Source organism: Aliivibrio wodanis, from assembly GCF_052920805.1.
Window position 1 is genome coordinate 2823663 of record NZ_JBREXA010000002.1, and the last position, 57671, is coordinate 2881333.

46 protein-coding genes and 3 pseudogenes (2 of these 49 cut by a window edge) are annotated in these 57671 nt (G+C 38.7%); 41 read left to right on the forward strand and 8 right to left on the reverse strand.

Annotation, left to right across the window (positions count from 1 at the left end):
* A protein-coding gene (fldB, locus tag ACU5DF_RS21165; RefSeq protein WP_446714068.1) for a flavodoxin FldB crosses the window boundary here: on the reverse strand, nucleotides 1–308 show its 5' portion. 211 nt of this gene lie to the left of the window's left edge; 308 of the gene's 519 nt are visible here — the first part of the coding sequence; the start codon lies at nucleotides 306–308; the stop codon falls past the left edge of the window.
* 141 nt (nucleotides 309–449) lie between these two features.
* On the opposite strand from fldB, the gene xerD reads away from it, so the two are divergent.
* The 6 genes from xerD to ACU5DF_RS21195 all read left to right on the forward strand — a co-directional run bounded on the left by xerD (nucleotide 450) and on the right by ACU5DF_RS21195 (nucleotide 8611).
* Nucleotides 450–1346 (forward strand): site-specific tyrosine recombinase XerD, encoded by an 897-nt coding sequence (xerD, locus tag ACU5DF_RS21170; RefSeq protein ID WP_060992475.1) that lies wholly within the window; start codon nucleotides 450–452, stop codon nucleotides 1344–1346.
* Nucleotides 1347–1423: 77 nt separating this feature from the next.
* Entirely contained in the window at nucleotides 1424–2200 is a 777-nt protein-coding gene (dsbC, locus tag ACU5DF_RS21175) for a bifunctional protein-disulfide isomerase/oxidoreductase DsbC (protein WP_045102869.1), read from the forward strand.
* 99 nt (nucleotides 2201–2299) lie between these two features.
* The gene (recJ, locus tag ACU5DF_RS21180) at nucleotides 2300–4039 is read left to right on the forward strand and encodes a single-stranded-DNA-specific exonuclease RecJ (protein ID WP_446714069.1); all 1740 of its coding nucleotides are present in this window, start codon (nucleotides 2300–2302) and stop codon (nucleotides 4037–4039) included.
* A 269-nt stretch (nucleotides 4040–4308) separates the two neighbouring features.
* Nucleotides 4309–5407, forward strand: a protein-coding gene (gene prfB, locus ACU5DF_RS21185; protein ID WP_446714070.1) for a peptide chain release factor 2 whose coding sequence is annotated in 2 segments (ribosomal slippage) — nucleotides 4309–4383 and nucleotides 4385–5407 — 1098 coding nt in all. Because the reading frame shifts where the segments join, the coding sequence is not laid out codon by codon here.
* A gap of 13 nt (nucleotides 5408–5420) precedes the next feature.
* The gene (gene lysS / locus ACU5DF_RS21190) at nucleotides 5421–6926 is read left to right on the forward strand and encodes a lysine--tRNA ligase (RefSeq protein ID WP_045102866.1); all 1506 of its coding nucleotides are present in this window, start codon (nucleotides 5421–5423) and stop codon (nucleotides 6924–6926) included.
* Between the two features lie 347 nt (nucleotides 6927–7273).
* Entirely contained in the window at nucleotides 7274–8611 is a 1338-nt protein-coding gene (locus ACU5DF_RS21195; RefSeq protein WP_446714071.1) for a sigma-54-dependent transcriptional regulator, read from the forward strand.
* A gap of 36 nt (nucleotides 8612–8647) precedes the next feature.
* Here the strand turns inward: ACU5DF_RS21195 and mutH are convergent, their stop codons facing one another.
* Nucleotides 8648–9316 (reverse strand): DNA mismatch repair endonuclease MutH, encoded by a 669-nt coding sequence (gene mutH, locus ACU5DF_RS21200; RefSeq protein WP_045102864.1) that lies wholly within the window; start codon nucleotides 9314–9316, stop codon nucleotides 8648–8650.
* 596 nt (nucleotides 9317–9912) lie between these two features.
* Between mutH and rppH the strand changes: the two genes are divergently transcribed.
* From rppH to ACU5DF_RS21225, 5 genes are all read left to right on the forward strand, one after another.
* The gene (rppH, locus tag ACU5DF_RS21205) at nucleotides 9913–10425 is read left to right on the forward strand and encodes an RNA pyrophosphohydrolase (RefSeq protein ID WP_005417607.1); all 513 of its coding nucleotides are present in this window, start codon (nucleotides 9913–9915) and stop codon (nucleotides 10423–10425) included.
* Between the two features lie 36 nt (nucleotides 10426–10461).
* Nucleotides 10462–12723 (forward strand): phosphoenolpyruvate--protein phosphotransferase, encoded by a 2262-nt coding sequence (ptsP, locus tag ACU5DF_RS21210; RefSeq protein ID WP_446714072.1) that lies wholly within the window; start codon nucleotides 10462–10464, stop codon nucleotides 12721–12723.
* Nucleotides 12724–13527, forward strand: coding sequence for a sulfite exporter TauE/SafE family protein (locus tag ACU5DF_RS21215; RefSeq protein ID WP_446714073.1), 804 nt, complete (start codon nucleotides 12724–12726; stop codon nucleotides 13525–13527).
* 10 nt (nucleotides 13528–13537) lie between these two features.
* Nucleotides 13538–14389: a prolipoprotein diacylglyceryl transferase gene (gene lgt / locus ACU5DF_RS21220; RefSeq protein WP_446714074.1), complete on the forward strand. Its 852-nt coding sequence runs from the start codon at nucleotides 13538–13540 to the stop codon at nucleotides 14387–14389.
* Between the two features lie 86 nt (nucleotides 14390–14475).
* Nucleotides 14476–15327, forward strand: coding sequence for a thymidylate synthase (locus ACU5DF_RS21225; protein ID WP_045102860.1), 852 nt, complete (start codon nucleotides 14476–14478; stop codon nucleotides 15325–15327).
* 41 nt (nucleotides 15328–15368) lie between these two features.
* Here ACU5DF_RS21225 and ACU5DF_RS21230 read toward each other — a convergent pair whose 3' ends face one another.
* A complete protein-coding gene (locus ACU5DF_RS21230) occupies nucleotides 15369–16118 on the reverse strand; it encodes a helix-turn-helix domain-containing protein (RefSeq protein ID WP_446714075.1) in 750 nt (249 codons plus the stop codon).
* A 221-nt stretch (nucleotides 16119–16339) separates the two neighbouring features.
* Here ACU5DF_RS21230 and ACU5DF_RS21235 point away from each other — a divergent pair, with 221 nt between their 5' ends.
* The 14 genes and pseudogenes from ACU5DF_RS21235 (at nucleotide 16340) to ACU5DF_RS21300 (ending at nucleotide 28848) form a co-directional block, all read left to right on the forward strand.
* Nucleotides 16340–16528 (forward strand): Flp family type IVb pilin, encoded by a 189-nt coding sequence (locus tag ACU5DF_RS21235; protein ID WP_446714076.1) that lies wholly within the window; start codon nucleotides 16340–16342, stop codon nucleotides 16526–16528.
* An 18-nt stretch (nucleotides 16529–16546) separates the two neighbouring features.
* Entirely contained in the window at nucleotides 16547–17056 is a 510-nt protein-coding gene (locus ACU5DF_RS21240; RefSeq protein WP_446714077.1) for a prepilin peptidase, read from the forward strand.
* 21 nt (nucleotides 17057–17077) lie between these two features.
* Nucleotides 17078–18400 carry a DUF8689 domain-containing protein gene (locus tag ACU5DF_RS21245; protein WP_446714078.1) on the forward strand — a complete coding sequence of 441 codons (1323 nt, stop codon included), beginning with the start codon at nucleotides 17078–17080 and terminating at the stop codon, nucleotides 18398–18400.
* A gap of 14 nt (nucleotides 18401–18414) precedes the next feature.
* Nucleotides 18415–19167 (forward strand): Flp pilus assembly protein CpaB, encoded by a 753-nt coding sequence (gene cpaB, locus ACU5DF_RS21250; protein ID WP_446714079.1) that lies wholly within the window; start codon nucleotides 18415–18417, stop codon nucleotides 19165–19167.
* 8 nt (nucleotides 19168–19175) lie between these two features.
* Nucleotides 19176–20642 carry a type II and III secretion system protein family protein gene (locus ACU5DF_RS21255; RefSeq protein ID WP_446714288.1) on the forward strand — a complete coding sequence of 489 codons (1467 nt, stop codon included), beginning with the start codon at nucleotides 19176–19178 and terminating at the stop codon, nucleotides 20640–20642.
* A gap of 11 nt (nucleotides 20643–20653) precedes the next feature.
* Nucleotides 20654–20845 carry a hypothetical protein gene (locus ACU5DF_RS21260; RefSeq protein WP_446714080.1) on the forward strand — a complete coding sequence of 64 codons (192 nt, stop codon included), beginning with the start codon at nucleotides 20654–20656 and terminating at the stop codon, nucleotides 20843–20845.
* Between the two features lie 34 nt (nucleotides 20846–20879).
* Nucleotides 20880–22091 (forward strand): TadE/TadG family type IV pilus assembly protein, encoded by a 1212-nt coding sequence (locus ACU5DF_RS21265; RefSeq protein WP_446714081.1) that lies wholly within the window; start codon nucleotides 20880–20882, stop codon nucleotides 22089–22091.
* 1 nt (nucleotide 22092) lies between these two features.
* The gene (locus ACU5DF_RS21270) at nucleotides 22093–22524 is read left to right on the forward strand and encodes a TadE/TadG family type IV pilus assembly protein (RefSeq protein WP_446714082.1); all 432 of its coding nucleotides are present in this window, start codon (nucleotides 22093–22095) and stop codon (nucleotides 22522–22524) included.
* Nucleotides 22524–23051: a TadE family protein gene (locus ACU5DF_RS21275; RefSeq protein WP_446714083.1), complete on the forward strand. Its 528-nt coding sequence runs from the start codon at nucleotides 22524–22526 to the stop codon at nucleotides 23049–23051. The genes ACU5DF_RS21270 and ACU5DF_RS21275 overlap by 1 nt, the downstream gene beginning before the upstream one ends.
* A gap of 14 nt (nucleotides 23052–23065) precedes the next feature.
* The gene (locus ACU5DF_RS21280; protein WP_446714084.1) at nucleotides 23066–24274 is read left to right on the forward strand and encodes a nucleotide-binding protein; all 1209 of its coding nucleotides are present in this window, start codon (nucleotides 23066–23068) and stop codon (nucleotides 24272–24274) included.
* Between the two features lie 204 nt (nucleotides 24275–24478).
* Nucleotides 24479–25765, forward strand: a pseudogene (locus tag ACU5DF_RS21285) (TadA family conjugal transfer-associated ATPase); the annotation flags it as partial.
* Nucleotides 25766–25777: 12 nt separating this feature from the next.
* Nucleotides 25778–26746 carry a type II secretion system F family protein gene (locus tag ACU5DF_RS21290; RefSeq protein ID WP_446714085.1) on the forward strand — a complete coding sequence of 323 codons (969 nt, stop codon included), beginning with the start codon at nucleotides 25778–25780 and terminating at the stop codon, nucleotides 26744–26746.
* Nucleotide 26747: 1 nt separating this feature from the next.
* Nucleotides 26748–27698 carry a type II secretion system F family protein gene (locus ACU5DF_RS21295; protein ID WP_446714086.1) on the forward strand — a complete coding sequence of 317 codons (951 nt, stop codon included), beginning with the start codon at nucleotides 26748–26750 and terminating at the stop codon, nucleotides 27696–27698.
* A gap of 10 nt (nucleotides 27699–27708) precedes the next feature.
* A complete protein-coding gene (locus ACU5DF_RS21300) occupies nucleotides 27709–28848 on the forward strand; it encodes a tetratricopeptide repeat protein (RefSeq protein WP_446714087.1) in 1140 nt (379 codons plus the stop codon).
* 54 nt (nucleotides 28849–28902) lie between these two features.
* Here ACU5DF_RS21300 and ACU5DF_RS21305 read toward each other — a convergent pair whose 3' ends face one another.
* The gene (locus tag ACU5DF_RS21305; RefSeq protein ID WP_446714088.1) at nucleotides 28903–30048 is read right to left on the reverse strand and encodes a Na/Pi symporter; all 1146 of its coding nucleotides are present in this window, start codon (nucleotides 30046–30048) and stop codon (nucleotides 28903–28905) included.
* 413 nt (nucleotides 30049–30461) lie between these two features.
* Between ACU5DF_RS21305 and nhaR the strand changes: the two genes are divergently transcribed.
* Complete coding sequence (gene nhaR, locus ACU5DF_RS21310; RefSeq protein WP_446714089.1) at nucleotides 30462–31361, forward strand: transcriptional activator NhaR; 900 nt, start codon at nucleotides 30462–30464, stop codon at nucleotides 31359–31361.
* Between the two features lie 48 nt (nucleotides 31362–31409).
* A complete protein-coding gene (locus ACU5DF_RS21315) occupies nucleotides 31410–31709 on the forward strand; it encodes an ArsR/SmtB family transcription factor (RefSeq protein WP_446714090.1) in 300 nt (99 codons plus the stop codon).
* Between the two features lie 112 nt (nucleotides 31710–31821).
* Here ACU5DF_RS21315 and rpsT read toward each other — a convergent pair whose 3' ends face one another.
* Complete coding sequence (gene rpsT, locus ACU5DF_RS21320; protein ID WP_045102855.1) at nucleotides 31822–32082, reverse strand: 30S ribosomal protein S20; 261 nt, start codon at nucleotides 32080–32082, stop codon at nucleotides 31822–31824.
* A 222-nt stretch (nucleotides 32083–32304) separates the two neighbouring features.
* Between rpsT and murJ the strand changes: the two genes are divergently transcribed.
* The 12 genes and pseudogenes from murJ to carB all read left to right on the forward strand — a co-directional run bounded on the left by murJ (nucleotide 32305) and on the right by carB (nucleotide 48696).
* Nucleotides 32305–33864 carry a murein biosynthesis integral membrane protein MurJ gene (gene murJ / locus ACU5DF_RS21325; RefSeq protein WP_446714091.1) on the forward strand — a complete coding sequence of 520 codons (1560 nt, stop codon included), beginning with the start codon at nucleotides 32305–32307 and terminating at the stop codon, nucleotides 33862–33864.
* Nucleotides 33865–33953: 89 nt separating this feature from the next.
* Nucleotides 33954–34886: a bifunctional riboflavin kinase/FAD synthetase gene (ribF, locus tag ACU5DF_RS21330; RefSeq protein ID WP_446714092.1), complete on the forward strand. Its 933-nt coding sequence runs from the start codon at nucleotides 33954–33956 to the stop codon at nucleotides 34884–34886.
* A gap of 37 nt (nucleotides 34887–34923) precedes the next feature.
* A complete protein-coding gene (ileS, locus tag ACU5DF_RS21335) occupies nucleotides 34924–37788 on the forward strand; it encodes an isoleucine--tRNA ligase (protein ID WP_446714093.1) in 2865 nt (954 codons plus the stop codon).
* Nucleotides 37788–38303 carry a signal peptidase II gene (gene lspA, locus ACU5DF_RS21340; protein ID WP_446714094.1) on the forward strand — a complete coding sequence of 172 codons (516 nt, stop codon included), beginning with the start codon at nucleotides 37788–37790 and terminating at the stop codon, nucleotides 38301–38303. The genes ileS and lspA overlap by 1 nt, the downstream gene beginning before the upstream one ends.
* 93 nt (nucleotides 38304–38396) lie before the next feature.
* Nucleotides 38397–38828, forward strand: coding sequence for an FKBP-type peptidyl-prolyl cis-trans isomerase (gene fkpB, locus ACU5DF_RS21345; protein WP_446714095.1), 432 nt, complete (start codon nucleotides 38397–38399; stop codon nucleotides 38826–38828).
* 24 nt (nucleotides 38829–38852) lie between these two features.
* Nucleotides 38853–39797 (forward strand): 4-hydroxy-3-methylbut-2-enyl diphosphate reductase, encoded by a 945-nt coding sequence (ispH, locus tag ACU5DF_RS21350; protein WP_446714096.1) that lies wholly within the window; start codon nucleotides 38853–38855, stop codon nucleotides 39795–39797.
* Nucleotides 39798–39869: 72 nt separating this feature from the next.
* Complete coding sequence (gene dapB, locus ACU5DF_RS21355; RefSeq protein ID WP_446714097.1) at nucleotides 39870–40679, forward strand: 4-hydroxy-tetrahydrodipicolinate reductase; 810 nt, start codon at nucleotides 39870–39872, stop codon at nucleotides 40677–40679.
* Nucleotides 40680–40905: 226 nt separating this feature from the next.
* On the forward strand, nucleotides 40906–41865 hold the full coding sequence (locus tag ACU5DF_RS21360) for a hypothetical protein (protein ID WP_446714098.1): 960 nt from the start codon (nucleotides 40906–40908) through the stop codon (nucleotides 41863–41865).
* Between the two features lie 26 nt (nucleotides 41866–41891).
* Nucleotides 41892–42518: a YadA C-terminal domain-containing protein gene (locus tag ACU5DF_RS21365; RefSeq protein WP_446714099.1), complete on the forward strand. Its 627-nt coding sequence runs from the start codon at nucleotides 41892–41894 to the stop codon at nucleotides 42516–42518.
* Nucleotides 42519–42656: 138 nt separating this feature from the next.
* Nucleotides 42657–43592 (forward strand): LysR family transcriptional regulator, encoded by a 936-nt coding sequence (locus ACU5DF_RS21370; protein ID WP_446714100.1) that lies wholly within the window; start codon nucleotides 42657–42659, stop codon nucleotides 43590–43592.
* Between the two features lie 715 nt (nucleotides 43593–44307).
* Nucleotides 44308–45447, forward strand: a complete 1140-nt coding sequence (gene carA, locus ACU5DF_RS21375) for a glutamine-hydrolyzing carbamoyl-phosphate synthase small subunit (protein WP_446714101.1) — start codon at nucleotides 44308–44310, stop codon at nucleotides 45445–45447.
* Nucleotides 45448–45464: 17 nt separating this feature from the next.
* A pseudogene (gene carB, locus ACU5DF_RS21380) lies at nucleotides 45465–48696 on the forward strand (carbamoyl-phosphate synthase large subunit).
* An 86-nt stretch (nucleotides 48697–48782) separates the two neighbouring features.
* Here carB and ACU5DF_RS21385 read toward each other — a convergent pair.
* From ACU5DF_RS21385 to gltB, 3 genes and pseudogenes are all read right to left on the reverse strand, one after another.
* Nucleotides 48783–49211, reverse strand: coding sequence for a DUF1499 domain-containing protein (locus ACU5DF_RS21385; RefSeq protein ID WP_446714102.1), 429 nt, complete (start codon nucleotides 49209–49211; stop codon nucleotides 48783–48785).
* A gap of 303 nt (nucleotides 49212–49514) precedes the next feature.
* Nucleotides 49515–50987, reverse strand: coding sequence for a glutamate synthase subunit beta (locus ACU5DF_RS21390; protein WP_446714103.1), 1473 nt, complete (start codon nucleotides 50985–50987; stop codon nucleotides 49515–49517).
* A pseudogene (gene gltB, locus ACU5DF_RS21395) lies at nucleotides 50987–55536 on the reverse strand (glutamate synthase large subunit). Before gltB ends, ACU5DF_RS21390 begins: the two are co-directional and overlap by 1 nt.
* 570 nt (nucleotides 55537–56106) lie before the next feature.
* On the opposite strand from gltB, the gene mnmL reads away from it, so the two are divergent.
* Both mnmL and arcB read left to right on the forward strand, forming a co-directional pair.
* The gene (mnmL, locus tag ACU5DF_RS21400) at nucleotides 56107–57048 is read left to right on the forward strand and encodes a tRNA modification radical SAM protein MnmL/YtqA (protein ID WP_446714104.1); all 942 of its coding nucleotides are present in this window, start codon (nucleotides 56107–56109) and stop codon (nucleotides 57046–57048) included.
* A gap of 54 nt (nucleotides 57049–57102) precedes the next feature.
* Nucleotides 57103–57671, forward strand: partial view of an aerobic respiration two-component sensor histidine kinase ArcB gene (arcB, locus tag ACU5DF_RS21405; protein WP_446714105.1) — the beginning only. It continues 1801 nt past the right edge of the window; only the first 569 of its 2370 coding nucleotides appear in the window; it begins with the start codon at nucleotides 57103–57105; its stop codon lies off the right edge, out of view.

Here is a 57671-nt window from a genome sequence, read left to right on the forward strand (position 1 = left end):
AAACCCATCGCATCTAAGAACCATTCGCCATAGCCTTCTTGATCACCTAACCCAAATAGAGCGATGGTTTTACCTTGTAAAGAAAGGCCATCAAGCTCTTCCCATACGGCTAACCAATCTTCTTGAATTTCACCAAAATCCCATGTAGAAATACCAAGTAATAACAAATCATAATCGTTCATTGTTGTTACTGGGGTCTCTTTAATATTGTAGATATCAACCAACTCTTCGCCCATTGTTGCTCTGATTTTTTCAGATGCCATTTCGGTATAACAAGTGGAAGAGCCGTAAAACAGACCAATTTTCATTTTAACTACCATATTAATGAGGACGAAAGCCTAGTGTACCGCAAATGATTCTTAAAATTAAACTTGCAATGAAAGCCGTGATAATTGTTTAATACTGTAATTCTAACCAGTATTTTTGGTTTTCAGTAAATGGTGATGGCAATGAACAATGATATGGCTTTAATAGAGCGTTTTTTAGATACCATGTGGATGGAGCGTGGATTATCAGAAAATACGTTAGCTTCATATCGAAATGACTTGGTGAAGTTACTGCAATGGCTAGAAGATAATCATTATAAATGTGCTTCTATTTCAGCAATGGGGTTAAATGAATATCAAGCATATTTGGTAGACAAAGAATACAAGCAGACTTCACGAGCACGTATGTTGTCAGCACTTCGTCGATTTTTCCAATATCTACACCGAGAAAAAATTCGTGGTGATGATCCAACCGCGTTACTGATGAGCCCTAAGCTACCGCAACGATTACCAAAAGATTTAAGTGAAGAGCAAGTAAATGATTTATTAGAAGCGCCTAATGTAGATGATCCATTAGAGCTTCGTGATCGCGCAATGTTAGAATTGCTTTATGCAACAGGTTTGCGTGTGACGGAATTAGTCAGTTTAACCATGGAAAACTTAAGCCTGCGTCAAGGTGTGGTTCGTGTTACTGGTAAAGGCGATAAAGAACGTTTAGTGCCGATGGGAGAGAATGCCGTTGATTGGATCCAAACTTTTCTAGATCAAGGGCGCCCAGCCTTACTTGGCGAGAAAAGCTCTGATGTGGTATTCCCAAGTAAACGCGCAAGGCAAATGACAAGGCAAACCTTTTGGCATCGTATTAAGCATTATGCAGTGATTGCCGGTATTGATACTGACAAATTATCACCTCATGTTTTACGTCATGCTTTTGCGACGCATTTACTAAACTATGGTGCAGATCTTAGAGTCGTACAAATGTTACTTGGACATAGTGATCTTTCGACAACACAAATATATACTCATGTAGCAACGGAACGTTTGAAACAGATCCACCAAGAGCATCATCCTCGTTCATAATGGATAAGGAACTTCTTGTAATTTTAAGACTCTAAAAATCAAACCTTCTACTATTATTTCTTTTATAGGTATCTTTTATGTCATTTATTCGCCGTACTAGCGCGATGATTATTGCTCTACTAAGTGTTGTCTCTTTTACTGCTTGTTCTGATGAGCAAGCGAAAGAAAAAGTAGTCTCTCCATCTGCAGTAGAATTATCTCAATCAGATTCAGAAGAAATTATTACTCAGCGTTTAATAACATTAGGCTTACCTGTTGAAGCAATTCATGACTCTGAAGTAGATGGTTTTAAGCAAGTTGAAACGCCATTTGGTATTTTTTATGTATCAGATGATGGTAAGCACTTTGTTCAAGGGCGTATCTTTGAGTTTGATGAAAATGGCAATATGAAAGATTTATTAGCAGCTCGTTTTGCAAAATTGGTTGATAGCCAAAGTGAGAACATGATTGTGTTCCCGGCGAAAAACGAAAAACATGTAATCACAGTTTTTACTGATATCACTTGTGGTTACTGTACAAAGCTTCATAAAGAGATGAAAGATTATAATGATGCGGGTATTACGGTTCGTTATTTAGCGTATCCTCGTCAAGGCTACCAAGGTTCTGTTGCTGATAAAATGGCACAAATTTGGTGTGCTGATGATAAGCAGCAAGCAATGGCTGATGCGAAATCAAATCGTGCAATCAATGGTTCAAAACCAGCAACAGCTCAGTGTAAAAATATCATCAAAGAGCAATATTTATTAGGTCGTAAAATGGGTGTGAATGGTACACCTGCAATTGTACTGCCTAATGGTGATTTAGTTCCTGGCTACAAACCAGCACAAGAGCTTTTGAAAGACTTAGAAAAATAATTCTTTTTTAACCTAATTTAAGTCCCCGCAATACTTGTTTAAATTAAGTATGGTGCGGGGATTTTTTTATCTTAGTAACTCTAACTTTAGGCCATTATCATGATTGAAGTGAAACGTCGTCTTATTCCAGAAATCCCTGCTTTACCAAGTTCAATTCCTTCAATCTTACAACGGATTTATGCAGCTCGAGGGATCACATCAAATAGTCAATTAGACCGTGGCGCGAGATCACTGCTGTCATTTCAATCCATGCATGGAATCACCAAGGCTGTCGATATTTTAGTTGAGGCGATTGCCAAACAAACCCGTATTATTGTTGTGGGTGATTTTGATGCGGATGGCGCGACGAGTTCGGCACTATCTGTCATGGCATTTCGACTGATGGGTAGCAGTAATGTGGATTACTTAGTGCCGAATCGTTTTGAAGATGGTTATGGGTTAAGTCCTGATGTTGTTGATCAAGCTAAAGATATGGGTGCTGAGATCATCATGACGGTAGATAATGGTGTTTCATCAATTGAAGGTGTTGCAGCTGCGAAAGCCTATGGAATGCAAGTGGTCGTAACCGATCACCATTTACCGGGATCTTCTTTGCCAATCGCTGATTCAATTGTTAACCCTAACCTTGAGGAATGTGCGTTCCCATCAAAATCACTAGCAGGCGTAGGTGTGGCTTTTTACTTGATGCTAGCGATTCGAGCTCGTTTACGCGAAAATAATTGGTTTGAAACTCAAAATATTCCTATTCCGAACCTTGCTGATTTATTGGATTTAGTCGCACTAGGTACCGTTGCAGATTTAGTTGCACTTGATGAAAACAACCGTATTTTGGTACATCAAGGCATTCAACGTATTCGTGCGGGTAAATGTCGTCCGGGTATTCAAGCGTTAATCGAAGTAGCAAATAAAGTGCCTTCTCGAATTGTTGCTTCTGATTTTGGTTTTGCATTAGGCCCAAGAATCAATGCCGCAGGACGCTTGGATGACATGTCGTTTGGTGTTGAGCTTCTTATGTCCAACAATATTCATGCTGCACGCCGCATGGCCTCAGAGCTAGATGCCTTAAATCAAACTCGTAAAGAAATAGAGCAAGGCATGAAAGATGAAGCAATGGCGATTTGTGAGCGCTTAGAATTCGGCGCACAAAGTGAATTGCCTTTTGGCTTGGTGTTATTCCAGAGAGATTGGCATCAGGGTGTGATCGGTATTCTTGCTTCTCGTATTAAAGAAAAATATCACCGCCCAGTGATTGCCTTTGCTGATGGCGGTGATGGTTTCATTAAAGGCTCATGTCGTTCTATCTCTGGCTTTCATATGCGTGATGCCTTGGATTTGATTGATACTCGAAATCCTGGGCTGATTTTGAAGTTTGGTGGTCATGCAATGGCGGCAGGCTTAACCATTAAAGAAGTTGATTATAAGAAATTCAGCCAAGCTTTTGATGATGTGGTTCGCGAATCGGTGGAAGAAGAGGCGCTTAATGGGGTGGTTTTATCTGATGGTGAACTAACACCAGAAGAATTTACCTTAGGCACCGCTGAAATTATTCGAGCGGGTGGACCATGGGGACAAGCCTTCCCTGAACCTATTTTTGATGGTGAATTTAAAGTGTTAAATCAAAGATTAGTGGGTGAGAAGCACCTTAAATTAATGTTAGAACCAATTCATAAAGATTTTCCAACCAATCAAATGGTCGATGCGATTGCTTTTAATATTGATGTGCGTCGTTGGCCAGATGCGTCGGTACAAAAGGTGAAGCTAGCTTATCGTTTAGATATCAATGAATTTCGTGGTAATCAAACATTACAACTAATGGTTGAATATATAGAACCAATGTAAAGCTACCGCTCTATAAAGTAAGCAGGTTGAATTATATCAAATATTCCGTTAAGAAAAGCTTAATGAAATATTACCTTCTTGTTTTGTATGAAAATAGAAAGGCTTGTATTCCGAGTTGAGGTTAAATAAAAAGAAATTTGGTGTGATTAAATTTACACCATTTTCTTAATCCTTATTGTTCTTACTTTCAGAGGTTGAAATACCTCGATTTCTATCACACTTTTGGTTAAAATCTCTCGGTTATTTTTTATTCGGCGATGATAAACACCATGTTCGAAATTAATCCTATTAAAAACCGCCTACAGGATGTGTCTGATCGCACAAATATCCTGAGGGGGTACCTTTGACTATGATGCTAAGAAAGAGCGTCTAGAAGAAGTCAATGCAGAGCTAGAACAACCAGAAGTATGGAATGAACCTGAGCGCGCACAAGCATTAGGTAAAGAACGTGCCTCTTTAGAAGCGATTGTTGAAACTATTGACCAATTAGATTTAGGCGGCGAAGACGTTGAAGGTTTACTTGAGTTAGCTGTTGAAGAGCAAGATCAAGAGACGTTTGATGAAATAGAGCCTGAACTTGCTGAATTAGAAGAAAAACTAGCGACGTTAGAATTTCGTCGTATGTTCTCAGGCGATCATGACCCATCTGATTGTTATATTGATTTACAATCTGGCTCTGGCGGTACAGAAGCGCAAGATTGGACATCAATGATGTTGCGTATGTATTTGCGTTGGGCGGAAGCTAAAGGATTTAAGACGGAAGTTATTGAAGTCTCTGATGGCGATGTTGCTGGCCTTAAAGGGGCAACAGTTCGTATATCAGGTGAATATGCTTATGGTTGGCTGCGTACTGAAACTGGTGTGCACCGTTTAGTTCGTAAGTCTCCATTTGATTCAAGTGGTCGTCGACATACCTCATTTGCTTCAGCATTTATCTATCCTGAAATAGATGACAATATTGAAGTGGATATCAATCCTGCTGATTTACGTATTGATGTATACCGAGCTTCTGGCGCGGGTGGCCAACACGTAAACACCACTGAATCTGCGGTACGTATTACTCACGTTCCGACAAATACAGTTGTGCAATGTCAAAATGATCGTTCTCAGCATAAAAATAAAGCACAAGCGATGAAGCAGCTAAAAGCAAAACTGTTTGAACTTGAGCTTCAGAAACAAAACGCAGAGAAACAAGTAAACGAAGATTCTAAATCTGATATCGGGTGGGGCAGTCAGATCCGCTCATACGTATTGGATGATTCGCGTATTAAAGATTTGCGTACCGGCATTGAAAATCGTAATACGCAAGCCGTATTAGACGGTGATTTAGATAAATTTATCGAAGCCAGCTTAAAATCTGGATTATAAGAAAGGGTTCATTATGACTGACCAAGTACAACAAGATGAAAATAAACTGATTGCAGAGCGTCGTGGTAAATTAGACCATATTCGTCAATCATGTAAGGCTAATGGCCACCCAAATGATTTTCGTCGTGAAAATCTAGCGGGTGATCTTCAAGCAGAGTTTGGTGAAAAAACCAAAGAAGAGCTAGAAGAAATGAACCATGTAGTCGCTATTGCTGGCCGTATCATGGCTAAGCGCGGTCCATTCTTATTGATCCAAGAAACGTCTGGTAAGATCCAAGCTTATGCAGCAAAAGATGTGCAAAAAGAGCTTAAAGAAAAATACCAAGGCTTAGATATCGGTGACATCATCGGTGTTAAAGGTGCTCTGCATAAATCAGGTAAAGGTGATCTTTACGTGAACATGGATCACTATGAATTGCTAACTAAAGCACTTCGTCCATTACCAGAAAAATTCCATGGCTTAACTGATCAAGAGATGCGTTATCGTCAACGTTATGTTGATTTGATCGTTAATGAAGACTCTCGTCAAGCATTCATCATTCGTTCAAAGCTAGTTGCTTCTATCCGTAACTTCATGAGTGCGAAAGGCTATCTAGAAGTTGAAACTCCAATGATGCACGTGATCCCTGGTGGGGCAACAGCGCGTCCATTTATCACTCATCACAATGCGTTAGATATCGATATGTACCTACGCGTTGCTCCTGAGCTTTATCTAAAGCGTTTGGTTGTTGGTGGTTTTGATCGTGTATTTGAGATCAACCGTAACTTCCGTAACGAGGGGCTTTCTCCACGTCACAACCCTGAATTTACAATGATGGAATTCTACCAAGCTTATTCTGATTACAAAGACCTAATGGATCTAACAGAAGAGATGCTAAGCACTGCAGCGCTAGATGTTCTTGGTTCTACATCTATGCCTTATGGTGATGAAACGGTTGAATTTGGTGGTACTTATGCACGCATGAGCATGTTTGAAGCGATTAAGCAGTACAATCCTGATCACGCTGAAATTCAAAAAATGACTGAAGCTGACATTCAAGATCGTGATTTCATGGTGTCAATTGCAAAATCAGTTCATGTTGAAGTAGAAAGCTTCTGGACATGTGGTCAACTTCTTGAAGAAATCTTTGGTGAAACGGCTGAACCTCAGTTAATTCAACCAACATTCATTACAGGTTACCCTGCAGATATCTCTCCATTAGCACGCCGTAGCGATGGTAACCCGTTCTTCACAGACCGCTTCGAGTTCTTCATCGGTGGTCGTGAAGTAGCAAATGGCTTCTCTGAGCTTAATGATGCACAAGATCAAGATGAGCGTTTTAAAGCACAAGTTAACGCAAAAGATGCTGGTGATGATGAAGCAATGTACTATGATGCAGATTATATTACAGCCCTAGAGCATGGCCTTCCACCAACAGCAGGTCAAGGTATTGGTATTGACCGTCTAGCGATGCTATTCACTAATACTCATACAATTCGCGATGTTATTTTATTCCCAGCAATGCGCCCACAAGCGTAATGTAAGCTAAGGCGAATAAATAAAAAAAGGGCAGCTTCTATAGCTGCTCTTTTTTACTTTTTAATTCAATTGACTTAACTTTTACAATTCCCTTCTACGAACACCTTCTTATTTAAAAGTCATAAAAAGCCATCTGCTTATTCTATTTCATTCATTTAATATCATTAATGAGTCATTTTTTTAGCTAATATGTTAAATATCACTTGTGAAATGTCGATATTTTGTATTTACATTGTTTAAAAGATGACGAGCGTCTCATCAGTGAGACGCTGATGAGTCTTAAAACCTGTATAGTTGCCTTAAGAAATATTTCAGTTGGCTTAATTAACAAATTTAGAGGTAATGCTATGGGTACTCAGTTTCGTATGGACTCTGTTCCTGGTTCATTAGTTGTGGTAGGGGGAAGTTATGAACCTTGGTTAGCAGTATTAGAACAAGTTGGTTGGCGTTGTCATCGTTGTTATGACCTCCGAGCAGCGCAAGCACTGTTTGATGAAATTGGCCCATGTATTGGCATTGTAGATTTAAGCCAAGATGATTTCAGCCTTAATGGTATCGCGACGTTAGTAAATAATAATAAACAAGTTCGTTGGATGGCCTTTATTCGAGAATCTCAATTAAGTTCAGATACCATCTGCCAGTTTATTGTGAATTTCTGTGTTGATTTTTTCACAGCTCCAATTCCTGATGCTCAATTGCTTAGCACAATCGGCCATCAATTAGGCATGTTGAAGCTAGAGCGTAAAGTATGGCCTAATATGGGAAATAAATCTGACTTAGGAATTTTAGGTGAAGCTCCAGCAGTAAAGCGCTTGCGTGATCAGGTTCGTCGAGTGGCACCAACGGACGTATCTATTTTAATTTCAGGAGAAAGCGGTGTAGGTAAAGGTGATGTTGCCAAAGCGGTTCATGAGTCATCAGGAAGAAATAAAGGTCCTTTTATTTCTTTAAATTGTGGTGCGTTATCTGAAAGTAAAATAGAGCAAGAGCTTTTTGGTTTTGAGGCTTTAAGCTTTGAAGATACTAAATTATTTAAAGCCAATGGTGGGACGTTATTTTTAAATGATATTAATGATTTACCTTTAACTCAACAGCAAAAATTATTACATTTTTTACAAGAAGGCTGCATAGAAACAGCGCAAGGAGTAATAGAACTTGATGTAAGAGTGATTGTGGCAAGTCATATTGATTTAGAGAAGCAGGTAGAAGAGGGTTATTTTAAAGAAGAGCTTTATTATCGTTTAAATGTCCTTCGTATACATGCCCCCTCTTTAAAAGAGAGAGGCGCAGATATTTCAATTCTTGCTGAACATTTTTTGCAAAAATACGCACGAGAATATAATACTCAAGCTCGAACCTTTTCGGAAGAAGCAATGCAAACTATGCTTTATTATCAATGGCCTGGTAATATTCGTGAGTTGGTAAATCAAGTAAAAAGAGCGGTATTACTAGCAGATAGTATGACGGTAGATCTTGAGCATTTAGATTTGCCTCAGCGCACCGAAATAAAACGCAGTTTACGTGTAATTCGTGAAGACTCTGAACGAGACGCACTACTTACGGTATTAGAGTCCCACGACGGACAAGTATCTTCAGCTGCTAAAGAACTCGGTGTTTCTCGGGCGACAATGTATCGGTTGTTGAATAAGCATAATCTAATTTCAGAACCAAGAAGCTATAGTTAGATATATCAAAGGTTTACTGATGAGAGTAAGCCTTTTTTAATCAAAAAATGACGTTAGGATCTTATGGGTAAAATGAGTTTTTAAATAGAACCCTCGTGGTAAAGTTTTTATAGGCTGGCCATTTTCACCATAAGCTTCTGTTAATGCTTTGCTATTGGCAGCTTTTGGTCTTAATTGAAGAACTTCACCATGCCTTGCTGTAATTGATTCAACCTTACCTAAAACGATTAAATCCATCAATTCTTCCCAATCTTGTTGGAGTTGAGACTCTTCAATCAATGAAGGTCGCCAGAGAACTGGATAACCAACGTGTCGATCACCGACAGGGATCTCTCTTTCTCCTTCTACTGGGATCCATAAAACATGAGCTAATTTATGGCGCACATGTGATTCTTCCCAACGTAAATTATGAATGCCTGTTAATGGTGCAACAGAAACAAATGTTGTTTCGAGTGGTTTTCCTACATGGCTAATTGGGATTGTTTTTAATTCAATACCAAGATCAATAAAATCAGGTAGGGGTTTACTACCAGCAGAGGCCCCTAGATGCATCTCCAATAACTGTCCAACCCAGCCCTTATCTCTCTTTAAATTTTCAGGAACCGGTATACCTGATTGTGCTGCGAGCTCTGATAATGTATAGCCTGCAATGTGTTGGGCTCTCGTTAGAAGCTCATTAATAGTCGTAGGGGGAGATTGATTCATAGTGGCTTATTCATAGTGTGCAGTGAGCAAGATTAACATATTATTCTTTGCATTTAGCACTTTACTTAGATCTCATTAAGTTATCCACATTTGAGGGTGTTTTTTATACAGAACTATTTTTTCTGTACCTATATACAGTGCTTTATTTATGAATAAGTTATTGACTTTTGGATGTTTATATCATTAATTCAATATAAGTTGTGGGCAATTCATCATTTGGTCATTATTTAATCAATCTGTGTTAATCTTAATCATCATCATTCTGGTAAAAATGATCTATTTTATGATCTTATGTGTAAGTGGTTGTTTGGTATATTTTTTGTTGTGTTTTTATCCATTTTTTATTATTGCTTAGGATCTGTTTTTTTTTCCGTTTTTATTTTTTTTATATCTTCTGCACAAAGTTATGCACAGAAAAGGTGAATAAATGTGGGAGACCTCTCATTGTTGTGTTGATAAGTTAATCGATGATTAAAAGTTATTCAGGAAAAGTGGTTATTTTAGTAAAACGTGATAAGAAGTCATGATCCTGTTTGCTCAAAGCGACGAACTGTGAAAAAATCAGAGGCAATATAGGTTTATGATGAGGTCACCCAGTGATAGATGGCGATGGTTTCCGCCCGAACGTCGGGATAGTGATATGCAATAGCCATGGTCAAGTATTCTGGGCGAAACGATACGGACAGCATTCGTGGCAATTTCCACAAGGTGGTATTGATGATGGTGAGACTCCAGAGCAAGCCATGTACCGTGAGTTGTATGAAGAAGTTGGCCTAACAAAAAATGATGTACGTATTTTAGCAAGCAGCCGACATTGGCTACGATATAAATTACCGAAGCGTTTAGTTAGATGGGATTCAAAACCCGTTTGTATCGGACAAAAACAGAAGTGGTTTTTGTTGCGCTTGGAATGTGATGAATCCAAGGTGAATATGCAAAGAGATCGCTCGCCTGAATTTGATGGCTGGCGATGGGTAAGTTATTGGTACCCAGTAAGACAAGTAGTTTCATTTAAGCGTGATGTTTATCGCCGAGCACTGAAAGAGTTTGCGGTGATCGCCATGCCGTTTAAGGAACGCAAATTTAAAAGGAAAGGTAAAAAAGGTTAAGCAGTCGATACCTTATAACCTTAAGGATTGACAACCATGCTTACTCAACTCAGGGACATAGTTGATCACGTCGCTAAAGCAGAATCACTTGATGATGCTTTAGCGCTCTTAGTGAAAAATACTCGACACTCAATGCACACTGAGTGTTGTTCAGTCTACCTAATGAGCAATGACAACCTTCGATTAGAACTGATGGCGACGGAAGGCTTAAAAGCTAAACCTAAAACCGTATCATTAGGAATAGACGAAGGTCTTGTTGGATTAGTCGCTCGAACTTGTGAGCCACTTAACCTTGCTAATGCATCGGTACACCCATCTTATAAATATATTCCAAGTATTGCTGAGTATAAATTTAATTCATTTCTTGCAACACCAATCATATACCGCCGTCAAAATTTAGGGGTATTGGTTGTTCAGCAGAAAGAAAAACGTCAGTTTACTGAAATTGAAGAATCCTTTTTAGTTACCCTTTCCGCCCAACTTGCGGTTGTCCTTGCTCACGCAAAAGCTCAAGAAAGCTGGTCGACTCAATTACAAACGTCATCGACTCAGCAAAAGCAATTTAAAGGGATCTCAGCCTCTAACGGTGTAGCAATTGCCCCGTTATGGTTTGATGATGCACAACCTAAAGTAGAAGCGATTCTACCTAGCTCATGCCTTGATATTGAGCAGGAACAAGATCGTTTAGGTGTAGCGGTTGAGTTAGCGTTAAAAGATTTTCGGCGTGCAAGAAAGCGTTTTGAACAAGAGTTAAATACAGAAACCTTAGCTATTTTTGATCTGTTTACTCACTTGTTAAACGATCCTATGCTGAAAGGTGCCTTGAAAAAACAGATTAACCAAGGTGATTCTGCTGAATGGGCGCTACGTCAAGTCATTGAGTCTTATGCTGGACGCTTTGATCGAATGAGTGACTCTTACCTAAGTGAGCGTGCTAATGACGTTCGAGAGCTCGGACAGCGGCTACTTTATTTTTTGAATAATGAAGGTAAGTTGGATATTGATTTGTCGCATCCTGTTATTTTGGTGACAACTCAATTAACCGCTTCAATGTTAGCTAGTATTCCTAAAGATAAATTAAAAGCGGTGATCTCTTTAGAGGGAGCTGCGAATTCTCATGCCGCAATTTTATCAAGAGCGCTTGGGATCCCCGCCATTATGGGCGTAGAGTTTAACCCAACTCATTATCATAAAGAGTTGGCTATTGTTGATGGCTACAGTGGTTCACTTTACATTAAACCAACTGAAGCGTTAATTCTGGAATATGTTGAGTTACAGAATGAAGAAGCCGCTTTATCTGAATTAATTACACAAGATCTGGATAAGCCAACCTTGACGCAAGATGGACATCGAATGAAGATCCATTTGAATGCGGGCTTGAGTGCTGATTCAAGCATTGCAGTTAACCAAGGGGTTGATGGTGTTGGTTTATATCGAACAGAAATCCCCTTTTTATTACATCAACGATTTCCATCTGAAGAAGAGCAATACCTTCAATATAAATCTATATTAGAAACTTATCCTCAGAAACCTGTGGTAATGAGAACGTTAGATATTGGTGGAGATAAACCTTTACCTTATCTGCCAATAGAAGAAGATAATCCATTTTTAGGCTGGCGTGGTATTCGGTTCACATTAGATCACCCTGATATTTTTTTATTGCAATTAAAAGCTATGGTAAAAGCGAATATAGGTAATGAGAATTTATCTATTATGTTGCCAATGATTTCGGGAATCCCTGAATTAAAGCAAGCAAGAATATTAATTAATCAAGCATATGAAGAAGTGCTTAGTGAATCTAATGATCATTTCTCTAAACCTCGTATTGGTATGATGGTTGAGGTTCCTTCTATGCTGTACTTGTTACCAAGAGTTGCAGGCTTGGTTGACTTTATTTCAGTCGGCACTAATGATTTAACTCAATATTTACTAGCAGTAGATAGAAATAACTCTCGTGTGTCTCATGTGTATGAATCTTATCATCCAGCGGTATTATTGGCTTTAAAGCAGATTGTTGATACTGCTAACCAATATAATTTGCCTGTCAGCGTTTGTGGTGAGCTAGCAGGAGATCCGATTGGCTGCTTGCTACTTATGGGGCTAGGTTATCAGAGCTTGAGCATGAACACTTCAAATGTAGCCAAGATAAAATATATTATTAGACAAGTAACTTTGGCTGAAGTGAAGCATCGAGTAAATATTCTTTTACATCATGATGATGCAGAGAAAATTTTAGCTGATATGATTTTATTTTTTGAGAAGAAAGAACTTTCTGGATTCATTAGAGCAGGTAAATAAATGTTATTGGATTTTTGGTCTATTTTTGCTCTTTATCTTGCGCTCGGTAGCGTTGTTGGTGTGATGGCAGGGTTATTGGGTATTGGTGGTGGGTTACTTGTCGTTCCAGCTTTACTTTGGTTGCTTCCACAAGCAGGTGTTGATAGTCATATTGCGATGCAAATGGCACTAGGTACCTCACTTGCGACCATTATTTTTACCTCTAGTTCATCAGCATTGAACCATTTGCGCCTAGGTAATGTCGAAGTAGCACTCATTAAGAGTTTAGCTCCAGGCGTCATCATTGGTGGCTTTATTGGTAGTTATTTAACTGAATTAATTCCAACCCAATATTTGCCAAAGCTATTTGGTATGATTGTCTTGTTATTGGCCCTACAGATGTTGTTAGCGCTTAAGCTTACTGCGACCAGAGCGATGCCATCACCAATAAAACTAGCCGCGTCAGGTGGCGTTATTGGGGTTATTTCCAGTTTAGCTGGAATTGGTGGGGGTTCTCTAACTGTACCTTATTTAAGTTTTCATGGTGTAGATATGAGAAAAGCCATTGGTAGTTCTTCATTATGTGGCACATTAATAGCGATAGCTGGCATGATAGGGTTTGTTATACATGGTGCAAGTGCTGATAATTTACCATCAATGAGCATTGGATATATTTATTTACCTGCTCTTTGTGGTGTTAGCATTACTTCCATGTTAACGACAAAAGTTGGAGCTAGGTTAGCATCACATTTACCAACACAAACATTGAAAAAAATCTTTGCCGTATTTCTAGTATTTATTGGCAGTAAAATGTTCTTAGGATAAGAGAGTAGTCATGAGTCAGGGGTATTTAAACTTCCCACAGATCGATCCCATATTGATTGAAATTGGGCCACTAGCTGTACGTTGGTACGGTTTAATGTATTTATTTGGTTTTATGTTTGCCTTATGGCTTGCAAATAAACGCGCAGACAAGCCGAACAGTGGTTGGACGCGTGATCAAGTAAGCGATCTTCTTTTTGCAGGCTTTTTAGGTGTTGTGATTGGTGGTCGTGTTGGCTATGTTTTATTTTATAACTTTGGTCAATTTTTAGATAATCCACTTTATTTATTTGAAGTCTGGACTGGCGGTATGTCTTTCCATGGTGGCTTATTAGGTGTTATTACCGCAATGCTTTGGTATGGCTATAAAAATAATCGTAGCTTTTTCACCATTGCTGATTTTGTTGCGCCATTGGTTCCGTTTGGATTAGGCGCCGGTCGTTTGGGTAATTTCATGAATGGGGAGCTTTGGGGGCGAGTAACTGATGTGCCTTGGGCAATGGTGTTCCCTACAGGTGGTCCTTTCCCACGCCATCCATCACAATTATATGAGTTTGCCCTTGAAGGTGTTGTTCTATTCTTAATTCTAAACTGGTTTATTCGCAAGCCTCGCCCATTAGGTGCTGTATCTGGTTTATTCCTATTTGGCTACGGAACCTTCCGTTTCTTAGTTGAATACGTTCGCCAACCGGATGCTCAATTAGGTTTGTTTGGTGATTGGATTTCAATGGGACAAATATTGTCACTACCAATGGTGATAGGTGGTCTATTGATGATGCTTTGGGCATTTAAACGTAATCTTTTTGCGACAGACTTACAGAAAAAATCTGCAAAAGAAAATAGCTCAAAACAGAAAGCAAAATAAGCTAGAATAGCGTTAATAACGATTTTTAAGTAATGGCCTCTTCGTTAGAGGCCATTTTTTTATGAAAATATTAAGAGAGCGCTACCGTGAAGCAGTATTTAGATTTATGCCAACGCATCGTTGATGAAGGTCACTGGATTGAAAATGAACGCACAGGAAAGCGCTGTTTGACGGTGATTAATGCCGATTTAACCTATGATGTTGCCAATGGTGAGTTCCCATTAGTAACGACACGTAAGAGTTTCTGGAAATCAGCTGTTGCTGAAATGATTGGTTATATTCGTGGCTATGATAATGCAGAAGACTTTCGTAAGATTGGAACTAAGACATGGGATGCTAATTCAAATCTAAACGACGCTTGGTTAAATAATCCTCACCGAAAAGGTGAAGATGATATGGGGCGAGTATATGGAGTTCAAGGTCGTTCGTGGGCAAAGCCAAATGGCGAATTTGTTGATCAATTAAAAAAAATAATTGATGACTTAAGAAATGGTATTGATGATCGTGGTGAAATCTTAAATTTCTATAATCCAGGTGAATTTGATATGGGTTGTTTACGTCCATGCATGTACTCACATCACTTTTCACTGCTAGGTGATACTCTATATTTAAACAGTACCCAACGTTCGTGTGATGTCCCGTTAGGGCTTAATTTTAACATGGTTCAAGTGTACTTTCTGCTTGCTATTGTGGCTCAAATTACAGGACATAAAGCAGGTAAGGCTTATCATAAGATTGTTAATGGACATATTTATGAAGACCAACTTGAATTGATGAAAGAAGTGCAGTTAAAGCGTGAGCCATTAACAGCCCCAATCTTTAAAATAAACCCTAAGATCAAGTCATTAGAAGATTTAGAAACTTGGGTAACTATGGATGATTTTGAAGTAATTGGCTATGAAAGCCATGAAGCGATTAAGTATCCATTTTCAGTATAAAAAGAGTAGTATTAGATAGAGCCTTTACTAAGTTAAAGGCTCTATGTTATTAGCTTATTTAATGTTTCTTTTCTATAACCTCCAGGGCTACTCCCCGTTTTTTTCTTAAAGACCCGAGTAAAATAAGAAACATCATGGTAGCCACATTGATATGCGATAATAGCTATCTTGATATCTCTATTTTCAATCAATAACTTCTTGGCTTTATTGATTCTTTTAGAACAAAGGTAGTCTCTAAAACTTATGCCTATTTCTTTATGGAATAATTTAGAGAAATAAGTGATGGAGTAATGACAAGATTCTGCTACATCCCCCTCATTTAATTGTTCTGATAAATTATCATCAATATATTTTATTACATTGATAAGACTTCTATTTGAATTAGAATAATTATTAGATTTTTCTATACGATTTACTATTTTCTTATTATGTAAGTTTGATTTGAAAATTATCTTTTTTATTTCTTTTAATTCTAATTCAAAGTCTAAACTTTTAGTATTTATGTTTATGTAATTTCTTTCATCTATGTTTTGATTTATATCTAATCTACCATGATGAAATATTAGTAGTGTTTTATTTAGATTTTCACATATTTTCAAACAAACATTAAGTAAATCAACATCATTGGTGCTTGCATTAAACGCTAGTATATTAATGCTAGACGCACTGATAATTGATATGTCTTTATATAATTCGATTATATTAAAATGTTTTTGTATAACAGTTTGATTTTCATTTGGTAAGTTATTAATTGAGTTTCCCAACCAATATAAGGCTTGATTTGAATTCATATAGTCACCATCTCTATATTTTATACAGCCAATACACATCTCTAGCCTAATGAAATGTAAAGTTATATTTCAATAAATAATTAAAACGCATATTGTAAAGATAGAATGTTTATAGAAAATTTCAAGAAGATGGCAAGAAAGTCCTAACCTAGACTTTAAATTAGGGTCTAGATTTAAATTGAACCACAAATAAATGAAACCAAATAGTCATGGAGTTTATTATGAATAATTTTATTAAGCACTGTAAAGAATTTATGCAAGACGAAGAAGGACTAACTATTGTTGAGTATGTGGTTGGTGCAGCTTTACTAGTTGTTGCATTTACTGCGGCAGATCCTTGGTCAAGTCTATCTGATTCATTATCTGGTGTTGTTGATAGTATTGAGACTGATGTCGCACCTGCTGAGTAGTATTTTGGTGGGTTGCTTATGTTCCCGATTATTATATGGCCTATATTATTTTCAATAGGAGTTAGCGATGCAAAAGAGCATCGGATACCAAATAAACTACTTTTATTAGTACTGTTTTTCTGCCTGTTAGATTTAGGTTTACATTGGTCCTTAGATTTATTTTTTGATCGATTATTAGCAGGTATAACAATGTTTATCCTTGGTTTATTCCTGTTCTTTGCAAAAGCAATGTCTGCAGGTGACGTTAAGTTGCTGGGAGTTATTGGGATCTTGGTTGGCTGGGTACAATTGCCCTCTGTTGGGTATTGGATCATTATTGCTGCCGGTATTGTGGGTGTTTTTTACTCTATTTATAACTCAATAGAGTCACCCTCTTTACTGCATAGAATAAAAAAAAGTGCGAATGAATTAACGATAAAACAAGTGATGCTAATGCTAATTACTCGTAATGTAGCAATCAATAAGACAGTCATGCCTTTTGCTCCTATTGTTGTCATTGGTTTAGCTCTACATTCTTATTTTTCATAAAATCAATGGATTGGAGTCTCTATGGATACTGTACAGAAGGAGGTGAATAATCAAGGTTTGGTTCCACAAGTTGATCCGCCAGGTGTTGCGATATCAATAAAAGAGCTGAATATCCCACCAGCGGTAATTGAAAATTTGATTTTAAAGCACCTAGCGGCTTATCCAAAATCAGATGTTCTTCATTTAACACATTTGTTGGGAATAAATAGCCATATAGTGGAAGATTTATTATCAATATTAAGAAAAAAATCACAAGTTGAAGTGTTTCAATCAGAGCTATCTTCTCATTCATTAGCGAATGCTCATGTGCGTTATGCACTATCAGAGCAGGGGAGAGTTTTTGCTGATTCAGCTTTTAAAAAAGATCCTTATTTAGGGCCTGCTCCTGTTTCATTAGAAGATTATCGAGACTTAGTTGAAGCACAAGATTTACGAACAAACACAATAACAAAAACGGATTTAACTACTGCATTTCATGATGTTTATGGGGCTAATCGATTGATTGGTACTTTAGGGCCAGCTATTAATTCAGGAAGAGCTTTACTGCTATATGGAGATGCAGGGACAGGAAAAAGTTTTATTGCGACGCGTTTATTAAATGCTTTAAATACCTCGGTTTATATACCTTATGCCGTGTATGCAAATGGCAATATTATTAAAGTGTTTACCAAGCATCATCATTATGCCATCAATGAGGAAGAGAGTCTTACTTGCTATTTTAAACAACAGTACGATAAACGTTGGATATTATGTAAACGTCCGAATGTGCAAGTTGGTGGTGAGTTAACAATGGATATGCTTGAAGTTAATCATACGGAGCATAACCGTGTCTGGATGGCTCCTCTACAAATGATGGCCAATAATGGAATTCTAATTATAGATGATCTTGGTCGCCAGCCGATGCCTATTTCCACGTTATTAAATCGTTGGATTGTTCCGATGGAGTATGGATTTGACTATCTTTCATTACCGAACGGACAGCAAACTACCATTCCATTCATATTAACGTTAGCTTTTTCAAGTAACTTATCTCCACAAGATATAGGAGATCCCGCATTTTTGCGTCGTTTAGGCTATAAAGTTCAATTTTCTGCTTTAGATAAATCTGATTATCAGGATTTATGGAAGTGGGTAGCAAACAGTAAAGAGTTGAGCCTATCAGAGGGAATGTACACAAAGCTCTATGAATTACATAACACCTCTCAAGTTGAGTATTTACCCTGTTTGCCAAAAGATATTGCAGGCATATGTCGAGACATCGTGTTATTTGAAGAATTGGAACCCTGTATCAATTCATCAATATTAGAGCAAGCTTGGGCTCTGTATTTTACTGATGATGCCTAGATGGAGGATAGATTATGAGCCGTATGCAGCTATTTTTATTATTCGCATTATCAATAATACTTGGTTTAGGCGCAGTATTTTTTGCAAAACAATGGATGGATACACAAGTACAGCCAGAAGTTGAAGTTGAAGTTATTAATCGCTTGCCTGTTATTGTTGCTGTTCAAGAAATTCATGTCGGAACAATTATTGAAGAGAAACATATTGCGATTAAATTGCTTGAAGAATCATGGAAAAAAGAATATCAATTTGATGTGGTCGATGAGCTAATTGGCAAAGTTGTTACGAATCCAATTTATCCTGATGAGATTATCCATCGCTCTCGGTTAGTTAATCCTGGAGAGGGAGCCTCGCTTGCTGCTCTTATTCCAGATCATAAACGAGCGGTTACGATTAGGGTTAATGATGTTATTGGGGTCGCAGGCTTTTTATTACCAGGAAATAAGGTAGATGTGTTAAATACCGTTAGGTCAGGAAAGGTTAATGTACAAACCTCAACGATTTTAAAGGATATAAAAGTATTAGCTGTGGATCAAACAGCCAAAACTGGAGATAACACGCCAGTAATCGTTAGGGCTGTGACTTTAGAAGTATCACCAAAAGAAGCAGAAAAGTTACTTACAGCAAATGCAAAAGGAGAGATTCAGTTAGCATTACGAAATCCGCATGAGCCCGTAGAGAAAGTGGTACGCAGGAAGTATGTTGCACCATCAAGTGTCACTATTATTAAAGGGACTCAGTCGACTAACATTAGAGTTAAGGATTAAGGTTTATGATGAATTATAAATTAACCATATTAATCAGCTTCTTTGTTATTAGTATTTCTGGATATGCGTCGACATTAACAGGAAAAACGGTAACCGTTGCTCATCATAAATCTACCCATGTTATTTTGCCCGGAAAAGCAAAACAAGTTTCTCTTGGGGATCCAGATGTGTTGGATATTATCATCCTTAAATCAAATGAAGTTTTTTTGATTGGTAAAAAGCTAGGATCTACAAACTTAATGGCCTGGGATAGAAATGGACGATTGATTGAATCTTTTAACATTGAAGTCACCCATGATTTAAATAACCTCAAAGCAAAGCTATATGCTTTTCTTCCCGATGAAACTATTAAGATTCATAGCGCTCAAGGAAAACTGGTACTTAGTGGACAAGTAAGCAGTTTAGAAAGTATGAAAACAGCGATTAAAATAGCAGAAACCTATGCGCCAGCAGAAGTCGTTGACGAAGAGGTCAAAGTATCAAAAAAGCAAGAAGAGCTAAGCAATGTTATTAATTTAATGACCATCGGTGGAGCACAACAAGTCATGCTTGAAGTGACGGTTGCTGAAGTTCAAAGGAGTTTAGTTCGTCGTTTTGATTCAAATTTTCACTTTTTTCAAAGCAGTGGAAGTCTTTCTTGGGGAGCGACTTCTACAGGTGGCATTATTGATGATGTTGGTGGAGTCTTAGGGCCTATATTTAATGCGCCATCAATTGACAGCACTGGGTTACTAGGTACTTTTTCTGATAGTAATACCTTATTTTCATTTGCTTTGGATGTAGCAAAGCAGAACGGGTTAGCAAAAGTTCTAGCAGAACCCAATTTAACTGCGTTAAGTGGCACTAAAGCTGAATTTTTAGCAGGTGGTGAGTTCCCAATACCAGTTCCGGATGATGATGGTATTGTAATTGAATATAAAGAATATGGTGTTGGCTTGAAGTTTGTACCTACGGTATTAAGCGATAAAAAAATCAACTTAAAATTGGAAGTAGATGTGAGTGAAATAGCTAATGCTGGCTCGTTAACGATCACACCTGATTTATCTAATGCTAGCTACTATATCCCTCCAATTACACGTCGAAGTGCATCATCTACATTGGAGTTGGCTGATGGACAAACGATAGGTATTGCGGGTTTATTAAGTGAAAATGTTCGGGATGTGACCAGTAAAATGCCAGGATTTGGAGAGATCCCTGTGCTTGGACAGCTCTTTAATAGTCAAGAGTATATATCTGGTGAGACGGAGTTAGTTATTTTAGTGACTCCACGCTTAGCAAAACCAATAGACAGAGCAAAAATTTCATTACCCACAGATGCTTTTGTTGATCCAAATGATCTTGAGTATTACTTACTAGGTAGTGCGTCTTATATTGATGAAAATAAGAATAGCCGATCAGATAAAAGTAAGCTCCCTGAGGTTATAGTGCCTATGAATCAAGGTGGTTCTGAGGGTAACTTTGGGCATTCACTTTAGGGAGGAAAGTTATGAGAATTATATTAAAAGTGGGGATTGTTATTGCGAGTTTTACAATCTTTACTGGATGTGCAAATGATGCCCCTCTAGGAAAGTCTGTTTATCAGTTGAAAGATGAACAGACATACAACAAAAAGGCCACAGAAGAAAATAGAGATTACATTCCGACAGGAAGTATGATTAAAAATAAAAAAGTAAAATAATTAACTGCTTAGCAAGGGTTACCCAGGAGGTAACATGAATAAATTATCTGAGAAAAACATTAGTAAACAGACTGGCCTTACTTTAGTGCTAGTTACTCTTACTATGATTTTTTTGATTGGTTTTTCTGCCCTTGCGATTGATGTTAATCATGCCTTATTAAATAAAACTCGTTTGCAGAATATAGTGGACACAGCTGCTTTATCTGCAGCGGTTTTATTCGATACAGGTAAAGATGAAGAGACAGTAAAAAAAAGTGTTTATGAAAGTATTGCTAGCATGTCAGCATCCAAAGGTAATACAGAGCTAACAATACCTGATAATGCTATTACAGTGACCTTATCAAATGATCCCCTCGACTTTAGTGGGAGTTATAATTCTAACTTGGAAAGCTACGTTAGAGTATCTGTAAGTAGCGTCCCCCTAAGTAATTTTATACTGCCTTTCTTTGGTTTAAATAAATCAGTTTCAGCCAGTGCTGTTGCGGGCCCTAGCTCCTCTATCACCAATTCATGTAACATTGTTCCTATGGTTGTATGTGCCGATTTATCTAATAGTAGTGGCTTTTATGGTTATCAAGAAAATCAAGTTTATGCATTAAAACTGTCTGCAAAAAGCCAATCTTCTATGGGGGCAGGTAATTTTCAATTATTAGATTTTGGTTCAGGGGCAAGTGCAATACGCAGTGCAATGGCAGGGGCGTTTTCTGAGTGTATGGATATTGACGACATAGCTCAAACAAAGCCGGGAGGGAATGTTGGTCCCGTTGGGCAAGGTCTAAATACGAGATTTGGAGAATATTCATCAAATTTAAAAGAAGAAGATTATCCTTCGGATGTTTATATAAAAGAACCAGATACACTCGCTACTATTGATAAAAATGGAAACGTTACTTATACCGATTCTTGGGGATATGAAGAGTATAAAATATCTGCTTCTGCTTGCGTTGATGGTTTAAGTGCTAACGATCCTTATTGTAGCAAAGGCGAAATTGGACGTAGAGTATTGCCTGTTTCCATTGCTAATTGTTCTGGTGCAAAAGGAGGTACAACCACGCTTCCTATTGTTTCTATTGGTTGTTTTTTTCTACTTCAAAAAGCCCCAACAAATAATTCGGGAACTCAAGCCGTTTTTGGAGAGTTTATTGAAGACTGCACAGTAAGCAATGGTTCTACTGGAGTGATACCAAGTCGTCAAGGTGCATATAAAATTCAATTATACCGAGATCCTATAAGCGGAGAATCTTAATATGCGAATTACTCAAGGAAATACACAAGCTGGTATTGCAGCGATTGAATTTATTTTGGTGTTACCTGTGTTATTGATTCTAATGGTATCTCTCAGTGAGATAGGTTCCATTTTTATTAAATATAACACTCTTAATAAACTGACCCAAAGTGGGTGCCGTTATGCAGTAATTCATATTTATGGAACAGCAACAACTAACCAAATAGCTGATATTAATAAAATTAAAAATGTCATCTTACATGGTAATGACTTAGGAAGCGGGGCGGTAAAACTAGATTCACTTACCGCTGATAATATTATGATTGAGCATATCGATCATTTTGTCACTGTAACCGTGAGCTATGATTATATTCCCTTTATTGAGCGTATCCCCTTTTTTGATATCCCACTTACCTTGACTATTTCTGCTACCTCTATGATGAGGACGGGGTAATGAAAACTCATAGAAATACTCAAAAAGGCATCACCATCATTGAGTTTACAGTGATTGCTCTGGCTGTCATGGTGATGATCCTTGGAGTAATAGAAATAGGGCGTTATGTATATTCTTTACAGATGCTAAATGAAATGACTCGAAAAGCCGCGCGTTTAGCTACTGTGTGTTATGTATTAGATCAGAAAGATATCCCTTATATGGATGAAGTCGTTGAAAACTACCCTATGGGGTTTGCTGGCGATGAATTGGTTATTGAATATTTAGATGGTTCAGGACAAGTATTGGATTTGTCAAAGTTTGATGAATTAAGTACAGCAGCTCAAAGTAGTGAGTTTTCAAAAATTCGTTTTGTTAGGGCTAGAATCGATGGCTACCAATATCATTTTTTAAGCGTATTAAGTTTTATTGGAGATGGTGGCGTTATTGAGGTTCAATCATACCAGACAACATTACCAGCAGAGAGCTTAGGCGTTGTTAGACCAAGAGAAGATGATGAAAATTCAGGGACTATTATTGATTGTTAAGAGGCTAGATTAATATGGTAGATAAACAAACAGAAAATAATACAAGTCAGTTTAGATTAAAAACCAATATTATTATTTGGCATATTCATGCGACTGAATCTTATCGAACACATATGGATAATGAATTTCAAAAATGTAGAAGTGTTCATATTGAATCTATCCCTTTGACATTATTAGGTACAAAAGATTTTTCTGCTCTTTCTGCTCCTGATTTAATTTTTATTGAAACAGGGGAGGATTGGATTTCAAAAATAGTAGAGTTACAAAATTATGAATTTCCATCTGGTGAACATGAATCATCTCTAATTGTTTTTGGTGATGAAAATGACAATCAAGCTTTAAAAGCAGCATTACGTTTAGGCGCCTCTGATTTCCTGTCTGAAAATGTGAATATTGACGAATTAATGCCAATACTCAAGAAAACAGCAGAGGATAAAATTGAAAACAGTCATTTAGGTGAATTATGTTTATTTTTGAACACAAAGGGAGGGTCTGGTGCGACAACATTAGCTTTAAATACAGCGGTTAATGTTGCAATGTTAAATCAAGATGACGTTCTATTACTTGATATTGATATGCAATTTGGGGTTATTCCGGAATACCTTAATATCATACCCAAATACAGTATTACAGATGCTATTTCTAGTCTTCGTGACTTAGATGAAGTCTCACTTAATGGCCTTGTATCTAAACACTCTTCTGGTTTACATATACTTAGCTTTAGGCATGAGGATGGCAATGATGAGTACGAAAAAGCAAGGCAATTAAGTACACTATTGCCATTATTAAGACAGTTTTATGCATATATTATTGTTGATCTTTCTCGTGGTATTGATCATATGTTTTCACCTATCTTCTCACCTGCGACGCATCTATTTTTAGTTCTACAACAAAGCTTAGTTTCGATTAGTAACGCCACAAGAATTATTAGAAATTTAAAATATGACTATGGTGTCAATTCTGAACAAATTGAACTCATTATTAATCGCTACGATCAAAAGCAATCTATCGAGCGAAAAGATATTGAAAAAGCGATCCCTGGATTTCAACAGCACTTGATCCCAAATGACTTTAAAATAGTTATTGAAAGTACAAATTTAGGTGTGCCTTTTGTTGAGACTAAGCCTAAAAGTACCATTACTAAATCTATTCAACTTCTCTCTCAAAGTTTCTCTCCAATTAAAATTGAGCCTCAGGGATGGTTTGAAAAAATATTTTCTTAATAATGTCAGGGGTAAATTATGTTTTTTAAACGGAAAAATATAAATCCAGAGTTTAAAGAAAAAGTAAATAAAGTTAGAGTTCCGGTAGCAACAGAGCTGAAGGGAGAAGTAGATAGAGAGATAAACAATGAAGTTGAAGAAGAAAGAGAAGCAAGTATTTTACGAAAAAAAGGCGAGCAAGAAAATAAGCGTAAAAATCTAGAAGAAGAAAAAAAAGTACTCGAACAAGAGTTGGAAATTAAATATTTTTACCATAAAAAATTACTAGAAACCCTCGATCTTGGTTTACTTTCTAGCTTGGAAAAAGAGCGAGCGAAAGCAGATTTGCATGATGCAATTATTCATTTAATGTCAGAAGATACTGATCACCCTCTTAGTGCAGAAGGTAGAAAGCGAGTTATTCATCAAATTGAAGATGAAGTTTTTGGCTTAGGGCCATTAGAGCCTTTGTTAAGTGATTCCACAGTATCTGATATTTTAGTGAATGGAGCAAAAAGTGTATATGTTGAACGTTTTGGGAAATTAGAGAGAACACCTTATACTTTTTTAGATGACCGACATTTAAGAAATATTATTGATCGTATTGTTAGTCAGGTTGGACGTCGGATTGATGAATCATCTCCGATGGTTGACGCTCGTTTACTTGATGGCTCACGAGTTAATGCGATTATTCCTCCGCTTGCTATTGATGGCCCTTCTATTTCAATTCGCCGTTTCTCCGTTGATAGATTGACGATAGACAATATGATTAGATTTAATTCACTCTCTGAGTCTATGGCAAAGTTTTTAGATGCCGCTGTAAAAGGGGAGTTAAATATCCTCATCTCTGGCGGTACTGGCTCAGGGAAAACCACAACTCTAAATATCTTTTCAAGTTTCATTCCAAGTGATAAACGCATCATTACTATTGAAGATTCAGCTGAATTACAGCTTCAACAGCCTCATGTTATTCGCCTTGAAACTCGCCCTGAGAATCTAGAAGGAAAAGGGGCAATAGGTCAAAGAGAGTTAGTTAAAAACTCTTTACGTATGAGGCCAGATCGAATTGTTGTTGGGGAAGTTCGTGGCAGTGAAGCCGTTGATATGCTAGCGGCAATGAATACTGGTCACGATGGTTCCTTAGCAACCATTCATGCTAATACACCGAGAGACGCATTAAGTCGAATCGAAAACATGTTTGCTATGGCTGGCTGGAGTATTTCAACTAAAAATTTACGTAATCAAATCGCTTCAGCGATCCATTTAGTCGTTCAGATGGATCGCCAAGAAGATGGAAGACGACGAATGATCAGTGTTCAAGAAATTAATGGAATGGAAGGGGAGGTTATTACCATGTCAGAGATATTTAAATTTCAGCGAACAGGCCTTGATAGTGATGGAAATGTAGTTGGTTATTATACAGCAACAGGAGTGGTTCCTAGTTGTTATGATAAATTAACTAAGAGGGGGATAGCACTGCCGTTTGAGTTATTCCATGAAGAGGAACAATAAAAGGGGGCTAGTATGTGGAGTAATACAACCTTATTTTTTATTTTGCTTTTTTTATCCGTATTTTTTATATCGCAGGCGTTAATTCTTCCCGCAGCTGGGCAGAAATCAAAACATAGAGAATTAACAAAGCGGTTGAAAGCAACGCGAAGCAAGTTAGATGAAGAGAGCAGAAATCTGTTAAATGAACATTATTTAGCCGGTCTATCTCCTTATGATAAAGCGTTAGTGGAATTTGATGCATTCGCGCAAATGAAGAAATTGACTGAGCTTGCGGGACTAAAATACAGTTTAAGTCAAATACTGATAATAACGTTCAGTGTGGGAAGTATTGGATCTTTAATTTCTATTTTATCAGGGCAGCTATGGTTTGTATCGGTGAGTGTATTCTTCTCTGTATGGTTTTTACTTTATTTTATTATTAATAAAAAAATATCTCATCGTTTAAGCCTATTTGAAGAGCAGTTACCGGACGCTCTCGATATTATTCGGCGGATGTTGCAAGCAGGACAGCCACTTGTTCAAGCTTTTAGTGAAGTCGGAAATGAAATGCCAGCTCCCATAGGCGTTGAATTTAAAAATACTTTTAATTTGCTGAATTATGGTTATGACTTACGTTTAGCTATTTTACAAATGGCAGAGCGATCTCCAACAGTGTCTATGCTTGCTTTTTCTAGTGCGGTATTACTGCAAAAGGATACGGGAGGGAATTTATCGGAGAATTTGGAAAAAGTTTCTAATGTACTTAGAGCAAGATTCAAATTATCAAGAAAAATCAAAACATTGTCTGCTGAAAGCTTGCTGTCTGCTTGGATCCTTGTTTTAGCACCATTTCTTCTTTTTGCCGCACTTTCAATCATTAAACCAGGATATCTAGAGCCATTTTACACAGACCCTAGTGGCTTAACTATGCTCAGTTATGGTGTTGTAAGCTTATTTTTTGGTGCAATGTGGATCAGAAAAGTAATTAGTTTTGAGGTGTAATATGAATGATATTGTGGAATTTTTATCTTACCTTACTAATGAAGAAATTAAACGAGAGTGGTTTATCTTAGGGTTAGTTTTATGTGCTACTTCATTGTCAGTTTTAGTGGTCGGGTTTATTCTCAGTAGTATTAATTCGCCGTTAAAAAAGAAATTAAATCAATTATCGATACAGCAGGCACCAAAAGCAAAAGCCAGTGAAAAGCTTGAAGATACTTTAGAGTCTCTATCCCCAATCATAGGGCCAACTAGCAAAAAAGAGCGAGAATCAACTCGTAAAAAACTAATGCATGCGGGATTTCATGATAAGAAAACATTAACTAATTTTTATGCGATAAAAATAATATTTGTGATGGCAGGGTTCACAACTGCGGCTATTGTTTATATTGTTTTTTCTGAGTTTTCTCTAATAAAAATGATAGCACTTATGATTGTTGCTTTCTCATTATACATTCCTAATTTTGTATTGAATCGCCTAATATCAAAAAGACAATCTAGAATAAAAGGAGGAATGCCTGATGCATTAGATCTTCTTGTTGTTTGTACAGAATCAGGGTTAGGTTTTATTCCTGCTTTACAGAGAGTTTCTAATGAATTGACAATCTCTCATCAAGAATTAGCAGATGAATTATATACAGTAAGTGCAAAAATTAAGGCTGGAGTAGAGATGCCAGATGCGTTTAATGAATTTATTGAGCGGACAGGCATTATTGAATTTACTGGTTTGGTTAGTATTCTTTCTCATGCATCTCGCATAGGGGGCAGCATAGCGCAAACGTTGAGAGATTATACTGAAGATCTTCGAGATAGACGTAATCAAGAGGCAGAAGAAATAGCGGCAAAAATACCAACGAAAATGTTGTTTCCAATGCTTTTATTTATTTGGCCCTGTTTTTTTATTGTAGCGCTAGGGCCTGCATTAATAACATTATCTAATGCATTTGCAAAGTAAGGGATGAATAATGAAAACCATAAAAAAAATAAGTTTATGCATAATACTCTCTACATTTTTAGTTGCATGTGCTTCAAAGAAAGAAAAGCCAAGCCAATATGAACAAGAATTATATGATGGCAAACCAATTGAGACTTTGACCCAAGAAGAACTCCCAAAAACAGAGGTGGAAGCGATTGTTCGTGGAGATAAAGCCCTAAAGCAAGACAGTGTAGATTTGGCTTTATATGAATATATTCGATCGTTATCGTATCCAGAAGCTAAATATCAAGGGCGGACCTTAGTTAATATTGGGAAAATTCATGAGTTAAGAGGAACGGATTCACTGGCTGAGGCTGCTTATTTGATGTCATTAGATCTTGAACCTAATGGTGTAGTTCCACTTGAAAGGTTAGGTGCAATTTATACCAAAAAAGGTTTAGTAAAAGAGGGAAGAAGCTATTTTTATCGAGCCTTAAATGCTGATCAAATTCGCTTACAAAGTAATATAATGCTGAAGGGCAATAGCGACGTATTTCCTGAGGATGTTCATTCACTTCATGTTGATGATATTTCCCCTGCATTAGCCTATATGGGATTAGGTATTTTATCTGATACCCAGGGGGATCATAAGTTAGCTGAACAGTTTTACAAGAAAGCATTAAAAATCAAACCGAATTCAATAAAAATATTGATTAACTTTGGCTACTCATACTACATGAATGCGAATTATGTTGATGCGAAAATTTATACCATGTGGGCGCTAAAAAGATCTCCTGAGAATGAGAAAGCACAAAATAATTTAGCCCTAATTTATTTAGCTCAGGGGCAGATTAAACGATCTATTAACGTATTTATGCGTCATATGAAGGACTATGAAGCCTTAAATAATGTAGGGTATTTTCTAATATTACAAGGTCGTCCAGAAATAGCGGTTCCTTATTTAGAGCAAGCTATTGATAAAAAAGCGTCTTACTACAAAATTGCAAATGAGAATTTAAATAGAGCATTAGTCGAAATGAGAATAAAAAAAGAAGGTGAAGATAATTCATTAAGAGGTGATGAGCCAATAATGGTAAGTACCCATTCTCAGCCCATAAAATTGATTAATGACATTGGTGATAAACCTAAAATAGAAGATATTTTAGCGACGAGATCAGATGATAAATAAAAAAGCCCCAGAGCAATAACTCTGGGGCTTTTCTTTATATTATATACTTTGGAATTAAACTGTCAGAGCTAATACGCTACCTGGTAGGATAATAAATACAAAGCTTAAGTAACCTGCTACAACACCTTTGTTACGGTTTGCCATTTCAGCAATCCACTCAGCACCTTTCAATGGTAATTCACGTAAGAACGGAGTGCCAAAGATAACTAGCGTTGAAATGATGTTGAATGATAAGTGAACTAATGCAATCTGTAGAGCAAACGTTGCAAACTCACCAGATACTGCTGTCGCAGCTAGTAGTGCGGTTACACATGTACCGATATTAGCGCCAAGTGTGAATGGATATACATCACGAACTTTAAGTACGCCCGTACCAACCAGTGGAACCATTAGGCTTGTTGTTGTAGAAGATGATTGAACTAATACCGTTACAATTGAACCAGAAGCAATACCGTGTAGAGGACCACGACCAATTGCACTCTTTAAGATATCACGAGCACGACCAACCATTAGGCTCTTCATTAGCTTACCCATTACGGTAATAGCAACAACGATAGTGATGATACCCAGACCAATCATCAATAAGCCACCCATCATGTCACCAAAGTGTGCTAGAGGCTCTTTAATTGCATTAACGACTGGTTTAGTTAGTGGTTTTACAAAGTTAAGATCCTTCATGCTCATGTTACCAGCGCCCATTAAAGGCGACACTAACCACTCAGAGATTTTCTGGAAAATACCAAACATCATTTCTAATGGTAAGAAAATCAGCACAGCTAGTAGGTTAAAGAAGTCATGTACTGTTGCACATGCAAATGCACGTCTAAATTCAGTTTTACAGCGAGCGTGACCTAGACTAACTAGTGTATTGGTTACTGTTGTGCCAATGTTTGCACCCATAACCATAGGGATAGCAGTTTCTACTGGTAAACCACCAGCAACTAATCCAACAATAATTGAAGTTACTGTAGAAGATGATTGGATTAATGCAGTTGCAACCAAGCCGATCATTAGACCTGCGATAGGGTGAGAAGCAAATTCAAATAGAACCTTAGCTTCTTCGCCTACTGACCATTTGAAGCCCGTTCCTACCATTGCAACAGCTAAAAGAAGAAGGTAAAGCATAAATGCTAAGTTTGCCCAACGCAGCATGCGTGAGGTATTGCTCATTGGTGCTGCAGAAATTGATTGGGTATTCATAGTAAAGCTCCGTACCGAAATAGTATGTTGTCGGTTTATTTAATCTGCAGCGATAGTAGATAACGAATATTTCAGAAATATTACAGTGAAGAGTAAAACTGTAATAAATTCGTCATATTTATTTTTTCTAAAAAAATCATTGATTTTAACCAGTGTAACTTATTGAATTAATTTGATTTTTATTCTTTATTTGAAAAAGTAATATAAAATATTTTTTGAAACTATTTTGTTCTATATTGCGAGTGCATGACATTTTTAAGAATATAGCTTCGGAAAATTCGATATTTAAATTGGATTTATAATGGTTTTTGCGAAGTGTTTGCTATTGCTGTCATAAATGACGTATCTTCTAGCGCTCTATTTACTTTTACTTGAAAAGTAAGATGATTAAACGATAAATACAAAGGTATAACATGTCCCATTTAAACTATAACCATTTGTACTATTTTTGGATGGTCTGCAAGCAGGGATCAGTAACAAAAGCTGCTGAAGCTCTGTTTTTAACTCCTCAGACGGTAACAGGGCAGATTAAGACATTAGAAGAACGATTAGATGGTAAGTTGACTAAGCGTAATGGGAGAAATGTTGAACCTACAGAATTAGGACAACTTATTTATAAATACGCAGATCGAATGTTTGGTTTAAGCTATGAAATGTTAGATATCGTAAATTATAGCCAACAGTCTAATGTATTATTTGATGTTGGCGTTGCTGATGCACTTTCTAAACGGTTAGTTAGTAAAGTCCTTTCGACTACCGTCCCAGAAGATGCTTCCATTCACCTTCGTTGCTTTGAATCTACTCATGAACTTTTATTAGAGCAGTTGTCACAGCATAAATTAGATATGATTTTGTCTGACTGTCCTGTTGATTCAAGCCAAAATTCGGGTCTTTTTAGTAAAAAACTAGGTGAATGTGAAATGAGTTTCTTTTGCTCTAAGCAAGTTGATGAGATTCAATTTCCAGAGGTATTAGAAGAAAAGAAGTTGCTAATCCCTGGTAGTAGAACATCAATGGGAAGAAAAGTAATTCAATGGTGTGATCAGCAAGGAATTACTCCTAATATTTTAGGTGAATTTGATGATGCTGCGTTAATGAAAGCTTTTGCTCGTGAAAATAATGCAGTCTTTCTAGCTCCTACTGTTTATATGAATGAGGCTGATTCAGATCTTTCTCTTCATCGTATTGCCGATGTTCAAGATTTAAAAGAAGAATATTATGTTATTTTTGCTGAACGTATGATCCAGCATCCAGCTGTAAAAAGTATCTGTGCGGCTGATTTCTCGCATTTATTTGATTTTCAGTTGCAATAGAGAGGGACTGTATACTAAATTAGCACTAGCTAAATTAGAGGTATTGTTATGAATTTAAAAATGATGGAAGAAAACTCACCTCAAGCGGTGACTTTACTAAAGGCGATGGCAAATGAACGCCGTTTATTTATTTTATGTTTACTGCTCGAAGGGGAGCTATCGGTAGGACAGATTGCAGAAAAGCTAGAATTAAGTCAATCAGCACTCTCACAACATCTTGGTTGGTTGCGTAAAGATGCATTAGTTTCGACAAGAAAAGAGTCTCAAACGGTCTTTTATTCTCTTAATAGTCATGAAGTAAAGTCAGTGATTCAACTGTTACATGATCTGTATTGTCCACAGAATTAAAAGATAAAAGATAAATAGAGAGGCTAGCACTTCTCTTTTACCAAATCGCAGATATAAAAAAACCGACCTAAGTCGGTTTTTTCTTATTTTCTAACTGAGAATCAAATTTCTATTAAAGAGCTTTGATTGCTGCAGTGAAACGCGCTTTATGACGTGCAGCTTTATTCTTATGAATAAGGCCTTTAGTCGCCATGCGGTCTAGAAGTGGAGTTGCAATTGCTAGTGCAGCAGCTGCAGCTTCTTTATCGCCAGCTTCAATAGCTGTGATAGTTTTTTTCATGTAAGTGCGCATCATTGAACGACGGCTAGCGTTGTGCTGGCGACGTCTTTCAGATTGAGTTGCGCGCTTCTTAGCAGATTTACTATTTGCCAAGGGTCTAACTCCCAAAAACGTAGTTCGGTGACAATTTAAGGTCGGGAAATATGCACCCTTTGAACTTAAATGTCAATTGATTTGTGTAAAAACCAAGCTGCATCAAACAAAAAATTTGATGAGAATGGCAAAACACGGTTAAGATGGCGAGCATTCTAACAGCATTTTTTCCAGTTAGTAAGCTCTTTATGGTAATCATCACCATCTTTATGAGGTTTTTTTGTGAGTAAACGACTTTTACGTTCTGGCTTAATCGTCAGTATCATGACTTTAGTGTCTAGAGTACTCGGTTTAGTCCGTGATGTAGTAGTAGCAAATTTAATGGGTGCAGGGGCATCTGCTGATGTTTTTTTCTTTGCGAATAAAATACCTAATTTTTTACGCCGTTTATTTGCAGAGGGTGCTTTTTCGCAAGCTTTTGTTCCTGTTTTAACTGAATATCATGCCAGTGGTGATGATAATAAAACTAGAGAGCTGATAGCTAAAGCCTCAGGAACGCTTGGGGTTCTTGTTACTATAGTTACCTTCTTTGGTATTATAGGGTCTGGAGCTGTGACAGCACTCTTTGGAGCTGGTTGGTTCATGGACTGGCTTAATGATGGCCCTAACGCCCCTAAATTTGAATTGGCGAGTTTTCTATTAAAAATTACGTTTCCTTATCTCTGGTTTATTACTTTTGTTGCGCTATCCGGAGCAATTTTAAATACACTAGGTAAATTTGCGGTTTCCTCTTTCACGCCAGTCTTTCTAAATATAGCCATTATTGGTTGCGCATATTTTGTCTCACCAAATTTAGAACAACCTGAAATCGGCTTAGCGATTGGTGTGTTCTTAGGTGGATTAATTCAATTTTTGTTTCAAATTCCATTTCTTTATAAAGCAAAAATGTTGGTTCGCCCTAAATGGGGTTGGAATGATCCAGGTGTGAAAAAAATTAGAACCTTGATGATTCCTGCACTATTTGGTGTGTCTGTGAGTCAAATTAACTTATTGTTCGATACTTTTATCGCGAGTTTCTTGGCTACAGGTTCTATTAGCTGGCTTTACTATTCAGATCGTTTATTGGAGTTTCCATTAGGCTTGTTTGGTATTGCGATAGCGACGGTTATCTTACCTGCTCTCTCTCGTCAACATGTGGACTCTAAAGGAGCTGGTTTCTCTAATACGATGGATTGGGGCGTAAGAATGGTGATCTTGCTTGGGATCCCTGCCATGTTAGGTTTAATGGTGCTGGCGAAGCCAATGCTAATGGTGTTATTCATGCGTGGTGAGTTTTCACCTAATGATGTACATAATGCTTCTTTGTCTTTACTGGCCTATGCATCAGGTTTATTGAATTTCATGTTAATCAAAGTATTAGCTCCAGGGTATTACGCTCGCCAAGACACTAAAACCCCTGTTCGCTACGGTATTATTGCGATGGTCACTAATATGTTTTTTAATGCTATTTTTGCTTATTTTTATGGTTATATTGGATTAGCAATGGCGACAGCCTTGTCTGCTCTGGTTAATATGACCTTGCTATATCGTGGTTTACATTTAGCAAACGTCTATAAATTATCAAAAGAAACCTTACTCTTTGTGTTTAAACTCGTACTTTCTGGCTGCGTAATGGGCGCAGTATTACTTTGGTTCATGCCTGAGATGAATGTATGGCTTAAATGGGATTTGTTAAAACGAGTTGTGATGCTGTTTTCTTTCATTGGCTTAGGTGCACTGACCTATTTGATTACTGCAATAATACTTGGTTTACGTCCTCGCCATTTACGTATATCTGCATAAAGTAAGAATTACGTTGTTCAGTGGTTTGGCTAGTAAGATTAGTATATAATTCGTCAGTTTTTTTAAGCAAATAACTTGATATTGAGATAATGGAATTAATCCGAGGCATTCATAATATTACGGCAGACCATCACGGCTGCGTAATGACTATTGGTAATTTTGACGGTGTTCATTTAGGACATCAACAAGTATTACAACAGGTTAAGGCTAAAGCTAAGCAATTAGGTTTGCCATCTGTCGTAATGACATTTGATCCACAACCAATGGAATTTTTTGCTAAAGAGAAAGCGCCTGCTCGATTAACTCGTTTAAGAGATAAGTTTGTTCAACTTAATAAATTAAATATAGAACGTCTGCTTTGTATTAATTTTAATCATAAATTTGCACAGCAAACAGCAGATGAATTTGTTGAACACTTGTTGGTTAAGCTATTGGGTGTTAAGTTTCTGGTAGTTGGTGATGATTTTTGTTTTGGAAAACATCGTCAAGGCAACTTTGAAATGCTACAAAAAGCGGGTGAAAAATACGGCTTTGAAGTAGTGAACACAAAAAGCTTTTGCCTTCAAAAACAGCGAGTCAGTAGCACTGCTATTCGTAATGCACTTGCTGAAGATAGATTAAAAGATGTCGCCACTATGTTAGGGCGAAATTACAGTATTACCGGCCGAGTTTCACATGGTCGAAAATTAGGGCGAACAATAGGTTTCCCTACTGCGAATATTCCATTAAAGCGTTGTGTTTCTCCTGTGTCTGGCGTTTATGTTGTTCAAGCCAAAGACAGCAGTGGTAAACAGTTAGGTGGTGTCGCTAATATAGGCAATCGCCCAACGGTAAATGGCGTTCGTCAACAGCTGGAAGTTCACTTTTTCGATTATAAAGCCAATTTATATGGCCAACAATTGGATGTAGAGTTACTTTGTAAGTTGCGTGATGAGCATAAATTTGAGTCATTTGACGCATTAAAACAACAAATAGAATTAGATTCTCAGGCAGCGCGGGTGTGGCTGTCTGAAAACAGATAACATTTCATTTCGCCCAATGTAACGGAATTAAGAATCGATGAGTGACTATAAAGAAACCTTGAACCTGCCAGAAACAGGATTTCCAATGCGCGGTAACTTGGCTAATCGTGAGCCAGTAATGCTAAAGCGTTGGTATGATGAAGATCTTTACGGCGAGATCCGTAAAGCGAAAAAAGGTAAAAAATCGTTCGTATTACACGACGGTCCTCCTTATGCAAATGGTGACATCCATATTGGTCACGCATTAAACAAGATTCTTAAAGACATTATTATTAAGTCAAAGACACTTTCTGGCTTTGATGCGCCGTACATTCCAGGTTGGGATTGCCACGGTCTGCCAATTGAATTAATGGTAGAGAAGAAAAAAGGCAAGCCTGGTCAAAAAATCTCTGCGGCTGAGTTCCGTGAAGAGTGTCGTAAATATGCGGCAGGCCAAGTTGAAGGGCAAAAAGAAAGCTTTAAGCGTTTAGGTATCATGGGCGAGTGGGATAAACCATACCGCACTATGGATTTTGGTACTGAAGCAAACATTATCCGTTCATTAGGTAAAATTGCAGACCAAGGTCACTTACTTAAAGGTTTCAAACCTGTTCACTGGTGTACAGATTGTGGTTCAGCGCTTGCTGAGGCAGAAGTTGAATACCAAGATAAAGTATCTCCATCTATTGATGTGCGTTTTATTGCTGCAGACGAAGCGGCAACATTAGCAAAATTCAGCACGCCTGAAGGCCATCAAGGTGAAGGTGAAGTATCTGTTGTTATCTGGACAACGACACCTTGGACTCTTCCTGCTAACCGTGCAGTAGCACTGCATGAAGACCTTGAATATGTATTAGTTCAAGTTGAAGCTCGTGGTGAGCAAAAAGCACAACGTCTAATTCTTGCCTCTGAACTAGCAAAATCTGTAATGGATCGCGCGGGTATCGAGCATTTCCATAACTTAGGTTTTGCGAAAGGGTCTGATTTAGAGCTTCTTCAATTCAATCACCCATTCTATGGCTTTACGGTTCCGGCTATCTTAGGCGAGCACGTAACGACAGATTCAGGTACAGGTATTGTTCATACCGCACCTGGTCACGGTCAAGAAGATTTCGTGGTTGGTAAGAAATACGATCTAGAAATTGCAAACCCAGTAGGTTCAAACGGTGTATACCTTCCTGATACTGAACTGTTTGCTGGTCAACACGTATTCAAAGCGAACGATTCAGTTCTTGAAGTGTTAAAAGAGAAAGGTGCATTACTGCATCACCACGCGTACGAGCACAGCTACCCACATTGCTGGAGACACAAAACGCCAATTATCTTCCGTGCAACACCGCAATGGTTCATCTCAATGGATCAAGCGGGTCTTCGTGCAAAAGCATTAGAAGAAGTGAAGAGTGTTGAGTGGATGCCAGAGTGGGGCCAAAACCGTATCGAAGGTATGATCGAAGGTCGTCCTGAGTGGTGTATCTCTCGTCAACGTACTTGGGGTGTTCCAATTGCTTTATTCGTTCATAAAGAAACGTCTGAACTACACCCTAATTCACTAGAGCTAATTGAAAAAGTAGCTAAGCTAGTTGAAGAGAAAGGTATTCAAGCGTGGTGGGATGTAGATGCCGCTGAGCTTATGGGTGAAGATGATGCAACTAAATACGAAAAAGTACTAGATACATTAGACGTATGGTTTGACTCAGGTGTTACTCACTTCTCTGTTGTTGATTCTCGCGAAGAGTATGACTTCCCAGAAGAAAAAGAAGAAAGAACACACAGTGCTGACCTTTACTTAGAAGGTTCAGATCAACACCGTGGTTGGTTCCAATCGTCATTAATTTCTTCTGTTGCAATGAAAGGTAAAGCACCTTACCGCCAAGTACTAACACACGGTTTCGTGGTAGATGGTAATGGCCGTAAGATGTCTAAATCTATCGGTAACGTAGTTGCACCAAAAGACGTAACGAACAAACTAGGCGCAGATATTCTTCGTCTATGGGTTGCTTCAACGGATTACACTAACGAAGTTGCGGTTTCTGATGAAATCCTAAAACGTTCAGCTGATGCATACCGTCGTATTCGTAACACTGCACGTTTCTTCTTAGCGAACTTAAACGGCTTTAACCCAGAAACAGACATCGTTCCTGCTGAAGAAATGGTTGCTCTGGATCGTTGGGCTGTTGGTCGTGCATTTGCTGCACAAGAAGAGATCATTAAGTCTTTTGATGAATACAACCTTCATGAAGTAACTCAGCGTTTGATGCATTTCTGTTCAATCGAAATGGGTTCTTTCTACCTAGACGTAATTAAAGATCGCCAATACACAGCGAAGCAAAGTGGTCACGCTCAACGTAGCTGTCAAACTGCGCTTTACTACATTGTAGAAGCACTTGTTCGTTGGATGGCACCAATCATGTCGTTCACTGCAGATGAAATCTGGAATGAAATGCCAGGTGAGCGCGAGAAATTCGTATTCACAGGTGAGTGGTACCAAGGTCTGTTTGATCTTGCTGAAGGCGAAGAGTTTAATAATGAATTCTGGACTGAAATTCAATCAGTTCGTGCGTCAGTGAACAAACTTCTAGAAACTGCTCGTAGTGAGAAAGTTATCGGTGGTTCACTTCAAGCTGAAGTAACGTTATACGCAGATGATGCATTAGCGGCTAAAATTAACAAACTTGAAGATGAGCTGCGTTTTGTTCTTCTTACATCAAGTGCAACGGTTAAGCCACTAAGCGAAAAAACAGAATCTGCAAAAGCAACAGAGCTTGAAGGTCTGTTTGTGGATGTTGCAGCATCTGAAGCTGCGAAGTGTGAGCGTTGTTGGCACCATGTTGCTGATGTAGGTACTATCGAAGGTCACGAAGAAGTATGTGGTCGTTGTGTATCTAACGTTAGCGGCGAAGGCGAAGAGCGAAAGTTTGCATAATGACTAGCGATAATAAGACATTACCGCTGCTTAAAGAATCAGGACTTCGCTGGCTATGGCTAGCGGGGATCATCTTTATGGCAGACATCAGCATCAAGTTATTTGTGATGAAAGAGATGGGTTATGGTTGGGCAAACCGCATTGAGGTATTGCCATTCTTTAATTTTCTTTATGTTCATAACTATGGTGCTGCATTTAGCTTTTTAAGTGATCAGGCTGGTTGGCAGCGTTGGTTCTTTACTGGCATTGCTGTTGCCGTGTGTAGTTTATTGGGTTATTGGATGCGTAAAGCGCCGCAAACTGACAAACTAAACAACATGGCTTATGCACTGATCATTGGCGGTGCGATTGGTAATGTGTTTGATCGCTTAGTTCATGGTTTTGTCGTGGATTATCTTGATTTTTATTGGGGTAATTACCACTGGCCAGCTTTCAATTTAGCAGATGCTGCAATTTGTATTGGTGCGGGACTTATCATTCTAGATGGTTTTCGTACTGGTAAAAAAGAACAGTAAATAAAAAGAAAGCAAATTAACGCTGCCCGTGAACTCGAGGTGGCGTTTTTTTTAAATACGATATAAAAAATTAGTATTATCTAGGGAAAGAAAATGTCAAAAATTGAAAGTAATAGCGAAGTTACTCTACATTTTACAATAAAACTAAAAGATGGTTCAGTTGCGGACAGTACGCATACTGGAGGAAAGGCAGCAAAATTTACTATGGGCGATGGCAGCCTTAGTGAAAATTTTGAAAAATGTTTATTAGGTTTAGAATCTGAACAATCAAAAAGTATTGAACTGAATGCGGTTGATGCATTTGGTTTACCAAACCCTGATAATATTCATCATATGGATCGTAATCGCTTTGTAGGTGATGCTGCTGCAGAGATTGGGACTATCATGGCGTTCAGTGGTCCAGATGGTATGGATATCCCTGGTATTATTACTGAGATCGCTGGAGATTCAGTAACGGTTGATTTTAATCACCCATTAGCTGGTCAAGATGTTATCTTTGACGTAGAAATTGTAGCAGTTGGTTAATCCAATAAGATATAGAGATAAAAAATGAAAATAGTATTAGCGAACCCTCGTGGGTTTTGTGCCGGTGTTGATCGTGCCATTAGCATTGTTGAACGAGCTCTTGAATTATATGAAGCACCTATTTATGTTCGTCATGAAGTAGTACATAACCGTTTTGTTGTTGAGGGTTTAAAGCAGCGCGGTGCTATTTTTGTTGAAGAATTACATGAAGTCCCTGATGATAATATCGTTATTTTTTCCGCTCACGGGGTTTCTCAAGCTGTGCGAAAAGAAGCGAAAGATCGCGCATTAACTGTGTTTGATGCAACCTGTCCACTAGTCACTAAAGTTCATATGGAAGTAGCGCGCGCAAGTAAGAAAAATATTGAAGTTGTTTTAATTGGTCATGCTGGTCACCCTGAAGTGGAAGGGACAATGGGGCAGTATGCGAGTGATACAGCAGGAATGTATCTGGTTGAAACGCCTGATGACGTTATTAAATTAAAAGTAAAAGACCCATCGAATCTTCACTATGTTAGTCAAACTACCTTATCTGTTGATGAAACTGCTGATGTTATTGATGAATTGCGCCGAGTATTCCCAAAGATCCAAGGACCGCGTAAGGATGATATTTGTTATGCGACACAAAATCGTCAAGATGCGGTGCGAGATATGGCAAACCAAGTTGATGTCATGATAGTTGTCGGTTCTAAAAACTCATCTAACTCAAACCGCTTACGTGAATTGTCTGAGAAATTAGGCACAAAGAGTTACTTGATCGACTGCCCCGAAGAGCTAAAAGAAGAATGGTTAATAAACCAAGCTAGAGTCGGCGTAACAGCAGGGGCCTCTGCACCTGAAGAATTAGTGAATCAAATTATTGAGCAAGTAAAAGCCTTTGGTGGTACTACGGTTGAAGAATTAAACGGTCGTGAAGAAAACATGTTCTTTGAAGTACCAAAAGAGCTACAAATTAAAACTGTGTCTTAGGGCTTCGCATAGCCGAAATTATAAAATTAAGATAGAGTGCAAGGATAGGCATTTTAAAGGAGTAAAAACAAGATGGTAAGAGTAGCAATTGCTGGCGCAGCAGGAAGAATGGGTCGTAATTTAGTTAAAGCCGTTAATAGTTCTCAATTTGCAGAGCTTGCAGCAGCAAGTGAACACCCTGAGTCGAGCTTAATTGGTGTTGATGTTGGTGAAGTGGCAGGCGTTGGAAAATCAGGAATCCTGATTGTCGATGACCTAACTAAGGTTGTAGATGACTTTGATGTAATTATTGATTTTACTCTACCGATTTCAACGCTAAAGAATATAGAGCTTTGTCAAGAGTATAAGAAAGCGATTGTTATTGGTACCACAGGTTTTAGTGAACCAGGTAAAGAGTTGATTGATCAAGCATCGAAAGAGATCTCTATTGTAATGGCTCCTAATTACAGTGTCGGTGTAAATCTAGTATTCAAACTATTAGAAAAAGCCGCAAAAGTGATGGGTGATTATTGTGATATTGAAATTGTAGAAGCACACCATCGTTATAAAATTGATGCACCTTCAGGTACCGCGATTGGTATGGGAGAGGCAATCGCTGGTGCAATGGGTAATAAGCTTGATGACGTTGCTGTTTATGCACGTGAAGGTATTACCGGAGAGAGAACCAAAGATGAAATTGGTTTTGCGACCATTCGTGCGGGTGATATTGTCGGAGAGCATACTGCCATGTTTGCAGATATTGGTGAACGTGTCGAAATTACCCATAAAGCAACGGATAGAATGACGTTTGCTAATGGCGCAGTGAGAGCCTCTCATTGGCTCCATCAGAAATCTCCTGGTTTCTATACTATGCATGATGTTTTAGAGTTAGATAAACTCTAGTATTTATAAAAATTAATGTAATTTTAAGACCAGCTCTTAGTGTTTATCTAAAGCTGGTCTTTTTTATTAAAAGAGTGAAACCTGTCAGAAATTATGCTGATAAGGCATTACTTTTTTTCATACCCCTTAGTCGTATTTTTCATTTCTCATCGACATCGTAGTGTCCTACATTAAATCTGCTAGCCGACAAATAGAGTAATAACTTTAAAATAATTTAGGTGGATTTATGAATAAGGCAAAGTTAACAGTACTGGCATTATCAATGAGCTCAATATCAGTAGGGGTATATGCTCAATCATCAACATCACCTCTTACTCTACAAGATATTCAAAAACAGCATACAGCACAAAGCCAAAGATTAGATAATTATGGGTTACTTATTTCAAATAACTTAGGGTTGGTAAATAAAGCTAATCAAGATATTCAACAGGTGAAATCACAACAAGATCAAACTCAACATAGTCTCTCTCAGTTAGGGAAAAATATTCTAAGTAGTGCCGTCTATCAGCATGATTTAGACGCTAAACAAGACTCTAAAATTGCCTCAAATCAAAAAAATGTTCAGCAGTTGCAAGCTCAAGTGGGGGCCGATGTTGCTAGATTGATGACTCATGAGCAATTGATTAAAGCTAATCAACAAGTCAGCGTAACAAATCAGCAAGCAATATTAGCTAATCAAAAGCAGAATACTCAACAAGCAAAGGGAATTATCTCAAACCAGCAAGGGATTCAGCAGTTGCAAACTCAAGTGGGGGCCGATGTTGCTAGATTGACGACTCATGAGCAATTGATTAAAGCTAATCAACAAGTCAGCGTAACAAATCAGCAAGCAATATTAGCTAATCAAAAGCAGAATACTCAACAAGCAAAGGGAATTATCTCAAACCAGCAAGGGATTCAGCAGTTGCAAACTCAAGCGGGAACTGATGTTGCTAGATTGACGACTCATGAGCAATTGATTAAAGCTAATCAACAAGTCAGCGTAAAAAATCAGCAAGCAATATTAGCTAATCAAAAGCAGAATACTCAACAAGCAAAGGGAATTACCTCAAACCAGCAAGGGGTTCAGCAGTTGCAATCTCAGCAAGCGAAGTTAGAACAAACCTCGATAACAAACAATAGTCTTATCGTATCCAATCAACAAGACGTGACTCAACTTCAACAGTCAAACAAAAAAATATATTAGATACGGCAAAGATAAATACTCAACGTATGACAGAGAATAAAAGCATGATTAAGAAAGGTCAGGCTCGTATTACTCATAATGAAGAATCCGTTAATGCGCTTGGGGAGCGTGTAGATAAAAGTACACAGTTAGTTACCAATAACCATGAAGCCATCCATAAGATTCAAGGAAATGAGCAACATAATTCACAATTGATTGTTTCGAATACCCAAGGGGTAAAAGCCAATACGCAGCATGTCTCTGAGAATAAAGAAGCGATTCATTTACAGCAATCAATAGCCTTGAAAGATGAGCAATTAATGTCAGCTAATAGTCATGCCATTAAACAGGAGCAGCGCGATATTACAACGAACAGCGATGCAATCGCCCGTAATCAAACTGAAATTAAAGGTCTTCGTAAAGACATGGAAAATATGGCAAAAAATATTGATGGAGCTTATGCCGAATCCGCTGCATTTGCAGGATTGGTTGACCCATATGGTGTAGGCAATATCGCAGTGACCGCTGCTCTGGGGTATCACGGAGATGCAGAAGCCGTAGCTGTAGGAATTGGTGAGCGCTTTAATGAAAACCTGACGGCAAAATTGGGTGGGGCATATGATACCGCGACTGATTCTATGAGTGCTTATGCTGGGATTGGGTACGAATTTTAAATCTTAATTTTTGCTTGCTCTAACATCACAAGGATGTGTTTTATTTCTTATTAGATAGTAGACTCTAATCTTGTATTATTTAGGTGGTTTTCATCAGTTCTTGTTGAGTTAGTTTTTATGTTTATTTAAGGATAATTAATGCGTAACTATAAACTGTTACAGGCGCTTGCTTCTATTTTAGAGACTACAAACCTTACTGAGAGTGCGAAACAATTGAATGTTACGCAATCTGCGATGAGTAAAACGTTAGCTCATATAAGAATTGAATTTTCTGATCCTATTTTAATAAGAGAAGGGAATAGTTTGGTGCTAACGAAGCGTGCTCAGCACTTAAAAGCCAAACTTCCCCAACTTTTACAACAATTAGAAGCGCTATATTCTCCTCAAGAGATAGAACCAAGAACCATAGAAAGAACATTTATCATTGGCTTTAATGAATATGTTGCACCAACAATACTTCCTCATATTTGTGCAAAAATGGAAAAAGAGTCACCTTATTCAATGATTGAATGCCAGCTTTGGAAAACAGAGCAATTTGATTCATTAGTGACTACACCGATTGATCTCGTTGCGACTATAGCTAATGACATACCTGACAATATTTACGGTAAGTCGATGGGGCAAGACCAATTTGTGGTTATGATGTGTGCTCAGCACCCTAAGGCTCAATCTTCTTTTAGTTTAGATGACTTAGCTGATGCTAGGCATATTTTAGTCAGTGGTATCGTAGATAGAAGGCAAGAGGTTGATGCATTACTGTCACCAACCGGGAAAAAACGCAAGACATTTGCTGTCGTTCCGTCTTTTTTATCTGCAGTACAATCATTGAAATTGACTCAGGCTATTATGGTTACACCAACTCACATAGCAGCGCAATATGTCGATAATTATGACCTTGTCATCAAACCATTACCTATTGATATTCCAGAACACGACTACTATTTATTGTGGCATGCGAAGTATCAAAATGATCAAGAGCATCGATGGTTTAGAAATCTTGTATTCCCTCTCCTTCAAGATAATTTAGCCAGTGCAATAGAAAAAGGAAAAGTGCTATTACAGCGTGTTCTTTAACTGTTTTTATTCGCTATCTTCAATTCTTTCTTTTCTCTTATATTTTCTTGGTATTGAGCAATGCGATTCATATAAAGGATATATGAATCGCATTGCCAAAAATCACTTCTTCTTATTGAGTCGATAAATAATACGTTTTTATCGTCATGACTTCTTTGCTTTCTTTTATAGCTAGACTTCAGTGTCTAATTCTATCTGTTTTTCAATTTATTTATGCTTACCTATAATTAATCACTTTTTATTCACGTATATGCCACTGTATACAAAGGATTGTCGTGTTTTTTCTTTTGTTCTTCATTGTATTAAAGGTGATTTCTTTGCTGATTTTGATTTTGATTTTAGCGTCTACCCATTGCTTTTTCTCTGAGGTGGCTATTTTTCCGTGTTTTTTACTTATTTTATCGTTTGCTTTGTTTTAAATAGTAAATTCAATAACTGTGAAAAGTGTAAATATGCATCAAATTCGTTTTTGTATGAAATGTCGACAATTAAGATGACTTAAGTGAAAATTTTAGTCTTTAAAAGTTGTTTTTGCCTTGAGTTGCCTAAAAAAGTCATTTTTAAATGTGTTTTTTATTGACAGATATCATATAGATCTCTAAAATTTCGCCAATTTGTCAAAATTCGTACTTGAAGTTAGAATTTTGGTTCTAAAAAAAACAACTTTGCATTACTATGCTGTAAGGTTGAATGTTTATTATGTTTGGAGGTTGTCTTGAGTAAATCAGCGCTGTTAGTCCTAGAAGATGGGACAGTGTTCCGCGGTCAATCGATTGGAGCAGATGGCTCGGCCGTTGGTGAAGTCGTTTTTAATACCTCGATGACGGGGTACCAAGAAATTCTTACTGATCCTTCCTATTCTCAACAAATCGTTACTCTTACTTATCCTCACATTGGCAATACCGGAATCAATTCCGAAGATGAAGAATCTTCTTCTATCCACGCTCAAGGCCTTGTGATTCGCGATCTTCCTCTTCTAGCTTCAAACTTCCGCAGTGAACAAACTCTTTCTGAATATCTTAAATCTCAAAATATCGTCGGCATTGCTGATATCGATACGCGTAAGCTGACTCGAATTTTGCGTGAGAAAGGCGCTCAGAATGGTTGTATCGTTGCTGGCAATAACCTAGATGAAGCATTTGCACTTGCTCAAGCAAAAGAGTTCCCAGGTCTTAAGGGAATGGACTTAGCGAAAGAAGTAACGACTTCAGAAGCTTACCAATGGAAGCAAGGTTCTTGGACACTGACTGGCGGTCTGCCAGAAGAGAAAGCGGACAGCGAATTACCATTCCACGTTGTTGCTTACGATTTCGGTGCAAAACGTAACATCTTACGCATGTTAGTTGACCGCGGTTGTCGTCTAACGGTTGTTCCTGCTCAAACTTCAGCTGAAGAAGTGTTAGCAATGAATCCAGATGGCGTATTCCTATCAAATGGCCCTGGTGATCCAGCTCCATGTACTTACGCTATCGAAGCAACAAAAGTGTTCCTAGAAAAAGGCTTACCAATCTTTGGTATCTGTCTTGGTCACCAAATTCTTGCTCTAGCATCAGGCGCTCAAACAGTAAAAATGAAGTTTGGTCACCACGGTGCAAACCACCCAGTTAAAGATTTGGATCGTGATGTGGTTATGATTACTGCACAGAACCACGGTTTTGCTGTGGATGAAGAAACACTGCCTGAAAATCTTCGTGCAACACACAAATCACTGTTTGATGGCACGTTACAAGGTATTCATCGCACAGACAAACCAGCATTCAGCTTCCAAGGTCACCCAGAAGCAAGCCCTGGCCCACATGATGCAGCGCCATTGTTTAACCATTTCATTGAATTGATTCAGCAGCATAAAGCTTAATTCGGAGTAGTAATAAGATGCCAAAACGTACTGACATTAAAAGCGTTCTAATTCTAGGTGCAGGCCCAATCGTAATCGGCCAAGCATGTGAATTTGACTACTCTGGTGCACAAGCGTGTAAAGCACTTCGTGAAGAAGGCTACCGCGTTATTCTTGTGAACTCTAATCCAGCAACAATCATGACTGACCCAGACATGGCTGATGCAACGTACATTGAACCTATCCATTGGGAAGTGGTTCGTAACATCATTGAAAAAGAGCGTCCAGATGCAGTTCTACCTACTATGGGTGGCCAAACAGCATTGAACTGTGCGCTTGATTTAGAAAAGCACGGCGTGCTTGCTGAGTTCGGTGTTGAGATGATTGGTGCAACGGCTGATGCAATTGATAAAGCAGAAGACCGTTCACGCTTCGATAAAGCAATGAAGTCAATCGGTCTTGAGTGTCCAACGGCTGATACTGCAAAGACAATGGAAGAAGCTTACAAAGTTCTTGAGATGGTAGGCTTCCCTTGTATCATTCGTCCATCATTTACGATGGGTGGTACGGGCGGTGGTATCGCGTATAACAAAGAAGAATTTGAAGAAATCTGTCGTGGTGGTTTGGATCTTTCTCCAACCAACGAGCTTTTAATCGATGAATCATTGATCGGTTGGAAAGAGTACGAGATGGAAGTGGTTCGTGATAAAAACGACAACTGTATTATCGTATGTACGATTGAAAACTTTGATGCAATGGGCATTCATACGGGTGATTCAATCACCGTGGCTCCAGCGCAAACGCTAACAGATAAAGAATTTCAACTAATGCGTAACGCATCTCTAGCAGTACTGCGTGAGATTGGTGTTGAAACGGGCGGCTCAAACGTACAGTTTGGTATCAACCCGAAAGATGGGCGTATGGTTGTTATCGAGATGAACCCACGTGTATCACGTTCATCAGCTCTAGCGTCTAAAGCAACGGGTTTCCCTATTGCAAAAATCGCAGCGAAACTTGCGATTGGTTATACGCTTGATGAGTTAATGAATGACATCACTGGTGGTGCAACTCCAGCATCATTTGAACCAACAATCGATTATGTTGTTACTAAGATCCCTCGTTTTAACTTCGAAAAATTCGCAGGTGCTAACGATCGTCTAACAACACAAATGAAATCAGTTGGTGAAGTTATGGCTATCGGTCGTAACCAACAAGAGTCATTACAAAAAGCACTTCGTGGCCTAGAAGTTGGCGCGGATGGTTTTGATGAAATGGTTGATCTTGATGCACCTGATGCATTAACTAAGATCCGTCACGAATTAAAAGACGCAGGTGCTGAACGTATCTGGTACATCGCCGATGCATTCCGTGCTGGTATGTCAGTTGATGGTGTATTTAACTTAACTAACGTTGACCGTTGGTTCTTAGTTCAAATCGAAGATTTAGTTAAGATGGAAGCTGAAGTTAAAGCGGGCGGTTTCGCTAGCTTAACAGCAGACAAACTTCGTCAACTAAAACGCAAAGGTTTTGCTGATGCTCGTTTATCTAAACTATTAGGTGTAGCTGAAAGTGAAATTCGTCGTCTTCGTGACCAATATGACATTCACCCTGTCTACAAGCGTGTAGATACATGTGCCGCTGAGTTCTCTTCAGATACGGCTTACATGTACTCATCTTATGATGAAGAGTGTGAAGCAAACCCAACAGATAAAGATAAGATCATGATCTTAGGCGGAGGTCCAAACCGTATCGGCCAAGGTATTGAGTTTGACTACTGTTGTGTACATGCATCATTAGCACTTCGTGAAGATGGCTACGAAACAATCATGGTTAACTGTAACCCTGAAACTGTTTCTACTGATTACGATACGTCTGACCGTCTGTACTTCGAACCAGTAACACTGGAAGATGTATTAGCTATTGTTCGTATTGAAAAACCAAAAGGTGTTATCGTTCAGTACGGTGGTCAAACACCACTTAAACTGGCTCGTGCGCTTGAAGCGGCTGGTGTTCCAATTATTGGTACAAGCCCAGACGCTATCGACCGTGCAGAAGACCGTGAGCGTTTCCAAGTTGCTGTAGACCGTCTAGGCCTTCTACAACCAGAAAATGCAACCGTAACTACAATGGAACAAGCGATTGAAAAATCTCGTGAAATCGGTTTCCCATTAGTTGTTCGTCCTTCTTATGTTCTTGGTGGTCGTGCGATGGAAATCGTATACGATGAGCAAGACTTACGTCGTTACTTCAATGAAGCGGTTAGTGTTTCAAATGAATCTCCAGTACTTCTTGATAGCTTCCTTGATGATGCAATCGAAGTTGATGTAGATGCAATTTGTGACGGTGAACAAGTGGTTATCGCTGGTATCATGGAACACATCGAGCAAGCGGGCGTTCACTCCGGTGATTCAGCATGTTCTCCTTCCTGCTTATACATTAAGTGAAGAAATCCAAGATGTGATGCGTGACCAAGTACGCAAGCTAGCATTCGAGCTAGGTGTACGTGGCTTAATGAACACACAGTTTGCTGTTAAAGATAACGAAGTTTACTTAATTGAAGTGAACCCACGTGCTGCACGTACGGTTCCATTCGTATCTAAAGCAACAGGTGCGCCAGTTGCTAAGATTGCTGCACGTGTAATGGCTGGCCAATCTCTAGAGTCACAAGGCTTTACGAAAGAGATTATCCCACCTTACTTCTCAGTAAAAGAAGTGGTATTACCGTTCAACAAGTTTCCTGGTGTTGACCCATTGTTAGGTCCTGAAATGCGCTCAACGGGTGAAGTTATGGGTGTTGGTACAACATTTGCTGAAGCATTTGCTAAAGCAGAATTAGGTTGTAGCAAAGAATACCCAGAAGGCGGTCGTGCATTACTTTCTGTTCGTGAAGGCGATAAGAAACGTGTAGTTGATTTAGCAAAACACCTTATTAAAATTGGTTACCAACTCGATGCAACGCACGGTACTGCTGTGATTCTTGGTGAGGCAGGCATTAATCCCCGTCTAGTAAACAAGGTACACGAAGGTCGCCCTCACATTCTTGACCGTATCAAGAATGGCGAATATACCTACATCGTAAATACGGCATCTGGTCGTCAAGCGATTGAAGATTCAAAACTTCTTCGCCGTGGTGCACTTGCAGCTAAAGTGAACTACACAACAACGCTAAATGCAGCATTTGCTAGCTGTTTAGCACATGAAGCGGATGACCGTAATACGGTTAACTCGGTTCAAGAGTTACACGCGAAAGTAGCAGCTAAATACGCTTAATAGTGCTGAGAGTTAACACTACAAGTAACACTTTATTGTGAAATAGAAAAAGCCCGAAGAATAAATATTCTTCGGGCTTTTTATGATTATAAGATTAACCCGTCTTCTAAAAGTAACGCTCTTAGTTGCTCAACTCGTTTTTTGTTAACGCCAAAGTCTGAATGTCCAGTGCGAGATTCAGAGCGAACGATGAGTGTATTCTCAGAGACACGTAATTCTAGGTCATCAACAAAGCGAAAAACTAAGCTCGTGCATTCGATATGAGCATAATCATTATCTAGCTTAACCACTTTTGCACCTTTGAGTTGTTTAGCAATAGCAGCAATAGCTTCCATACTTGCAGACTCAGTCAATATAAATGGAACTGCAGAAAAGGCTTCTCGTTCATCTAAAGTTGAAATGCAATTAGGCTTATCGCCACAAACAGTGGTGGATTTATCTATCATGGTTTCAGTCCTTTGGCTGCATGCAGAAAGAAACAAAGCACTTAGTGCAACAATTGATAATTTTTTCATAGAGATAAACTTCTTTTTAGATATAAGGGTTTAACTCAAGTATAAGCTAAGTCATTTAGTTGTTGAATTTTTGTTTCAAACAAAGCGATTATTCCTACATAGTAAATAAAACATTTAAGTTAGTTGAGTTATACCAATCAAAAATCTCAACGCAGTTACCGAGTATTTTAATCAGCTAGGATGATCAGTTATTTACTACGATTAGTATTAATATTAGGTATGACTGTAGTGACATAAAAAAGGCCAACATCGAAATGTTGGCCAAAGGTTTGGAAGGAAACCTGAATTAATCTATTTCAAAAACTATGATGCTGATAACATCAATGAATCCGCTTTTGCTTCTAGATTCGAGTTACCCATAAGGTAAGCATCTACTTCTCTAGAGCATTCACGGCCTTCATTAATGCAACGAACAATCAGAGACTGACCGGTACGCATATCACCTGCGGCAAAAACACCTTTTTGATTAGTAGCATAGCCATCGGTTGCTACGTTGCCACGATCATCCAGTTTTATATCTAACTGAGCCAATACACCCGTTGGTTCTGGGTGTAAGAAGCCCATAGCTAAGAATGCTTGATCACAAGGAATCACTCGCTCACTACCAGCAACTTCATCAAATCCTGGACGTTCGCCTGGTTTCGCATCTTGCCAAACGATGTCAGCAATACGAAGACCAGTCACGTTACCTGCATCATCAGAGATAAACTCTTTGGTTAAGATATTCCAATGACGCTCACAGCCTTCTTCGTGAGAAGTGGTTGTTTTCATGATCATTGGATATTGAGGCCAAGGCATATTCGCAGGGCGTTTCTCTGGTGGGATAGGCATGATCTCAACTTGAGTAATACTTGCTGCACCATGACGATTCGACGTACCTACACAGTCAGAACCTGTATCGCCACCACCAATAACAACAACATGCTTACCTTTAGCATGGATCTCTTTAGTTTTAAGATCCATGTTATTAGCACGACGGTTGTTTTGACCTAAGAACTCCATAGCAAAGTGAACGCCATTGAGCTCACGACCAGGAATAGGTAGATCTCTTGGCACTGTCGAACCACCAGTTAGTAAAACCACATCGAAGTCTTGGCGTAGTTGTTGAGCATTAATATCAACACCAATATGAGCATTAACTTCAAACTTGATACCGGCATCAGCCATTAGATTGATTTTACGATCAATGATGTCCATGCCTAACTTGAAGTCAGGAATGCCAAAGCGTAGTAGACCACCAACTTTCTCATCTCGTTCATAGACAGTTACTGAATGACCAGCACTGTTTAACTGTTCAGCCGCGGCTAAACCAGCAGGACCTGAACCGATGATAGCAACCGTTTTACCTGTACGAGAACGAGGTTTCTTTGGTTGTGCGTACCCTTCACGGTACGCGGTTTCTACAATCGTTTTTTCGATATTACAGATAGTGATTGGGTCTTGGTTAATACCAAGAACACAGGCACTTTCACAAGGAGCAGGACACACTCGGCCTGTGAACTCTGGGAAGTTATTGGTCGAACTTAAGATTTTCCACGCTTCCTCCCAGCTATCACGATATACCGCATCGTTAAACTCAGGAATGATGTTACCAATTGGGCAACCGTTATGACAAAACGGAACGCCACAATCCATACAGCGTGATGCTTGTGTGCCAATCTTGTCGGCAAACTCATCATTCAATACAAATTCTTTATTGTCTTGAATTCGAACTGTTGGGTCGAGTTTCTTTGGTAGCTCACGACCATGTTCTAAAAATCCAGTAGGCTTACCCATTATACTGCCTCCACTTCTTCCGTTTGTGCCTGTTGTGCTTCAGCTTTATTCTTTTGAAGAACCGCTTTGTAATCACGCGGCATCACTTTAGCCAGAGAGGCCAAGTTTGCTTCAAAGTTATCTAGGAAAGACTGAGCAACTTCACTTCCTGTGAATTCAACATGCTTAGTTAGCATTTCTAATAGAAGATCTTTATCTTCTTGTTCGATAGGGTCTAGGTCAACAAGTTCTGAATTTAGTTTGGTTTCGAAATCACCAGACTTATCCCAAACATAAGCAACACCACCACTCATACCTGCCGCAAAGTTACGACCTGTAGAGCCAAGGATTAGCGCTACACCACCAGTCATGTATTCACAACCGTGATCACCAACGCCTTCAACCACAACTCGTGCACCTGAGTTACGTACACAGAAACGCTCACCAGCCATACCGCGAATATAAGATTCGCCAGAAGTTGCGCCGTAGAAACAAACGTTACCTACAACAATGTTATCTTCAGCTACAATCGTTGATTTTAGGTTTGGATAAAGAACTAGCGTACCGCCAGATAAGCCTTTACCCCAATAATCATTCGCATCGCCTTCGACTTCAAATTTCACACCTTTCGCAAGGAAAGCCCCTAGACTTTGACCAGCCGAACCGTTGAACTTCACGTTCATTGGTTGTGGCAAACCTTGGTCTTTATAGACTTTTGAAATTTCATTCGACAGCATAGTACCTACACTTCGGTCGGTATTTAGAATATCGAACTCAGCATTAACGGCTTCACCCTTTTCAAGGGCCGGAATAGCGACTTGAATCAGTTTACGATCCAATACGTCTTCTAGATTATGCTGCTGTTTAATTTGGTTATAGATACCATCTTCAGCACGAGGTTGTTCAACGTGTAGTACTGGTGATAAATCTAAGTTTTTGTATTTCCAGTGGCCGATATCATCACGAACTTTCAGTTTATGAGATTGACCAACCATTTCATCAATAGAGCGGAAACCAAGTTCTGCCATCACTTCACGTAGACCTTCAGCCATGTATTGGAAGAAAGTAACTACGTCTTCTACGCGACCGTCAAAGCGCTCACGAAGTGTTTTGTTTTGTGTTGCGATACCAACAGGGCAAGTATTCTTATGACACTTACGCATCATGATACAGCCTTCAACAACAAGAGCTGCTGTTGCTACACCCCATTCTTCAGCACCAAGAAGTGTTGCTACTGCAAGATCTCGAGGTGTTTTCATTTGGCCATCAGACTGAACAACGATACGGTTACGTAACCCATTTTTCAGTAGTGTCTGGTGTGTTTCTGCCAGACCTAGCTCCCATGGAAGACCAGTATGACGAATTGAAGACATTGGAGATGCACACCTGTACCACCATCGAAACCAGCGATAAGTACAACGTCTGCTTTTGCTTTTGCTACACCAGAGGCGATAGTACCAACACCTGCCTCAGATACTAACTTAACGTTAACGCGGCCTTTACGGTTGGCGTTTTTCAGATCGTAAATAAGCTGTGCTAAATCTTCGATTGAATAAATATCATGATGTGGCGGTGGTGAAATCAGACCAACTCCTGGAGTTGAGTGACGTGTTGCACCAATCCAATCATCGACTTTATCACCAGGTAGTTGACCACCTTCGCCAGGTTTCGCACCTTGAGCCATCTTGATTTGCAGCTCATCAGCGTTAGTTAGGTAGTAAGATGTCACACCAAAACGACCAGAAGCCACTTGTTTGATTGCTGAACGTTCCCAGTCACCATTGTCTTTTTTCTCAAAACGAATTGGGTCTTCACCACCTTCACCTGAGTTAGATTTAGCACCGATACGGTTCATAGCAACAGCAAGTGTTGAGTGAGCTTCGTGTGAGATAGAACCAAACGACATTGCACCAGTAGCAAAACGTTTTAGGATTTTCTCAATAGGTTCTACTTCTTCTAAAGGAATAGATCCTGCAGGATTTTTGATGAAATCTAATTGGCTACGCAGTGTTGCTGCATCATCACCTTGGTCATCAACCGCTTTCGCGTATTTCTTGAATTGACCGTAATCTTTATTACGAGTTGATTCTTGAAGTAGAGAAATAGTTTCAGGGTTAAACAGGTGCTTCTCACCACGTTGTTTCCACTGATATACACCGCCCACATCAAGTACTTGAACTGGGATCTCACGAGTTGGATAGCCAACACGGTGACGGATTAGAACTTCTTTTGCGATATCATCAATCGTTAGACCTTGGATACGAGAAACGGTACCGGTGAAGTACTTATCAACCACTGATTTACTGATACCAAGCGCTTCAAAGATTTGAGCACCATGGTATGACTGCAGTGTTGAAATACCCATCTTAGAGAAAATCTTAAGTAGGCCGCCATTAACCCCTTTACGGTAGTTATCAAACAATTCTTTTGGATGAACTGTTGGGTCTAGTTTCTTAACTCGTTGAAGTTCAACAATTGTCTCAATTACTAAGTATGGGTTTACTGCGTTTGCGCCGTAACCAACCAGTGTTGCAAAGTGATGAGTTTCACGAGCATCACCCGTTTCAATCACGATGTCACATTTAGCTCGTAACCCTTTACGGATTAGGTGGTGATGAACCGCACCAACCGCAAGCATTGCAGGGATAGCTGCGTGGTTTGAGTTTACAGCGCGGTCTGTTAGTAGAATGATAGAGTAACCATCGATTACTGCATCTTCAGCATACTGACAGATACGTTTAAGTGCGCGCTCAAGCTTTCCTGAATCTTCATTGGCTTGGAAAACGATATCCAGTGTTTTTGCTTGTAGATGTTCGTTATCAATAGCACGCAGTTTTTCTAGCTCAGAGTTAGAAAGAACTGGTGATTCAAGTTCAACTTTTTGACAGTGCTCAGGTGTTTCAGCAAGTAAGTTTTGGTCTTTACCTAAATAGGTGTTTAGCGACATAACCATACGCTCACGGATCGGGTCGATCGGCGGGTTAGTTACTTGGGCAAACAACTGCTTAAAATAGTTAGATAAATGCTGAGATTGATGAGAAAGGATCGCTAGTGGCCAATCGGCACCCATTGCAGTTAATGGCTCATAAGCCGTTTTTGCTAATGGTAGGATGATCTCATTCACTTCTTCAGAGGTTACACCAAACGCTTGTTGACGGTTGAGTAGACGTTCAGGAGAAGGCTGGCTGAATTGGTTTGTTGCTTCAGGCAGCTTATTTAAGCTTAATAGATTCTCTTCAACCCATTTTTCATAAGGTTGTGATTTCGCAATGCCATCTTTTACTTCTTCATCAGAAATAATACGGCCTTGCTCTAAGTCAGCAACAAAGATACGACCGGGTTGCAGACGACCACGGAACTCAATGTTTTCTGGTGCTATTTTTACAACGCCAGATTCAGATGCCATCACAAGGAAATCATCTTTTGTCACGGTATAACGAGAAGGACGAAGACCATTACGGTCAAGTGTTGCACCAACTTGAACACCATCGGTGAAACAAACAGACGCAGGACCATCCCAAGGTTCCATTACGTTAGCGTGGTATTGATAGAACGCGCGACGTGTAGGATCCATATTTTTATTTTCTTGCCACGCTTCAGGGATCATCATCATTAATGCGTGTGGCAAGCTACGGCCAGAAAGAACAAGCAGTTCTAGCGCCATATCAAAGTTAGATGAATCTGAACTGCCTTCCTGACAAATCGGAAGCAGCATATCCATTTCTTGTTGGCTAAATAGATCGGATTCGATGATAGCTTCACGCGCTTTCATCCAGTTCAAGTTACCACGAACTGTGTTGATCTCACCATTATGAGCAATGTAACGGAATGGTTGAGCTAGACGCCAGCGAGGGAATGTATTAGTAGAGAAACGAGAGTGAACCAGCGCTAATGCCGTCACCATCGTTGGATTTTGTAAGTCTAGGAAGTACTGTGGAACTTGCTCAGTCGTTAATTGACCTTTATAAACAAGTGTTTTGTACGATAGAGAGTTGATGTAGAAGTCATCACCAATGTTCGAAATACTTTCCAAACAGACTCGAACGGTGTAGTTACGAAGAACATACAATTTACGTTCAAGTTCTTCTGGGGTCATTGATGGGCCACCAGAAATAAATACATGCTCAAATTGAGGCTCAGTACTTAGAGGATCGTCGCCTAGCATTGAATTATCGACAGGAAGAACGCGATAGCCAATGATTTCTAAATCAAGACGTTGAGCATTACGTTCTAAAATATCTCTACATTGTTGACGTTTATGCTCATCTTTAGGGAATAAGACAACACCAACACCGTATTTCTCAAAAGATGGCAGTTTAATACCAAGTTTTACGGCTTCTTCTAATAAAAACTCATGAGGTTTTTGTAAAAGAATACCCGCGCCGTCACCACTGCATGGATCACAGCCTTGACCACCACGGTGTTCCATACGAGCAAGCATATCAAGTGCTTGAGTAACCACATCATGAGATTTACGGTTTTTGAGGTGAGCGACAAAACCGATACCACATGCATCATGCTCCAACTCGGGAGTATACATGCCTTGTGTATTCTGCTCTCTATCTACCATAGATACATCCTTCCAGTATTATGCAGACACAACTTCTCTACGTAAGTTTCTGTCTAGTCCTTTGCTAAATTTTAATCGAACTTGCTGTGAGTTAGTCTCAAGAGGTAGCAAGTTTGAATCCATTCTGGTGCTTGCTGGCATCACTTAATATGACGTGCAAACGAACCCAATCCATTGTGATACCTATCAAATACATTTTTATCCGTTGTATTTGTTGTCTGAGGGTAGATATCACTATCGAAACGCCACAACATTCGTGTTGATGGCAAATTAAACTATTTTACGATGTAACTATCCTACATTTTTGTCATATTAAATACCAACGAAAGTTGCACGTAATTTTCACTTTTTTTATTCAAAATGAATAAGTATTTATAATAATTCGGCTTTTTTCGCGTTTAATTGCTAGTTTATGCGTCTTTTATTGATATAAATTACAATTGTGAATGATGGTTTTCGTTATTATTTACGGTCTTTTTTTTACAAACGAGTTAGCAACTTTCACAAATAGAATTGAGACTTCTTTTTATTTGTGAACTAAGTGCTTGATTTACTTAATTGGTTATCGCAATGCAACTTCATGAACTAGCAAATACATTTGGACAGGATTTACAGCGCCGTTATGGTGAAAAAGTACATAAACTCACTCTTCATGGTGGTTTTAGTTGCCCAAATAGAGATGGAACGATTGGAAAGGGTGGGTGTACCTTTTGTAATGTGGCTTCATTTTCTGATGAACAAGAGCAGTTCAAATCGATTCATGATCAGTTAGTAGATAGAGCAGGGGAAGTGCAACGTGCTAAAAAGTACCTTGCTTATTTTCAAGCGTATACGAATACTTTTGCGGAAGTTCAAGTACTTAAAAATATGTACGAAGAAGCACTTAAATCCGCAAATATTGTAGGACTATGTGTCGGAACCCGTCCTGATTGTGTACCTGATGCAGTATTAGACTTATTGAAGGGCTATGTTGATGATGGTTACGAAGTTTGGCTAGAGCTTGGGTTGCAAACGGCCAATGATAAAACCCTAAAACGTATTAATCGAGGCCATGACTTTGCTTGTTATGATGCGATTACTCGTAAAGCAAGAGCGCTTGGCATCAAAGTGTGTACTCACTTAATTATTGGTTTACCCGGCGATACTCAGGAAGACTACCGCACTACATTAGCTAAAGTACTTGAAACAGGAACGGATGGACTAAAATTACATCCTTTGCATATTGTTGAAGGCAGTACTATGGCAAAAGCGTGGCGAGCGGGAAAAATAGAAGCGCCAGAAATGGATGATTATGTCGATGTTGCATGTGAATTAATTCGATTAACCCCTCCAGAAGTTGTGTATCATCGAGTATCTGCGACAGCAAGAAGACCGACACTGCTTTCGCCATTATGGTGTGAACCGCGTTGGTTAGGCTTAACGAATGTTGGTATGGCTTTAAATAACAGAGGTGCACAAGGCTCTTTGATTAACCAACCCTTCAAATATACCGCTCCAGTATTGAAAAAATAACTCAAATAGAGCTAACCCTGATATTATTTAACTGAATACTATCAGGGTGTGTTTATGAAGCAGTTAAAAATTCTCGCGCAATTTTATGTCGATCTCATGGTGAGACTTGGCATCGTTCGTTTTAGTCTCCTACTTGCCATTGCATTAGTCGCATTGGCCGTTATTGTCCAAGTTGGCGTCACGCTTGTATTAAGTGGTGAAGTTAATGATTTGGATATTGTCCGTTCGGTTTTCTTTGGGTTATTAATTACACCTTGGGCTGTCTTTTTCTTATCCGTCGTCGTTGAGCATTTAGAAGACTCACGTCAAAGGCTCTCTAAGCTTGTGAGCAAGATGGAAGAGATGCGTACACGTGATTTAGATTTGAACAAGAAATTACAAGGTAATGTAAAAAAGCTCAACCAAGAAATCGAAGAGCGTGAAAAAGCGGAAGATGCTCGACAAGAAGCGATGGAAGATCTTGAAAATGAAGTCTTTCAACGAGAAAAAGCACAATTAGAATTAGCTGAACAAACGGCACTACTTCGTTCTTACTTAGATACTTCCCCAGATATTATTTATTACCGTAATGACTTAGGTCTTTTTTCTGGCTGTAATAAGGCAATGGAAGACCTAACAGGTAA

Bases quoted from the DNA above. Each gene is read 5' to 3' on its own strand.
- xerD (WP_060992475.1), top strand. From the start codon at position 450: ATGAACAATGATATGGCTTTAATAGAGCGTTTTTTAGATACCATGTGG.
- dsbC (WP_045102869.1), top strand. From the start codon at position 1,424: ATGTCATTTATTCGCCGTACTAGCGCGATGATTATTGCTCTACTAAGT.
- recJ (WP_446714069.1), top strand. From the start codon at position 2,300: ATGATTGAAGTGAAACGTCGTCTTATTCCAGAAATCCCTGCTTTACCA.
- lysS (WP_045102866.1), top strand. From the start codon at position 5,421: ATGACTGACCAAGTACAACAAGATGAAAATAAACTGATTGCAGAGCGT.
- ACU5DF_RS21195 (WP_446714071.1), top strand. From the start codon at position 7,274: ATGGGTACTCAGTTTCGTATGGACTCTGTTCCTGGTTCATTAGTTGTG.
- mutH (WP_045102864.1), bottom strand. From the start codon at position 9,316: ATGAATCAATCTCCCCCTACGACTATTAATGAGCTTCTAACGAGAGCC.
- ptsP (WP_446714072.1), top strand. From the start codon at position 10,462: ATGCTTACTCAACTCAGGGACATAGTTGATCACGTCGCTAAAGCAGAA.
- ACU5DF_RS21215 (WP_446714073.1), top strand. From the start codon at position 12,724: ATGTTATTGGATTTTTGGTCTATTTTTGCTCTTTATCTTGCGCTCGGT.
- lgt (WP_446714074.1), top strand. From the start codon at position 13,538: ATGAGTCAGGGGTATTTAAACTTCCCACAGATCGATCCCATATTGATT.
- ACU5DF_RS21230 (WP_446714075.1), bottom strand. From the start codon at position 16,118: ATGAATTCAAATCAAGCCTTATATTGGTTGGGAAACTCAATTAATAAC.
- ACU5DF_RS21235 (WP_446714076.1), top strand. From the start codon at position 16,340: ATGAATAATTTTATTAAGCACTGTAAAGAATTTATGCAAGACGAAGAA.
- ACU5DF_RS21240 (WP_446714077.1), top strand. From the start codon at position 16,547: ATGTTCCCGATTATTATATGGCCTATATTATTTTCAATAGGAGTTAGC.
- ACU5DF_RS21245 (WP_446714078.1), top strand. From the start codon at position 17,078: ATGGATACTGTACAGAAGGAGGTGAATAATCAAGGTTTGGTTCCACAA.
- cpaB (WP_446714079.1), top strand. From the start codon at position 18,415: ATGAGCCGTATGCAGCTATTTTTATTATTCGCATTATCAATAATACTT.
- ACU5DF_RS21255 (WP_446714288.1), top strand. From the start codon at position 19,176: ATGAATTATAAATTAACCATATTAATCAGCTTCTTTGTTATTAGTATT.
- ACU5DF_RS21260 (WP_446714080.1), top strand. From the start codon at position 20,654: ATGAGAATTATATTAAAAGTGGGGATTGTTATTGCGAGTTTTACAATC.
- ACU5DF_RS21265 (WP_446714081.1), top strand. From the start codon at position 20,880: ATGAATAAATTATCTGAGAAAAACATTAGTAAACAGACTGGCCTTACT.
- ACU5DF_RS21270 (WP_446714082.1), top strand. From the start codon at position 22,093: ATGCGAATTACTCAAGGAAATACACAAGCTGGTATTGCAGCGATTGAA.
- ACU5DF_RS21275 (WP_446714083.1), top strand. From the start codon at position 22,524: ATGAAAACTCATAGAAATACTCAAAAAGGCATCACCATCATTGAGTTT.
- ACU5DF_RS21280 (WP_446714084.1), top strand. From the start codon at position 23,066: ATGGTAGATAAACAAACAGAAAATAATACAAGTCAGTTTAGATTAAAA.
- ACU5DF_RS21290 (WP_446714085.1), top strand. From the start codon at position 25,778: ATGTGGAGTAATACAACCTTATTTTTTATTTTGCTTTTTTTATCCGTA.
- ACU5DF_RS21295 (WP_446714086.1), top strand. From the start codon at position 26,748: ATGAATGATATTGTGGAATTTTTATCTTACCTTACTAATGAAGAAATT.
- ACU5DF_RS21300 (WP_446714087.1), top strand. From the start codon at position 27,709: ATGAAAACCATAAAAAAAATAAGTTTATGCATAATACTCTCTACATTT.
- ACU5DF_RS21305 (WP_446714088.1), bottom strand. From the start codon at position 30,048: ATGAATACCCAATCAATTTCTGCAGCACCAATGAGCAATACCTCACGC.
- nhaR (WP_446714089.1), top strand. From the start codon at position 30,462: ATGTCCCATTTAAACTATAACCATTTGTACTATTTTTGGATGGTCTGC.
- ACU5DF_RS21315 (WP_446714090.1), top strand. From the start codon at position 31,410: ATGAATTTAAAAATGATGGAAGAAAACTCACCTCAAGCGGTGACTTTA.
- ribF (WP_446714092.1), top strand. From the start codon at position 33,954: ATGGAATTAATCCGAGGCATTCATAATATTACGGCAGACCATCACGGC.
- ileS (WP_446714093.1), top strand. From the start codon at position 34,924: ATGAGTGACTATAAAGAAACCTTGAACCTGCCAGAAACAGGATTTCCA.
- lspA (WP_446714094.1), top strand. From the start codon at position 37,788: ATGACTAGCGATAATAAGACATTACCGCTGCTTAAAGAATCAGGACTT.
- fkpB (WP_446714095.1), top strand. From the start codon at position 38,397: ATGTCAAAAATTGAAAGTAATAGCGAAGTTACTCTACATTTTACAATA.
- ispH (WP_446714096.1), top strand. From the start codon at position 38,853: ATGAAAATAGTATTAGCGAACCCTCGTGGGTTTTGTGCCGGTGTTGAT.
- dapB (WP_446714097.1), top strand. From the start codon at position 39,870: ATGGTAAGAGTAGCAATTGCTGGCGCAGCAGGAAGAATGGGTCGTAAT.
- ACU5DF_RS21360 (WP_446714098.1), top strand. From the start codon at position 40,906: ATGAATAAGGCAAAGTTAACAGTACTGGCATTATCAATGAGCTCAATA.
- ACU5DF_RS21365 (WP_446714099.1), top strand. From the start codon at position 41,892: ATGACAGAGAATAAAAGCATGATTAAGAAAGGTCAGGCTCGTATTACT.
- ACU5DF_RS21370 (WP_446714100.1), top strand. From the start codon at position 42,657: ATGCGTAACTATAAACTGTTACAGGCGCTTGCTTCTATTTTAGAGACT.
- ACU5DF_RS21385 (WP_446714102.1), bottom strand. From the start codon at position 49,211: ATGAAAAAATTATCAATTGTTGCACTAAGTGCTTTGTTTCTTTCTGCA.
- ACU5DF_RS21390 (WP_446714103.1), bottom strand. From the start codon at position 50,987: ATGGGTAAGCCTACTGGATTTTTAGAACATGGTCGTGAGCTACCAAAG.
- mnmL (WP_446714104.1), top strand. From the start codon at position 56,107: ATGCAACTTCATGAACTAGCAAATACATTTGGACAGGATTTACAGCGC.